The organism is Nonomuraea sp. NPDC050643 (assembly GCF_040654715.1).
In the GTDB taxonomy this organism is placed as follows: Bacteria; Actinomycetota; Actinomycetes; order Streptosporangiales; family Streptosporangiaceae; genus Nonomuraea.
Map to the genome: position 1 here is coordinate 1 of NZ_JBFAIM010000089.1, position 53,036 is coordinate 53,036.

General features: G+C 71.4%; 45 protein-coding genes. 10 read left to right on the forward strand and 35 right to left on the reverse strand.

What is annotated here, in order from left to right:
• From AB0I15_RS59225 to AB0I15_RS59275, 11 genes are all read right to left on the reverse strand, one after another.
• Positions 1 to 737: hypothetical protein (locus AB0I15_RS59225; RefSeq protein ID WP_358117914.1), on the reverse strand; the 737-nt coding region annotated here is incomplete at its 3' end.
• Between the two features lie 11 nt (positions 738 to 748).
• The gene (locus AB0I15_RS59230) at positions 749 to 2,104 is read right to left on the reverse strand and encodes a M23 family metallopeptidase (protein WP_358117916.1); all 1,356 of its coding nucleotides are present in this window, start codon (positions 2,102 to 2,104) and stop codon (positions 749 to 751) included.
• Between the two features lie 297 nt (positions 2,105 to 2,401).
• Positions 2,402 to 3,256: a MurR/RpiR family transcriptional regulator gene (locus AB0I15_RS59235; RefSeq protein WP_358117919.1), complete on the reverse strand. Its 855-nt coding sequence runs from the start codon at positions 3,254 to 3,256 to the stop codon at positions 2,402 to 2,404.
• On the reverse strand, positions 3,225 to 4,145 hold the full coding sequence (locus tag AB0I15_RS59240; protein WP_358117921.1) for an ABC transporter substrate-binding protein: 921 nt from the start codon (positions 4,143 to 4,145) through the stop codon (positions 3,225 to 3,227). Before AB0I15_RS59240 ends, AB0I15_RS59235 begins: the two co-directional genes overlap by 32 nt.
• Positions 4,138 to 4,824 (reverse strand): ABC transporter permease, encoded by a 687-nt coding sequence (locus AB0I15_RS59245; protein WP_358117924.1) that lies wholly within the window; start codon positions 4,822 to 4,824, stop codon positions 4,138 to 4,140. Before AB0I15_RS59245 ends, AB0I15_RS59240 begins: the two co-directional genes overlap by 8 nt.
• Before the next feature lie 4 nt (positions 4,825 to 4,828).
• A complete protein-coding gene (locus tag AB0I15_RS59250; RefSeq protein ID WP_358117927.1) occupies positions 4,829 to 5,458 on the reverse strand; it encodes an ABC transporter permease in 630 nt (209 codons plus the stop codon).
• Complete coding sequence (locus AB0I15_RS59255; protein ID WP_358117930.1) at positions 5,455 to 6,561, reverse strand: ATP-binding cassette domain-containing protein; 1,107 nt, start codon at positions 6,559 to 6,561, stop codon at positions 5,455 to 5,457. Before AB0I15_RS59255 ends, AB0I15_RS59250 begins: the two co-directional genes overlap by 4 nt.
• A gap of 69 nt (positions 6,562 to 6,630) precedes the next feature.
• Positions 6,631 to 7,113 carry a hypothetical protein gene (locus AB0I15_RS59260; RefSeq protein ID WP_358117933.1) on the reverse strand — a complete coding sequence of 161 codons (483 nt, stop codon included), beginning with the start codon at positions 7,111 to 7,113 and terminating at the stop codon, positions 6,631 to 6,633.
• A 21-nt stretch (positions 7,114 to 7,134) separates the two neighbouring features.
• Positions 7,135 to 8,613 carry an aromatic amino acid ammonia-lyase gene (locus AB0I15_RS59265; protein ID WP_358117936.1) on the reverse strand — a complete coding sequence of 493 codons (1,479 nt, stop codon included), beginning with the start codon at positions 8,611 to 8,613 and terminating at the stop codon, positions 7,135 to 7,137.
• The gene (locus AB0I15_RS59270) at positions 8,610 to 9,488 is read right to left on the reverse strand and encodes a 3-hydroxyacyl-CoA dehydrogenase NAD-binding domain-containing protein (protein ID WP_358117939.1); all 879 of its coding nucleotides are present in this window, start codon (positions 9,486 to 9,488) and stop codon (positions 8,610 to 8,612) included. The genes AB0I15_RS59265 and AB0I15_RS59270 overlap by 4 nt, the downstream gene beginning before the upstream one ends.
• Entirely contained in the window at positions 9,485 to 10,201 is a 717-nt protein-coding gene (locus tag AB0I15_RS59275; protein ID WP_358117942.1) for a GntR family transcriptional regulator, read from the reverse strand. Before AB0I15_RS59275 ends, AB0I15_RS59270 begins: the two co-directional genes overlap by 4 nt.
• Before the next feature lie 23 nt (positions 10,202 to 10,224).
• Here AB0I15_RS59275 and AB0I15_RS59280 point away from each other — a divergent pair, with 23 nt between their 5' ends.
• Positions 10,225 to 11,958 (forward strand): urocanate hydratase, encoded by a 1,734-nt coding sequence (locus tag AB0I15_RS59280; RefSeq protein WP_358117945.1) that lies wholly within the window; start codon positions 10,225 to 10,227, stop codon positions 11,956 to 11,958.
• Here AB0I15_RS59280 and AB0I15_RS59285 read toward each other — a convergent pair.
• From AB0I15_RS59285 to AB0I15_RS59340, 12 genes are all read right to left on the reverse strand, one after another.
• The gene (locus tag AB0I15_RS59285) at positions 11,889 to 13,709 is read right to left on the reverse strand and encodes a hypothetical protein (protein ID WP_358117948.1); all 1,821 of its coding nucleotides are present in this window, start codon (positions 13,707 to 13,709) and stop codon (positions 11,889 to 11,891) included. The two genes, AB0I15_RS59280 and AB0I15_RS59285, sit on opposite strands and share 70 nt — an antisense overlap.
• Positions 13,706 to 14,293 carry a TOMM precursor leader peptide-binding protein gene (locus tag AB0I15_RS59290; protein ID WP_358117951.1) on the reverse strand — a complete coding sequence of 196 codons (588 nt, stop codon included), beginning with the start codon at positions 14,291 to 14,293 and terminating at the stop codon, positions 13,706 to 13,708. The genes AB0I15_RS59285 and AB0I15_RS59290 overlap by 4 nt, the downstream gene beginning before the upstream one ends.
• Positions 14,294 to 14,298: 5 nt before the next feature.
• Entirely contained in the window at positions 14,299 to 15,591 is a 1,293-nt protein-coding gene (locus tag AB0I15_RS59295; RefSeq protein ID WP_358117954.1) for a YcaO-like family protein, read from the reverse strand.
• A gap of 25 nt (positions 15,592 to 15,616) precedes the next feature.
• Positions 15,617 to 16,687, reverse strand: coding sequence for a hypothetical protein (locus tag AB0I15_RS59300; protein ID WP_358117957.1), 1,071 nt, complete (start codon positions 16,685 to 16,687; stop codon positions 15,617 to 15,619).
• Positions 16,684 to 17,340 (reverse strand): GAF domain-containing protein, encoded by a 657-nt coding sequence (locus AB0I15_RS59305; RefSeq protein ID WP_358117960.1) that lies wholly within the window; start codon positions 17,338 to 17,340, stop codon positions 16,684 to 16,686. Before AB0I15_RS59305 ends, AB0I15_RS59300 begins: the two co-directional genes overlap by 4 nt.
• On the reverse strand, positions 17,279 to 18,196 hold the full coding sequence (locus AB0I15_RS59310) for a S8 family serine peptidase (RefSeq protein ID WP_358117963.1): 918 nt from the start codon (positions 18,194 to 18,196) through the stop codon (positions 17,279 to 17,281). Before AB0I15_RS59310 ends, AB0I15_RS59305 begins: the two co-directional genes overlap by 62 nt.
• Positions 18,193 to 21,336 carry an AAA family ATPase gene (locus AB0I15_RS59315; protein ID WP_358117966.1) on the reverse strand — a complete coding sequence of 1,048 codons (3,144 nt, stop codon included), beginning with the start codon at positions 21,334 to 21,336 and terminating at the stop codon, positions 18,193 to 18,195. The genes AB0I15_RS59310 and AB0I15_RS59315 overlap by 4 nt, the downstream gene beginning before the upstream one ends.
• A gap of 16 nt (positions 21,337 to 21,352) precedes the next feature.
• On the reverse strand, positions 21,353 to 21,535 hold the full coding sequence (locus AB0I15_RS59320) for an aroma-sacti cluster domain-containing protein (protein WP_358117969.1): 183 nt from the start codon (positions 21,533 to 21,535) through the stop codon (positions 21,353 to 21,355).
• A 7-nt stretch (positions 21,536 to 21,542) separates the two neighbouring features.
• Positions 21,543 to 22,853: an MFS transporter gene (locus AB0I15_RS59325; RefSeq protein WP_358117971.1), complete on the reverse strand. Its 1,311-nt coding sequence runs from the start codon at positions 22,851 to 22,853 to the stop codon at positions 21,543 to 21,545.
• Entirely contained in the window at positions 22,850 to 23,449 is a 600-nt protein-coding gene (locus AB0I15_RS59330) for a flavoprotein (protein ID WP_358117974.1), read from the reverse strand. The genes AB0I15_RS59325 and AB0I15_RS59330 overlap by 4 nt, the downstream gene beginning before the upstream one ends.
• Before the next feature lie 5 nt (positions 23,450 to 23,454).
• Positions 23,455 to 24,807: a radical SAM protein gene (locus AB0I15_RS59335; protein WP_358117977.1), complete on the reverse strand. Its 1,353-nt coding sequence runs from the start codon at positions 24,805 to 24,807 to the stop codon at positions 23,455 to 23,457.
• 71 nt (positions 24,808 to 24,878) lie between these two features.
• Positions 24,879 to 25,064: an aroma-sacti cluster domain-containing protein gene (locus AB0I15_RS59340; RefSeq protein WP_358117980.1), complete on the reverse strand. Its 186-nt coding sequence runs from the start codon at positions 25,062 to 25,064 to the stop codon at positions 24,879 to 24,881.
• Between the two features lie 242 nt (positions 25,065 to 25,306).
• On the opposite strand from AB0I15_RS59340, the gene AB0I15_RS59345 reads away from it, so the two are divergent.
• Complete coding sequence (locus tag AB0I15_RS59345; protein ID WP_358117983.1) at positions 25,307 to 27,454, forward strand: radical SAM protein; 2,148 nt, start codon at positions 25,307 to 25,309, stop codon at positions 27,452 to 27,454.
• A 138-nt stretch (positions 27,455 to 27,592) separates the two neighbouring features.
• On the opposite strand, the gene AB0I15_RS59350 is transcribed toward AB0I15_RS59345, so the two are convergent.
• Positions 27,593 to 28,438: a ParB/RepB/Spo0J family partition protein gene (locus AB0I15_RS59350; RefSeq protein WP_358117986.1), complete on the reverse strand. Its 846-nt coding sequence runs from the start codon at positions 28,436 to 28,438 to the stop codon at positions 27,593 to 27,595.
• A 148-nt stretch (positions 28,439 to 28,586) separates the two neighbouring features.
• Positions 28,587 to 31,448, reverse strand: a complete 2,862-nt coding sequence (locus AB0I15_RS59355; RefSeq protein ID WP_358117989.1) for a tetratricopeptide repeat protein — start codon at positions 31,446 to 31,448, stop codon at positions 28,587 to 28,589.
• A gap of 266 nt (positions 31,449 to 31,714) precedes the next feature.
• On the opposite strand from AB0I15_RS59355, the gene AB0I15_RS59360 reads away from it, so the two are divergent.
• Genes AB0I15_RS59360 through AB0I15_RS59370 form a run of 3 tightly spaced genes read left to right on the forward strand, consistent with a single transcriptional unit; the run spans position 31,715 to position 36,614 of the window.
• Positions 31,715 to 32,296 carry a hypothetical protein gene (locus AB0I15_RS59360; protein ID WP_358117991.1) on the forward strand — a complete coding sequence of 194 codons (582 nt, stop codon included), beginning with the start codon at positions 31,715 to 31,717 and terminating at the stop codon, positions 32,294 to 32,296.
• Positions 32,293 to 33,621 (forward strand): lanthionine synthetase C family protein, encoded by a 1,329-nt coding sequence (locus AB0I15_RS59365; RefSeq protein WP_358117994.1) that lies wholly within the window; start codon positions 32,293 to 32,295, stop codon positions 33,619 to 33,621. The genes AB0I15_RS59360 and AB0I15_RS59365 overlap by 4 nt, the downstream gene beginning before the upstream one ends.
• Positions 33,618 to 36,614 (forward strand): lantibiotic dehydratase, encoded by a 2,997-nt coding sequence (locus tag AB0I15_RS59370; RefSeq protein WP_358117996.1) that lies wholly within the window; start codon positions 33,618 to 33,620, stop codon positions 36,612 to 36,614. Before AB0I15_RS59365 ends, AB0I15_RS59370 begins: the two co-directional genes overlap by 4 nt.
• Here the strand turns inward: AB0I15_RS59370 and AB0I15_RS59375 are convergent.
• The 3 genes from AB0I15_RS59375 to AB0I15_RS59385 all read right to left on the reverse strand — a co-directional run bounded on the left by AB0I15_RS59375 (position 36,497) and on the right by AB0I15_RS59385 (position 39,034).
• Positions 36,497 to 36,967, reverse strand: coding sequence for a VOC family protein (locus AB0I15_RS59375; RefSeq protein WP_358117998.1), 471 nt, complete (start codon positions 36,965 to 36,967; stop codon positions 36,497 to 36,499). The two genes, AB0I15_RS59370 and AB0I15_RS59375, sit on opposite strands and share 118 nt — an antisense overlap.
• Positions 36,968 to 37,005: 38 nt before the next feature.
• A complete protein-coding gene (locus tag AB0I15_RS59380; protein WP_358118033.1) occupies positions 37,006 to 37,539 on the reverse strand; it encodes a YbhB/YbcL family Raf kinase inhibitor-like protein in 534 nt (177 codons plus the stop codon).
• Positions 37,540 to 37,657: 118 nt separating this feature from the next.
• Positions 37,658 to 39,034: an NADP-dependent succinic semialdehyde dehydrogenase gene (locus AB0I15_RS59385; protein WP_358118001.1), complete on the reverse strand. Its 1,377-nt coding sequence runs from the start codon at positions 39,032 to 39,034 to the stop codon at positions 37,658 to 37,660.
• Positions 39,035 to 39,388: 354 nt separating this feature from the next.
• Here AB0I15_RS59385 and AB0I15_RS59390 point away from each other — a divergent pair, with 354 nt between their 5' ends.
• The 3 genes from AB0I15_RS59390 (at position 39,389) to AB0I15_RS59400 (ending at position 42,594) form a co-directional block, all read left to right on the forward strand.
• Complete coding sequence (locus AB0I15_RS59390) at positions 39,389 to 40,453, forward strand: NAD(P)-dependent alcohol dehydrogenase (protein WP_358118004.1); 1,065 nt, start codon at positions 39,389 to 39,391, stop codon at positions 40,451 to 40,453.
• 600 nt (positions 40,454 to 41,053) lie between these two features.
• The gene (locus tag AB0I15_RS59395) at positions 41,054 to 41,617 is read left to right on the forward strand and encodes a PadR family transcriptional regulator (protein WP_358118007.1); all 564 of its coding nucleotides are present in this window, start codon (positions 41,054 to 41,056) and stop codon (positions 41,615 to 41,617) included.
• Complete coding sequence (locus tag AB0I15_RS59400) at positions 41,614 to 42,594, forward strand: hypothetical protein (protein ID WP_358118009.1); 981 nt, start codon at positions 41,614 to 41,616, stop codon at positions 42,592 to 42,594. The genes AB0I15_RS59395 and AB0I15_RS59400 overlap by 4 nt, the downstream gene beginning before the upstream one ends.
• Positions 42,595 to 42,652: 58 nt before the next feature.
• Here the strand turns inward: AB0I15_RS59400 and AB0I15_RS59405 are convergent, their stop codons facing one another.
• Positions 42,653 to 43,876 carry an MFS transporter gene (locus AB0I15_RS59405; protein WP_358118011.1) on the reverse strand — a complete coding sequence of 408 codons (1,224 nt, stop codon included), beginning with the start codon at positions 43,874 to 43,876 and terminating at the stop codon, positions 42,653 to 42,655.
• 67 nt (positions 43,877 to 43,943) lie between these two features.
• On the opposite strand from AB0I15_RS59405, the gene AB0I15_RS59410 reads away from it, so the two are divergent.
• Entirely contained in the window at positions 43,944 to 44,966 is a 1,023-nt protein-coding gene (locus AB0I15_RS59410) for a LacI family DNA-binding transcriptional regulator (protein ID WP_358118036.1), read from the forward strand.
• Between the two features lie 8 nt (positions 44,967 to 44,974).
• On the opposite strand, the gene AB0I15_RS59415 is transcribed toward AB0I15_RS59410, so the two are convergent.
• Positions 44,975 to 46,435 carry a class II fumarate hydratase gene (locus AB0I15_RS59415; RefSeq protein WP_358118014.1) on the reverse strand — a complete coding sequence of 487 codons (1,461 nt, stop codon included), beginning with the start codon at positions 46,433 to 46,435 and terminating at the stop codon, positions 44,975 to 44,977.
• Positions 46,432 to 48,180, reverse strand: coding sequence for an NAD-dependent malic enzyme (locus AB0I15_RS59420; RefSeq protein ID WP_358118017.1), 1,749 nt, complete (start codon positions 48,178 to 48,180; stop codon positions 46,432 to 46,434). The genes AB0I15_RS59415 and AB0I15_RS59420 overlap by 4 nt, the downstream gene beginning before the upstream one ends.
• A gap of 165 nt (positions 48,181 to 48,345) precedes the next feature.
• Between AB0I15_RS59420 and AB0I15_RS59425 the strand changes: the two genes are divergently transcribed.
• Positions 48,346 to 48,720, forward strand: coding sequence for a DUF302 domain-containing protein (locus AB0I15_RS59425; RefSeq protein ID WP_358118020.1), 375 nt, complete (start codon positions 48,346 to 48,348; stop codon positions 48,718 to 48,720).
• Between the two features lie 8 nt (positions 48,721 to 48,728).
• Here AB0I15_RS59425 and AB0I15_RS59430 read toward each other — a convergent pair whose 3' ends face one another.
• The 4 genes from AB0I15_RS59430 to AB0I15_RS59445 all read right to left on the reverse strand — a co-directional run bounded on the left by AB0I15_RS59430 (position 48,729) and on the right by AB0I15_RS59445 (position 52,816).
• Positions 48,729 to 49,766 (reverse strand): ATP-binding cassette domain-containing protein, encoded by a 1,038-nt coding sequence (locus AB0I15_RS59430; RefSeq protein ID WP_358118023.1) that lies wholly within the window; start codon positions 49,764 to 49,766, stop codon positions 48,729 to 48,731.
• A gap of 205 nt (positions 49,767 to 49,971) precedes the next feature.
• Positions 49,972 to 50,991: an LLM class flavin-dependent oxidoreductase gene (locus AB0I15_RS59435; RefSeq protein WP_358118026.1), complete on the reverse strand. Its 1,020-nt coding sequence runs from the start codon at positions 50,989 to 50,991 to the stop codon at positions 49,972 to 49,974.
• 287 nt (positions 50,992 to 51,278) lie between these two features.
• Complete coding sequence (locus tag AB0I15_RS59440) at positions 51,279 to 52,214, reverse strand: ornithine cyclodeaminase family protein (protein ID WP_358118029.1); 936 nt, start codon at positions 52,212 to 52,214, stop codon at positions 51,279 to 51,281.
• Positions 52,215 to 52,225: 11 nt separating this feature from the next.
• Positions 52,226 to 52,816: a cupin domain-containing protein gene (locus AB0I15_RS59445; RefSeq protein WP_358118031.1), complete on the reverse strand. Its 591-nt coding sequence runs from the start codon at positions 52,814 to 52,816 to the stop codon at positions 52,226 to 52,228.
• Positions 52,817 to 53,036 lie beyond the last annotated feature (220 nt).

Sequence of the window (53,036 nt, forward strand, 5' to 3'; positions counted from 1 at the left end):
GTCTGCGACAGTTCGGCTCCCGCGGTGCGCTCGCCTGTGGCCGCGTCGATCGAGGTGTAGGTCAACCGCCCGTCCGGCAGCACCCCGTACACCGACGCCACGCCGTGCGGACCGTCGATGTAGGGCCAGATCGTGTTGACGATGATCTGCGCGTCGGAGGCCTCGACCTGGTACCGGTCAGGGTAGGCCGACACCTGGACGGCCTGGCACACCTCGCCGATCGGCGCGGTCCGCCAGCCCCCGTTCGGGTAGACACGGAGCATCTTGTCGAGGAAGGCGTTGGTGGCCCACGTCGGGTTGAGCCGCTGGGTCCTGCTTCCCCAGGAGGCTCGCTGCTGGAAGAGTCCCAGACTGTCGTGATCGACCTCCTCGCTGATGTTCTGGATGCTGGACTCGACGATGGTCGTGGCGATCGCGATCGCGGCGGCCCGCTTCGGCAGTCCGCGCTCATGCACGCCCTCGATCACCCTGCGGGCGCAGGAGACGCGGTAGGCGGTCATGTAGCCGCGCATCTTGTCGTCGAGCGTGCTGTTGAGCTGGGAGGCCAGGACCGCGTCGGTCGGGGTGGCACCCCCGGGATCGCAGGCGACCGTCGCGTAGGAGGCGGTGACGTCCGACGCCTCCATCGGCGGGTCCGTCGGCTCGCCCAGCGCGGGGTGGGTCCCGGCGGTTAAGCCGATCAAGGCGATCACAGCGGTGGTGGTGACGGCAGCGCGCGACAGCAAGGTTCTGAACACGGCGGAGCCTCTCACGAACTGGTGACGGTGTCGGGGCTGGCTGACAGCAGTGTCTGGGTCCAGCCTTCGGTGTCCACCGCGCTTTGTCCGGTGAGGTCGTCGCCTTGGCCGTCTTGTGGGTCTTGGTCGAAGTAGCGGTGTAGTGATCCGTCGGTGTTCTTGTGGCCGTAGTAGACGCCGCCGCCTGGTGAGAGCAGGTGGTCGAACACTTGCCAGGTGGTTTGGCGTAGTTCGTGGCGCTGGTATGAGGCGGCGCCGTTGATCTTGTAGGAGAGTAGTAGGCCGTTCGTCGTTGTTCCCAGGATCCAGCCGGGGGCGCTCGCGGTGAGGGTTTTGAGGGTGAAGCCGTTGCCGATCAGGGTGTTGGCGGTGATGTCGGCCAGGACGGGTTTGTCGGTTGTGAGCTTGTAGCGGCGTAACGCGCCGTCGGCGATGCCGAACAGGTAGGTCGATCCGTCGTAGGCCAGGTGGTCGTGGGTGTATCCGGTTCCCAGAAGTACCGGGGTGGCGAAGGTGACCTGGTCTCTGACCGATACGATGTCGACCCGGTACAGCCGGCCGCTGGGGGCGTCTTCGGTCACCAGCAGGGTGTTGAAGTTCAAGGTCGCCATCGCTTTCGGCTTGAACCCCAGTGAGGTCTGCGACAGTTCGGCTCCCGCGGTGCGCTCGCCTGTGGCCGCGTCGATCGAGGTGTAGGTCAACCGCCCGTCCGGCAGCACCCCGTACACCGATGCCACGCCGTGCGGGGACACGGTGCCGCAGTTGCGGCTTTCGACGTTGTTCCACTCCATGCCGTTGCCCTGGCCATAGGTGACGCCGTTGAAGATCGGCCGGATGCGCTCGGAGTCGGCGCTGCCCCACGAGGCGTGCCCGTCGCCGTTGGTGTCACGGGCCAGTTCGAAGTGCAGGTGCGGGTGGTTGTTGGACAGCTCCCCGGTCTTGCCGACCTTGCCGATCACGGCACCTTGCCGCACCCTGTCGCCGGCCGAGACGGCGCGGGACTGCAGGTGGATGTACGTGGTGAAATAGCCGCCGCCATGGTCGATCTGTACGACGTTGCCGCCGTTGTCGTGGTGGAAGGACCGGTCGACGGTCCCGCCGGCGGCGGCGATGAGGGTGGCGCCTTCGGTGCCGTGCTGGTCGGGCTCCTTGACCATGTCGAGAGCGGGCGCGTGCGCCCAGCTGTTCAACTGCCATTTCTGCCCGCACAGGAAGGGAAGCTGGAAGTCCGGTACGGCCAGCGCCGGGCTCGTCAGGCCGACGATTCCGAGCGCGGCGGCGAACATGGTGGCGATGATTCCGCGCCATAAAGCGGATGGGGACATGCCATTCCTCCAGATGAATTCATCCAGCGATGCGACGTGCACTATTCCGGTGCGTTTTCGCGGTGCGGACTCGACCGTAAGGAGCAGCGGTATGGCGCGGGTTTAACGACTGCATGAGCTGACGAGCTGCGCTGTGCCTCGCCCTGCACGAGGACGGTGCCGATGCGCAGAGCGCGGCGGAGTACGGTGCGCGGCATGTCGTCGGCGATGACCGGGCGGTCGGTGCCCGTGCGGGCGGTGGCGTCGAGGGCTTGCGCCCGCCACCGGTCGGGCCGCTCGCTGCGCGGAAGACATCCGCCGGAGGTCCGTTGGGATGCGTCCCGGCTCAGGGCGCGCCCGTCAGTCGGTCAGGAAGAGCCTGCGCTCCGCGGCCCCGCTCTCGAAGTCCTCCAGCGGCGCCGCGGGCAACAGGTTGATCATCATGTGCACCAGTGCGGCGCACAGGACGGTGGGCGCGGCCTGCGAGTCGAAGGCGAACCGGGAGCTCACCGGCGCGGTCAGCACCACGTCGGCCTGCTCGGCCACCTTGCTGACGGCGTGGTCGGTGACCAGCACGATCCGCAGCCCGCACCGCCGCGCCCAGCTCAGCCCTTCGGCCAGCTCGCGGGGATGGCGGGGCAGGCCGAAGGCCAGCAGCCAGGTGGCGCCCGCCTCCGCCGCCCGGCTGAGCCGGTCCTCCAGCACCGACCCCGGCGCGTCGATCACCCGGACGTCGGGGTGGGCCTTGGCCGCCAGAAACCCGAACAGGGACGCCAGCGGCGCGGAGACCCGCAACCCGACCACGGGCAGCGGCCGGGAGGCGGCCAGCGCGGCGGCCGCCTCGGCGAGTCGTCCCTGATCGTCGAGGTTGTCGCGCAGCCGTTCCAGGTTGCGGATCTCGGAGTCCACCATGGACTGCAGCTCGCTGCCCGCCGGGGGGCGGGCGCCCTCGCCGTCCGTGACGGCGGCCCGCAGGTGGTCGCGGAACTCGGGGAAACCGGCGAACCCCAGGGCGGCCACGAACCTGGTCACCGACGGCTGGCTGATGCCGACCGCCTTGGCCAGGTCCATGCCGTTGAGGAAGACCGCCTCGCGAGGATGGTCCTGCAGGTAGCGGGCGATCCGCCGTTGCGAAGGGGAGAGCCGGTGCCCGTCGAGGAGTTCCCTCAGCCGCGCGGGGACGTCAGACGAGTCCCATGCTCTTGAGCCACTCATCGGCAACGTCCTCGGGGTCTTCCTTGTCCACGTCGGTACGGCGGTTCATCTTGACCAACTCGTCGGTGGTGAGCTTGGCGTTGAGCCCGACGAAGGCGGCGGTCAGCTTGTCGGTGACCTTGTCCGCGCGGACCAGCGGCGCGATGTTCTCCGTCGGCGCCAGGTGCTTGGGGTCCTCCAGCACGATCCAGCCGTTGTCGGCGATCGCCGGGTCGCTGCTGAATCCGTCGGCGACGTCCACGTCACCGTTCTTCAGCGCGGCCTTGCCGAGCGGACCGCCCACGTCGAGAGACTTGAACTCCTTGAACTCGATGCCGTACAGCTTCTTCATGCCGACCACGCCGATGAAGCGGGTCTTGTTCTCAGGCGGCGCGCCGTACACGAGCTGCTTGCTGATCTTGACCAGGTCCTCCAGCGACTTCAGGTTGTGCTTGGCGGCCGTCTCCTTGGTGACCAGCCACACGGTCTGGTCCTGCGCCGGCGCGTAGGGGAGGATCTTGAGCTCCGGCGGGAGGGTGGCGGCCAGCGCCTTGGCCTCGCCGTCGCCGTCGGAGGACGTGGCGTCGGGGTCGAGGTAGGCCATGAGGGCGCCTTGGTATTCCGGCAGAAGGTCGATCTCGCCCTTCTTCAGGGCCGGGAAGATGATCTCCCGGGAGCCCAGGTTGGGCTTGACCGTCACCGTGTAGCCCTTGCTCTTCAGCAGGCCCGCGTACACGTAGCCGAGGGTGACGTTCTCGGTGAAGTTGGCGGTGCCGATCACGATCGTCTCGCCGCCCGGCGATCCCGGCGCGGACGTGGTGGCGGACGGGCCGGCCAGCGTCGTGGTGCCGCCGCCGCAGGCGGTCAGGGCCAGGACCAGGCCGAGAAGGCCGACGCTCAGTTTACGCATGTGCTTCCTTTCGGGTGTCACGGAGTCCCCGGGGGGTGAGGGCCCGTTGCAGTGCGGCGAGCAGGAGGTCCGTGGTGATGGCGAGGACCGCCACGGAGGCCGCCCCGGCGAGGACCTGAGGAAGGTCCCGCTGCGCCAGCCCGTCGAAGAGGTAGCGGCCGAAACCGCCGAAGCTCACGTAGGCGGCCATCGTCGCGGTGGCGATGACCTGGATCGCGGCCAGGCGGATACCGGCGAGGATCAGCGGCGCGGCGACGGGCACCTCGACCTGCCACAGCCGTTGCCAGCCGGTCATGCCCATGCCGCGTGCCGCGTCCCGCAGTTCCCGCGGCACCGCCGCCATGCCGGCATAGGTGTTGGTCACGATGGCCGGTACGGCGAGAACGACCAGCGCGATGTAGACCGGCCACAGGGAGAGCCCGCTGACCAGGAAGACCAGGGTGACGATGCCGATCGTGGGCAGCGCCCGGCCGAACCCGGTGGCGTTGATGGCCAGGAAGGCGCCGCGTCCCGTGTGGCCGATGGCCAGCCCGATGGGGAGAGCGATCAGGGCGGCGGCGAGCGTGGAGAGCGCGGAGTACTCCAGGTGCTCGGCCAGGCGGGCGAGCAGCCCGTCGCCCCCGGTCCAGTGGGCGGGATCGGCGAACCAGGCCAGGATCTGCCGCAGGAGTTCGAGCATGGCGTTACCGCCTCGTCCATGGGGTGAGGCCACGCTGGACGCCCACCAGGACGGCGTCGGCGACCACGGCGAGCAGGAGGGTGAGGGCGATGCCCGCGATGATCGGCTCGGCGAAGTTCCGCTGCAGCCCGTCGGCGAACAACTGGCCGAGCGCGCCTTGGCCGATGACGAGGGCGACGCTGGTGAGGCTGATGGTCATGATGGTGGCGATGCGGACCCCGGCCATGATCACCGGTAGGGCCAGCGGCAGTTCGATCGCGATGAGGGTCCGGGCTCTGCCGTACCCCATGGCTCTGGCGGCCTCGCGGACGCGCGGCGGGACCGCGGCGAGCCCTTCGACGATGTTGCGGACCAGGACCACGAGCGAGTAGAGGGTCAGGCCGATGACGGTGGTGGTGAGGCTCAGCCCGGTGAACGGCAGCAGCAGGATGAACAGCGCGATCGACGGCACCGTGAAGATCACGCTGGTGACGCCGAGGATGAGCCCGCGCAGCCTGGGGACCCGGTGGGCCAGGACGGCCAGCGGAAACGCGATCAGCAGCCCGCAACCGACCGAGATCACCGTGGTGATCACGTGCTGCAGGGTCAGCTCCGCCATCTCGTCGACGTGGCCGGCGAACCAGGACCATCTCACGTGGCCACCTCCTGACCGTCGTCGCCGATCACGGCGGAGCGGTGCGCCGCGGCGGCCCGCAGCACGTCGCGCTCGGAGGAGACTCCGGCGACCCGGCCCTCGGCGTCGACGCGGACCACGTGGCCTCGTGGCGAGGAGACCACCGCCTCCAGGGCGTCCAGGAGGGTGCCGCCGTCGCGGACGGTCGCGACTGGCAGGCTGTTGCCTTCGGCGTCCACCCACGCGTGCGGCCTTCCGTCCGCCTCGACCGCGACCATCCAGCGGATCCCGGCCGCGGCGGCGGTCGCGGCCACCGTCTCGGCGGGAGCGTCGCGGGCGACGGTCGTCACCGGGAGGGCGGGCACCTCCTTCAGCGAGCCGAGCGAGAGCAGCCGCAGGCCGCGCTGGGCGCCGAGGAACTCCGCGACGAAGTCGTCGGCGGGGTGGGCCAGCAGTTCGGCGGGGGTGGAGTACTGCACCAGGCGGCCGCCCTGGCGGAAGACCGCGATCCGGTCGCCGAGCCGTACCGCCTCGTCGATGTCGTGGGTGACGAAGACGATCGTCTTGCGCAGTTCCTTCTGCAGGCGGAGCAGCTCATCCTGGAGCAGCGTGCGCACCACGGGGTCGACGGCGCCGAACGGCTCGTCCATGAGCAGGATGGGCGGGTCGGCGGCGAGCGCTCTGGCCACGCCCACCCGCTGCTGCTGGCCGCCGGAGAGCTGGTGCGGGAATCGGGTGGCCATCTCCTGCGGGAGCCCCACGATCTCCATGAGCTCCTCGGCGCGGGCCCGCGTACGTTTCTTGTCCCAGCCGAGCAGCCGCGGCACGGTCGTCACGTTGTCCAGGACGGTCTTGTGCGGGAACAGGCCGCTCTGCTGGATCACGTAACCGATGCCGCGGCGCAGCGTGTTCTCGTTCAGCGTGGCGACGTCCCGCCCGTCCACCGTGATCGTGCCGGAGGAGGCCTCGATCATCCGGTTGATCATTCGAAGGGTGGTGGTCTTCCCGCAGCCGGACGAACCCACCAGGACGGTGGTCTCCCCCTCGTGCATCTCCAGGTCGAGGGCGTCCACGGCGGTCGTGCCGCCTGGATAGACCTTGGTCACCGCTTCGAATCGGATCACGGATTTCCCCTTGAATGGAAAGATTCACTGAGAATTCTGAATGAAAGGGGTCTTTCACAGCAAAGTATGTTAATTCTGGGTAAATGTGAGCGATTCAAGGAGATTCGGGCTGGGTGGCGAGCCCTCGTCGGGCGGGCCCGGCACCCGTTGCAGCAGCCCGTCGACCACGTCGTAGTGGCCGATGGCACGCAGCGGCGGCGAGTAGACGTGGATCGTGATCGCCCCCGCCTCGTGATCCATCCGGTGAATGCCCGAGCCGGGAAGCGAGAACGACTCGCCGGCGGCGTAGGCGCGCACGCGGCGCACGCCGTCGATCGGCAGCCCCTCGTTGGTCACCCTGCCCTCCAGGACGCAGATGCCGACCGCGGAGCCGTCGTGGTCGTGGTAACCGGTGTCCCGCCCCTGCCACCAGGTGTTGAGCCAGGCGACCGACTGTTCGTCGGACCAGAGCAGGACGTAGGAGCCCGGTCCTTCCCTTGGCAGGGTGCCGGTGTCGAAGTCGGCCGCGGCGCGGCGGGCGCGCTCGGCGCATTCTGCGGGGGTCAGGTGCATCGTGCTCCGTCCTCGGTCGTATCAGGGCAGGTCGTCGCTCGTGAGCCAGCTTTGGAGCGCGTCGATGTCGCCGTCGGCGGCCTCCGGCGTGGTGAACGGGATCGACTCGCGGGTGGCCTGGTAGGCCCGCAGCGTTCCCTCGCCGAGCTCACCGGTGATGCCGCGCAGGTCGATGGCCTGGGCGGCGCAGATCAGCTCGACGGCGGCGAGTCGTACGGCCAGGCCGGCCATGTCGTGCAGGCGGCGCGCGGCGGTGGGCGCGTTGGTGATGCGATCCTCGATGCCGGCGGCGATGCCGCTGGTCGGCTGTTCGAGGGTGACCGGATGGGCCAGCAGCCGGGCCTCGGCGGCCAGGCTGGCGGCGCCGTTGGCGACGATCGCCAGGCCGTCGCCGGGGGAGTCGGGGTCCGGCCGCAGCCCGGTGGTCAGCCCCGTGAAGGAGCCGTCGAGCAGCTTCTGCACCCGCTCGCCCGCGATCGTGACCGCCTGGGCGAGACCGAGCCGCGCGTAGTCCAGGCCGATGGCCACCGGGGTGATGTCATGGTTGCCGGTGGAGATGGCCCGGTCCTCCCCGGCCAGGACGATGGGGCTGTCACCGGAGGAGGCGAGCTCGACTTCGAGGTTGTCGCGACAGTGCCCCAGCGCGGCCCGAGCGGCGCCGTGGGTCTGCGGGACGACCTTGAACGCCAGCGGGTCCTGGAGCATCCTCGGGCGCCGCGCCCCGGTCAGTAACCCGCCGCCACGCAGCAGCTTGTGCAGGCGTTCGATGGTCATGGCCACCCCCTGGTGCGGGCGGACGGCGGCTATCGCGGGGTGCAGGGCGTCCACGTTGCCGCAGAGCGCCTCCAGGGAGGTGGCCGCGGACACGTCCAGCGCGCGCAGCGCCAGGTCGGCGCGGTGCAGGGCCAGGCACGCGACGCCGACGGAGTAGGAGTTGGCGCAGACGATGGCGTGCGCCTCGCGCGGCGCGAGCACGATCGGCGAGTAACCGGCGGCGGCCAGCGCGGCGCCGTCCTCGCCATGGCCGATGAGGGCCAGCCCGATCTCGGCGAGCTGGCTGAGGTCGGCCTGGCCGATCGACCCGAGCTGGTGGACACGAGGTGTGACCGGGGTGTCGAGGGCCGCGCAGAACGCCTCGGCCAGGTCCGGCCGCACCCCCGCCATGCCGACGGCCAGGCCCGCGGCGCGGACCGCCATCACCGCCCGGACGAACGGGGGCGGCGCGAGCTCGCCGTGCCCGACCCGGTGCGCGCGCAACAGCCTGACCTGGAACTCCGCCTGCTCCTCCGGGGCCACCGGGACGGTCTTGATCGCCCCCACCCCGGTGGTCAGCCCGTAGACCGCGTCGCCGCGCGTGAAGGCGGCCTCCAGCACGGCACGCGAGGCCAGCATCCGCTCCCTCGCCGCCTGACCGAGCACGATCCGCCTGCCGTGGGCGACGGCCACCACGTCCTCCGGCCGCAGCGGCCCGTCCCCCAGCACCAGCGGAGCCCCGGTCACCGCGGTCCCTCCTTCTCGTTGAGCAGGGCCAGGATCGTGTCGCGGCGGTGGGTGAGCTCGCGCACCGCGTCCGGCCCGTACGCGCCGCGGAGTCCGGCTCCGCCCCGCATCCCGCTCTCGCCCCGGTCACGCGCCTGCCGCAGCAGCCCAGGGACGTCCGTCCGCCGGGAGAGCACGGGGAACAACTGCTCGACGACGGCCTCGTGAACGTCCAACCCCGCCGCGTCCATGGTGGCGAACGGCCCGATCGCCGCCCACCGGGCCCCGAGACCGTCGACGACCGCGCGATCGACGTCGGCGACGGTGCAGATCCCCGCCTCGACCAGCGCGTACGCCTCCCTCAGCAGCGCGTACTGCAGCCGGTTGGCGACGAAGCCGGGCACGTCCCGCCGTACCGTCACCGGCCGCTTGCCGATCCGCTCGGACAGTGCCGTGAGGTGCTCCAGCGTCTCCGGCGCGGTCCGCGGCCCGCCGACCACCTCCACCAGCGGGACGAGCTCGGCGGGGTTGAACCAGTGCCAGCCGGCGAACCGTTCAGGGCGGGCCAGCCCGCCCGCCAGGTCGGCCAGGCGCAGCGAGGAGGTGTTGGTCGTCACGATCCCGTCCTCGGCCACGAGCGCCTCGGCGCGTGCGAGCACATCGCGCTTGGCCCCGGCATCCTCGGCGATCGACTCCACGGCGAGCGTGAACGGACCTCCTGGTTCGCCGGCCACCACGGAGACCGGCCGTCCGGCGCCCCTTCGGGCGATCTCGGCGCGCACCCCGTCCACCACCGAGGCCCGTCTGACCTGGACCACGGTGTCGAGGCCGGCCGCCGCGAGGCAGGCGGCGATCCCCGCGGCCATCGTGCCGCCGCCGACGACGAGCGCTCTCATGACCAGAACCCCTGGTCGTCGAGGTAGGCGAGGAGGATCTCGCCCGCGCCCTGGACATGATCGCGCATCGCGCCGCGGGCGCGCCTGGCGTCGCGTGCGCGCAGAGCCGCGGCGATCGTGTCGTGCTCGGTGACGTTCATCGTCGTCAGCGCCGCGTGGTCGTGGGCGAGCGCTCGCCAGACGGAGTCGCGGGGAAAGAACGCCCGCAACTGCTCGATGGTCTCCACCAGACGGCGGTTGCCCGAGGCCTGGTGGACGCAGCGGTGGAAGGCCGTGTTCCAGGTGGCGACGGCCGCGTCCAGCTCCGCCTCGCCGAGTCGCTCGGCCGCGGCGACGACCTCGGTCAGCCGGGCCTGCGCCCGATCGAGCTCGTCCAGGTCCTGCTCGCGGGCGCGGGCGCAGGCCAGCTCGCAGGCGAGCCCCTCCAGGTCGGCGCGCAGCTCGTACACGTCGGCCACCTCGGTCCTGGAGGGCACGCGCACGGTGGCGCCCCTGTTGGGCACCACCACCACCAGGTTCATCGCCTTGAGCTGGCGAAGCGCCTCTCTGATCGGGGTACGGCTGACGCCGAACCTGACCGCCAGCTCCTCATGCTGGAGACGCGCCCCGCCCGGCAGCTTGCCGTCAAGGATCTCGGCCCGCAGCCGGAAGGCGATCTCGTCGGCCAGCGCCGTGCCGTGCACGGGACGCTGCTCGGGGGGTTCCGCAATCATGGCCGGGAGACTACTTTGCATCCATGGATGCAATCAAGAGGATGGGGGAGCCGGCGCCCCGAGGCGACGTTCTGCGCTGCAAGGGCTGGGAGCAGGAGGGTGTGCTGCGCTGCCTGCTCAACACGCTCGACCCGGCGGTGGCCGAGGACTCCGCCCGGCTGATCGTGTACGGCGGGCGAGGGCGGGCGGCCCGCTCCTGGGCCGACGTCGACGCGATCGTCTCCGGCCTGGAACGCCTCGGCCCCGACGAGACCCTCATCGTCCAGTCCGGCAGGCCCGTCCTCGTCCTGCCCACCCACCCGGACGCGCCGCGCGTCCTGATCTCCACCGGCATGGTCGTCCCCGCGTGGTCGGGACCGGAGGAGTTCCGCCGCCTGGAGGAGGCCGGCCTGACCATGTACGGCCAGATGACCGCCGCCTCCTGGTTCTACATCGGTACGCAGGGCATCCTCGGCTTCACCCACGAAACCCTCGCGGCGATCGCCCGCCGCCACTTCGACGGCACGCTCACCGGCCGCCGCGTGGTCACCGCCGGACTCGGCGGGATGGGCGGCGCCCAGGGCCTGGCCATCGCCAACCTCGGCGGGCGGGCGCTCCTGGTCGACGTCGACCGCGACCGGGTGGAGCGACGGCTCGCGGCCGGCTGGGTCGACCGCGTGGCCCCCGACTACGCCGCCGCGGTGGCCGACCTCACCGGATCGGCCGACCCGGCCGCCATCGCCCTGGTCGGCAACATCGCCGACGTCCTGCCCAGGCTGGTGGCCGACGGGATCGCCGTCGACGTCGCCACCGACCAGACCGCCGCGCACGACCTGGACCGCGGCTACCTCCCGCTCGGCTACGACGTCGACCAGGCGCGGGCAGCGGACCCCTCCGCTCCCGCCTACCGCTCCGCCGTACAGGCCACGCTGAAAGCGCACGCCGCCGCGCTGCTGGCGCTCCGCGAGCGGGGAACCGTCGTCTTCGAGTACGGCAACAACCTGCGCGCCCAGGCCGTCGCCGCCGGCGCGGAACGGGCGGCCGAGATCCCCGGCTTCGTGGCCGAGTACGTCAGGCCGATCCTGGCCAAGGGCGTCGGCCCCTATCGCTGGATCTGCCTCAGCGGCGACCCCGCCGATCTGCGGCGCAGCGAGGAGGCCGTCCTGGAGGTGGCCGGGACGCCCGGCCTGGAACGCTGGTTCGCGCTGGCCAGGAAGCGTGTCACCCCGCAGGGGCTGCCCGCCCGTATCTGCTGGCTCGGCCTCGGCGAGCGCCACGCCGTCGGCCTGCGCCTCAACGACCTGGTACGCAGGGGCGAGATCGGCCCGCTCGCGCTCGGCCGCGACCACATGGACCCCGCCTCGGTCGCCTCACCGACCCGGGAGACGGAGAACATGCGCGATGGCAGCGACGCCATCGCCGACTGGCCGATCCTCAGCGCCCTGCTCAACACCGCCCAGGGCGCGACCTGGGTGGCCGTCGGCAACGGCGGCGGCGTCGGCGTCGGCCGCAGTGTCCACAGCGGCCAGGTGGTCGTCGCCGACGGCAGCGCGCTGGCCGAACACAAGATACGCCGCGTCTTCTGGGCGGACCCCGCTCTCGGCGTCGCCCGCTACGCCGACGCCGGCTACGAGGAGGCGCTGACCCAGGCCCGCCAGCACGGCCTCACCCTCCCGAGCCAGATGGGCGCGGAGCAGCCGTCCGGGGGTCACCAGACGATGCGGGCCGGAGCCGGGTCGCCCGGCCCGCCGGACGGACGCCCGAGCGCGCAGCCGTAGAGCACCCGGCGATCGAGGGAGAAGCGCTCCGGAAGCCTGGCCAGGAATCCGGTGACGATCCCGGCACGCGCGGCCAGCAGGCGGACCGTTCCCGCGGCCATCGCCGCTCCCGCCAGGAGACGGCCGCTCCCGTTCTCGAGGTCGGCGTCCGGCTCCGTGGTGAACAGCAGCACCGCGGACGGCGACAGTCCTCGATCACCCAGGTGTCCTTCGAGATCCGCCGGATTCGGATCACCCCGGCGATCGGGTCCGCCGGTCCGCTGGAACGAGCCGGCGACGCCGCGTGTGTACAGGGCACAGCGCGGTGGCCCTGATCCCCAGACCTCCCGGACCCGGGCGAAGGCGCTCGTGACCAGCCGCGTCAGACGGTCCGGGTCGAGCGGCTCGTTGCCGAAGCAGTGGCTCATGGGCAGCCGGGGGCGCCTGGACGGACGCGCGACCGGCCGGGCGGGCGTGAGGTCGACGACCGCCGCCACACGCTCGCGGTCCGGGTCGAGGTCGAGGTCGAGGCCCATGGAAGGCCAGGGGTGCGCGGGCGTCACGATGCGGCGCACGCGGGCCCGCCATCCGGCGGGGCGGGCGTTGTCGGCGACCTGGGCGAGCGCCAAGCCCGTGTCGCCGTAGAGCAGGCGCAGCCCGGGTTCGCGGAACGTGCGGGGCAGCCAGGTCAGGTCGTGCGTCAGCACCAAGGTGACGCCGTCGCGGTCGCGGCTCACGGGGGAGGTGAGCTCCACCAGGTGGCGGGCCGCCGGATCGACGAAGTACGCCCGGTCTCCGTCCGCCAGGTCACCGAGCAGGTACGTCCGGATGGCCCCGGCCGGCGCGGCGGAAGGGACGAGGTGCTGCTCGCCCAGCATCCAGGACATCGCGCGTACCGGCTCGTGAGGGCTGCGCCGCGAAGGGAGCCGGCGCTCGGTCAGGTACCACTTGGCCGGTATGACCACATCGCCAGCGTGTCCGGAGGCGGTGTGTCCGGACGCGCGGGGATCGCTTCCGGCCGGCCGGGCGGCGATCCGCACCTGCCCGTCGACGTTCAGGACGTCGATGACGCGATGCCGTTCGTCGTCATCCCCGTGGCCGCCGAGAAGGCGCAGGGCCGCGCCGACGGCGACGCCGGCCGTCACACCTGCCAGAGCCGGATCGGGGCCGCCGGCATCGGGGCCGCCGGGCGGCGCGGGATCGCCGGGCAGGAGCAGCGGGCCGATCGAGACGGCACGGGATCCGGCTCGGACCGGCAGCAGCGGGCCCGGCCGGTCGGCCGTCGTCTCCGCCCCGCTCAGCACGCTGATGGTCAGGCCGGCCGTGGCGCGGGCGTCGTCGACCGTGCCGACCCCCGACTGCCGGAGCAGATCCACGAGCAGGTCGCGCAGGGGAGGTGCGCCCGTGACGGCGACGGTCGAGGCCTGCAGCCGCCGCCATATGCCGCTCGCTCGTGCGGAGGGGAACGAGCGCCGCAGGAACGTCCGCATCGGGGCGGGCCCTCCGAGGCCGGCGCGGGCCTCGGTGAGCCGGAGCAGGTCGCGCCGCGCGAGAAGCGACACGACGCTCCTGACGTACGCGACCGGCAGGCCGAGGCCGGTCCCGATCTGGTCGAGGGTCCGGGTGCCGTCCAGCAGGGGGAGCAGGTCCGGGAACAGCCCGCGTGCGAGCCTGCCGGTGAGGAGCTCCCGCCGCTGCCCGCCCTCGACGATGTAGCCCTCGGGCACCGGCACGAAGGCGAGCCCCTCTGTGAGGCGCGGATACCGGCTCATCGACCGGCTCCTTCATCGCAGTCCGGGCATCCCTCGGCCGGTACGACCCGCCAGGAGGCCACTTCGTCGGTGCGGCAGTCGATCGTCATCAGCGTGCCGGTACGGCCCCCCTCCATCTCCCGGGCGAGCGACAACGCCAGACCGGCGGCCAGCATGGACTGGTGCGGCGGAATCCCGCGCACGCCCAGGTGGGGGTCCGCCGTCAGCGCCTGTTCGATCCCCGCGGTCACGGCGTCCGCGGCCTGGTCGTGCTGGCCCGCCCGAGTGAGATAGCAGCCGTGGCATGGGCCCAGGCCGAAAACCACGGCAGGCCCGATCCGGATGTAGGGGTGCCGCAGGGTGACCGGCAACCACGGAACCCTTGCCGAGCGCGCGGCGGACGCGAACGCCTCGAACTCGGCCCGCACGTCCCGCCAGGCCGCCCGGACGCAGAGGCCGGCGCCGGCCAGGAAGGCGGGCGGATGGGACACCGGTTCGCGCGCGATCCGCACCGGACCTCCCACGGGCGTCAGCAGGGCACGGAGGTGATCGGCGACGGACGAGCCGAAGTCGCCACTGGTCACGATACGTACGTCGGCGGTCATCTTCCTCAGGCCATCGGTTGCGGGTAGGGGTTGAGCCGGCGTTCAGGGTGGGCGCGAAAGCCCATCCGGCCGGGCGCGGAATAGAGCCGGCCGTGGCCGCGGTACTGCACCAGCGGGCGGGCCGACATCGGCTGCAGCTCGGGAATCAGTACGCGGACGGCGACGTGGCCGCTGTCGCGTAGTTCACGTGTCGTGAGATCGACCGCGAGGGCCGTCATGTCGAGCCGGGCGAGGCGTCGCAGGAGGAAGTCGAGGCGTTCGCGATCCGAAGCCGGGCCATGGTCCAGCAGGGCCGAAACAGGGCGTGCCCCCAGGTCGTCGAGCAGGAATCGGAAGGCGTCGCGCCGTGCCCTGCCGGCCATCACGGCCGCGCCGTCCTCCACCGACCGGTGGTCCGCGTACCTTCGCGGGAGCCGGCGTCGAGCCTGGATGCCCGGCCTGAGTCCCATGGTCTCGAGCAGCGCGTGCTCGGCGAGGGAGTGGACGTCGAAGCCGCAGGCCGCGCCCACGAGCTGACCCGTCCGCGCCACGGTCTCGGTGGTCTGCAGGCAGTACACGACCGGGACGCCGAGGTCGGTGGTGGCGTCGTACAGATGGGATTCGATCCCGCGCTCCGCGCACCACCTGACGATCGACCGCGCGGCGGGGGACAGGCGGCTGTCCGCCAGCAGGGGGAGGGCCAGGCGCTGGAGCCAGGTCAGCGCGATCGCGTCACGTTCGATCACCTCGCAGATCGCCCCGACCACCGCCGCCTCGAACGACCGGTGCACCGCGCAGCCGGTGGAGATCGGAATCCAGAAGTTCTCCGCGCGCAGCTCGGGGAACTTCAGGAACGCCATGACGGCGGGCACGAGGAGGCCCTGGCCGGTGTGCAGGTCCGTGGCCTCGGTCCAGCGGATGGGCCGCGTCCTGTCGGCGGCCTGGACGGGGCATCCGGCTCTGCTCAGCTCCCGGGCCGAACATCGGGGCACCCGGTCGAGATCCAGGGCGCCGGACCCCAGCTCGTACGCGGAGGCCAGGGTGAGCCTCCGCTCGTCGACGACGAGCCCCGCGTACCGCTCCAGCGCCTCGGCGACCGCGAGCAGGCGGGCTCGGTCCGGATCGTCGTACGCCCGGCCCGTGCCGTAGCCGGCGCGCGCGTCCGGCCGGTACGGGCCGATCACCGCGGACGGGTTCCCGGTGAACGCCGCGTAGATCGAGCATTCGTTCGGCATCCAGCCGTCGGTGGCGATCCGCTGCGGGTGGCCGACCGCGCCGAAGGGCCCGGCCAGTTCCATCAGGGCGGACGGCTCCGCCATCGGGGCACTCCCTTCCATGTGCTGATCAGCCGGCCAGCAGCATCAGCAGGCCGACGCCGGACCGTGTGGCGTGGCCGCCCGCCGCGAGGTGCAGGTCGCGCAGTGTGAGCGCGATGGTGCGGCTGACCGACCGCGTGCCGGCCTTGGTCTCGTACCATCGCCAGTCGCCGTCGGCGTTCACCTCCAGGAACACCACGCCGTCGTCGGTCAGCAGCACGTCGAACGCGCCGAAGGCGAGGCTCCAGCGCTCGGCCAGACGCGCGACGACGGCTCTCACCTCGGGGACGCGCTCCTCCGCGCGCACCCGGACGGCCTCCTGGGCGCGCCAGATGGCGTCGGGCGACGGCTTCGACACCTCGAACATGATCAGCTCGCCGCGGACGAAGTACACGCGATACTCCGCCCTGTGCCGCACGTACTCCTGGACGACCAGCGGTGGGAGCCCGTCGTGGCAGCCGATCTCGCCACGCGGCAGGACACGGGGAGAGAGGCCGTGCAGCGTGCCCGGCACCGGCTCGGCGAAGTGCGGGCCGAGCGTCTTCACCACCAAGCGGTCACCGGGGAGCCGCCGCGCGGCTTCGGCGGGATCGGTGGTCACGATCGTGGCGGGGATCCGGATGCCGGCCCTGGCGGCGTCGTTCAGCTGTTCGAGGAGGCCGAGGCCGAGGCCGGGGCCGGGGAAAGCGACGGGAGCCAGCTCCGGCGACTGCCGGACCAGGGCGAGCCAGGAGTCCCGGTGCAGCACATCGGCGGGCGACCGCGGGAGCGCCATGGCGGAGGCCCAGAACCTGCGGGTCCAGCACGCCGTGGGACGTACGAGAGACCCGTCGAGCCGCAGGAGCCCCGGATCATTCAGATCGAGCTCGATCGAGCCGGGATCGTCGGCGTCGACACGGCGGGACGGAACGCCGAGCAGCGCGAGAACGCGCTGCAGCTCGGTCGTCTCCGGATCGGCCCGCCGGGTGAAGAACACCACGCATCCGCCGGCCGCCGAGCCGGTCGGACGGCCGGCGTGGGGCTGGTCGCCGTCCCACGCGCCGAGCCGATACGTCCACTGGTCGAACATCCGGCCGGCGACGGTGGAGTCGGCGGTCATCCCGTGTCCCGCCCGCCGGTGAGGACCCCTTCCGCGGCGGCCAGCAGGCTGACCGCCAATTCCACGGTCGCCGGGTCCGCGACGCCCATCGCCTTTCCGATGCGGTCCAGCAGGAACGCGTTCTCGTCGGTGAGCGGCGACCCGTGCGTCCGGTGCCGGGCGCGGATCAGTATCTCGAGACTGATGGCGGCCTGGACCGCGAGCAGCGAGAGCACGTCGAGGTCGGCCAGCTCGCTGCGGGAGGCGACCGACGGATCGAGGACTTCCAGCACCCCGATGCAGTCCGAGCTCCGGATCAGCGGTGCGGCCATCAGGCTGTTCGGCACGTAGCCCGTCGACTCCGCGGTGAGCCGGGAGAACCGGCGGCTGCCGGAGAGATCGTCGACGTAGACCGGCTGGCCGCTCATCGCGACCCAGCCGGCGATGCCGGTCCCGGCGGGGAAGCGCGTACCGGGAAGGTGGGCGTCACCTTGGCCCGCGACGGCTTCGAAGACGAGGTCTCCGGAGTCGCCGTCGATCAGGAAGATCGACGAAGCCGCCGCGCCGAAGACGTGGCGGGCGATCTCGACCACCGAGTGCAGGAGCTGCCGTTCAGTCAGCGGCGTCTGGTGGGCGGGCTGGGAGTTCGGAAGGGTGTAATTCTGCAGAGGCATGGCGAACTCCATTGAGTGTGACGTTGCGCGCGGTCTGGAAGAGCACCGATCTGAGCTGGAAGGGGGTGAGCCAGCGGTGCTTGCTGAGGATCCGCGCGCACAGCCCGGTGATGTGCGGCGCGGCGAAGCTGTTGCCGGAGTTGCGCGTACGCCCGCCACCGGGAGCGGCGACGGGGACCTCCAGCCCTCGCGCGTAGAACTCCACGGGCGGCGACGGGTTGTAGTAGTGGAGGAAGGGGTCGGGTTGGTCGTGGCTGGCGACCGAGATGACCGAGGCGAACGGCCAGGGAAAGCTGTGCACCGGCATGTTGTGCGCGGAGACGACCAGGATCGAGCGGCGGAAGTAGGCCCGGTCCGCGAGCTCGTGGAGCGCCGGCAGGAATTCCGGCTTCGTCGTCGAGAGACTCAGGTTGATCACGTCGAATCCCGAGTCGATCGCCCAGCCGAGACCGGCCAGCAACGCCCGCCCGGTCCCGCTGATGGAGTCGGTCAGCACCCGCATCGACGACAGGGACGCCTTGGGCGCGAGCGAGCGCACGATGCTCGCGCACGCCGTGCCATGTCCCGCGGTGTCGACAGGCTCGGTCGGCGCGATCCCTGGTTCGCTCTCGTTCTCGAAGACGACGGTCATCGCCTCGTCGATCGGCGCGACGAGCGGATGGCCGCCGTCTATCCCGCTGTCGACGACGCAGACCCGGACCCCGCTCCCGTCGGCTCCGCCCCAAGCCCATTCGGCGGTGACGCCCTCCAGGTGCACCATGGGGAGAGCCGGCAGGGCCCGGTGCGAAGTCGGCACACCCCAGGCCGGTACGCCGGGAAACTGCGCCGCCGCCTGGCCATGCCATGGCAAGGTCATCTCTCACCTCCGTTGCCGGTCGCCGCCCAGCGGCGCACCGCGTTCGCGGGCAGGGTCGCGCCCTTCGCCCGGTAGTGGCTCTCGGCCTCGGCGGCGGCCCGCGCGGCCTCGTCCAGCCGGCCGGCGGTCCGGGAAATGATCGCGAATTCGAACCATGCGTCGCCGAGCAGGCACGGGTCGTCGGTGGAGATCGCGTGGAGCGCTTCACGGGCCAGGTCGTAGCCCTCGTCGGGGTGTCCGTCCACTCCCGCGAAATGGGCCCGCAGCAGACGCATCCAGGTCCGCGCGCGGGCGACCAGGCCGGTGCCGTGCTCTGCCGCCTCCAGCTCGGCGAAGGCGCGGCGGGCCGGGCCGTGGCGCCCGGAACGGAGGGTTTCCCGCACCGCGTAGACCTCGAGGGTCAGCGCGGGCTGGAGGTGACCCTGGTTGCGCAGCATCGTCGCAGCCTCCTTGAAACGCCTGCTCGCCAGGTCGTTGCTGCCGGTCAGGGAGAGCAGGACCGCTTCCGACTGGTTGATCGCGATCTCGGGGAAGGCGGCGCGGAGCGCGGAGGCGTCCTGTCGGGCGGCGGACAACGTCGCCCGTGCCTCGCGCACCCGCCCGGCGAGGGCGAGCAGGCGTGCGCGTGCCGCCATGACCGGGATCAGCAGGAGCCGGTCGGCTTCGAAGGCCCGCATGAGCTCGTCGCACAACTCCAGCCCGGCGGCGACGGTCGCCGGGGACCACTGGACCAGCTCGCCCAGGGCGCTGGAGAGCCGATGCTCGATCCAGCGCTCGTCGAGCCGTCGTGCCCGGGCGAGCGCGGCGCGGAATTCGGACTCCGCCCTGCCGATCTGGTCGGCGCTGAGCTCGACGAACGCCTTGAACTGGTGGAACAGGCACCAGCCCAGGTCATCGCCGACCCCATCGCCGAGCCCGTCGCCGAGCCCGTCGCCGAGCCCGGCTTCGTGGCCCGCGACCGCGCGCAGCGCGGCCTCGAAACCGAGATGGCCCAGACGGAACCGGACGATGTCGCGTTGCAGGCCGAGCGTCACCCGCTCGGCGGTGTCGACCTCTGTCAACCCGCCCTCCAGGACGCGCAGCGCCTCATCTCCTTCACCCTGTGCGAGCATCGCCTCGCTCAGGCGGATGGTGATGTCGGCGTATCGGCGGCCCCGCTCGGTGTGCAGATCGAGGGCCCGCCTGAACAGCGACCTGGACGCGTTCGTGTCGCGGCGGTGCAGCGCCGTCGTCCCCTCCTCGACCAGCAGAGCCACGGCCCGGGAGGACAGGGACGGCAGGCTCGGCTCGTCCGGGTCGACCTCCCGGAAGAGCAGCGCGGCGCGTTCGGCGTGGTACATCGTCTCCGCCGGGGACGGTGCGCGGTCGGCCAGCCGCGTATGCCACCGTGCCCGCAGCGTTTTGGCCGTCATCGCGTAGCAGGTGTCGCGGATCAGCGTCTGCGCGTGTAATCTGCCGGCTCCCAGCGGCTGGACGAGGCCGCGCCGCGTCAGGCCGGCCAGTGCGGCCGTCACGTCACCGTCTCCTGCGCCGTCCGCCGTCGCGAGTGCCAGGAGCTGGCCGGCCTCGAAATCCCGGCCGCAGCTCGCGGCCCACTGGAGCGCGCGTCGCTCCGGAGCCGGAAGGGCGTCGATCCGCGCCCGCAACAGGGCGGAGATCGTCGGCGGGAGCGCCGGCGCCGCCGCGCCCCCGTCCGTCAGGGCGTCGGCCATCAGGGTGACGAACAGCGGGTTTCCCCCGCTGAGCTCGGCGATGCCGTCCGTCATCGTGTCCTGGAGGTGCCCGCGCACCTCGGCGGCACCGGACGTCAGCGTGCCGATCAGCGTCGCCGTCTCGACCGGGCTCAGCGGTGCGAGCCGGATGCGGGAGCCCGCCCACGAGCCCGCCCAAGGGGCCGGCTCGTGGTGGCTCTCCAGCAGCTCGTTCCTGGCGACGCACACGACGAGGACGGGAAGACCGGAGAGCTCCCGGGTCAGGCTCTCGATCAGGTCGAGCAGCACGCGCTCCGCCCAGTGGAGGTCCTCCCAGATCAGCACCAGGGGCCGCCCTTCGGCGATGGCCGTGAACAGCCGGGCGACGGCCCAGCAGATCTCCTCGGCGCTGACCGGCAGGCCGCCAGCCTGCGCCTCGTGGCCGGCGATGAGCGACAGGGTCCTGCGGGCGCGTCGGCCGGGCGCGTCGGCGCCGAGCAACCTCTCGAGCCGCGGCCGGCCGCCCGGCATCGAGTCGCGCAGCATCGACTCCAGCGGATGGAAGGTGACATCCCTTCCGTACGGCTGGCAGGAGCCGGTCAGCACCGTCGCCTCGGCGAGCTCCGGCCGGGCGGTGAATTCGCGCACCAGGCGGGTCTTTCCCATACCAGATTCCCCGTGCACGAGGAGGCGGCGGCACCCCGCGCCGGCGACGACCCGGCCGTAGGAGGCGAGCAGTTCGCGGAGCTCGCGGGAGCGGCCGATCATGGGGGTCTGGACGGTGGACGGCACGGCCGTCTCGGAGGTGACCCGCCACGCTCGCTCGGGCTCGGCCTTGCCCTTGAGCGACAGTGGCCGCAGCTCCTCCAGGCCCGTCCGGCCCCGTACGAGCTGCGCCGCCTCGGCGTTCACCAGGATCTCACCGGGGCGCGCGGAGCCCTGCAGCCTCGCGGCCGTGTTGACCGTGTCACCGACGATCCGCAGGTGCGCGCCCGGACTGGTGATCACCACGACCTCTCCTGAGCCGATCCCGCAGTGCACGTCGAGCTGCACGTCGGCGAGATGGAACTCGGCGCTCAACCGCCGGACGGACTCGACGACGGCGCGCGCGGCTCGTACCGCGCGCAGGGCGTCGTCCTCGTGGACGACCGGGACGCCGAACACGGCCATGATGGCGTCGCCGATGTACTTCTCGATCACTCCGCCGTGTTCGGTGATGCGGTCGCTGCAGACCCGGTAATAGCGATGAAGCACGCTGTGCAGCAGCTCCGGATCGAGTCGTTCGCCCAGCGCGGTCGACTCCACAAGGTCGATGAACAGGACGACGACGTTCTTGCGGGCCTCGGGCGCCGACTCGGCGACCGCCGCCACGGCGCCGCAGGACGAGCAGAACCGATCGCCCGCCGACAACGCCGAGCCGCACGCGCGGCACATCGCCTGCTCGGACATCGGTGCCTCTCCCACGTCACAAGATCTTGAGGTCCTGGCCCTGGACGTCCGGGGCCGCCGCGTCGAGTCGGCGTTTGACCCGGTTGAGCACGTCCACCTCCTCTTCGCTCAGGGTCTCCAGGACCGCTCTCTGCTCGGCGGAGAGCACGTCCACCCAGTGACCACCGGTCCGCAACGCGGACAGGGCATCGAACGTCATGGTGCCGTCACCTTTCTTGCTCGACAGGCTGCTCAACAGGCTGAGGGCCGCCGACGACCGCGCCGGCGCCGCCGGTGAACTGGTCGCCTGGACGGTGGTTACGGAAGGCGGGCTGCGTGATCGCCCAGAGCATTCCCAGGGCCATCGCGCAACCGGCGATCGGGAAGAACGCGGTCACGCCGAACCGCTCGACACCCCACCCGGTCACGGCCACGGAGAGCGGAAAGGTGCCCGACATCGCCAGCAGCATGACGCTCATGACCCGGGCCAGCAGGGGGCGCGGCGCCCAAAGCTGCAACATCGTCATGATGGAGATCCCTGACCAGCCGTTGGCCACGGAGAACACGGTGATGCACACGACGGCGCCCGCCAGCCCGCCGGAGAACGGCACCGCGGCGACCGAGGCGCCCATGATGAACACCAGGATCATGAGCAGGTAGCCCGGCCTCATTCGCCGCAGTTCGACGCGGGCCAGCAGGGCTCCGGCGATCATGCCGGCGCCGAGCGCGGCGAGGAGGATGCCGTACCCTCCCGCGCCGAAGTCCCGGTGGGCCAGGGTGGGCAACGCGACTTCCGCCGCACCCGCGTAGACGAAGTTGCCGATCACCGCCGCCACCAGGACGACCTGCAGGAACCGGCCGCGTAGCAGCACCGCTCGGAACGTCACCGCGTCCTTCTCCGCGCTCTGCTCCCCGGCCGCCCGGCCCTTCGGCACGCGGAACGCGAGCAGCGCGGCGGCGGAGACGAGATAGGAGCCCGCGTCGACGAACAGCGCGGGTGCCGGCCCGAGACCGGAGACCAGCACGCCGCCCAGCGCCGGACCGAGCAGGCTGCCGAGCTGGGTCGCGACAGAGGACATCGAATTGCCCGCGGTCAGGTCCTTCTCCGGCAGGACGGCGGGAAGCAGCGCGAACGAGGCGGGGACGAACACCCCGCCGCAGACCCCGAGGGCGACGGCGATCGGCGCCAGCACCACGAACGTGGGGGTGACGGTGGAGGAGAGCAGTCCGAGCAGCATGACGAGGACGAAGCGGATGGCGTCCGCCGCCAGCATGACGGCGCGGGCGTTGATGCGGTCGGCGAGGATCCCGCCGAGCGGGATCGCGATCGCGCGGCTGATCCCGAAGCAGGCGAGCACCGCGCCGAGCAGGCCGGGGCCGCCGCCGGAGGACAGGATCAGCCAGGGCAGGGCGATGGCGTAGCAGAGATCCCCGATGCTCGACGTGAACTGGCCGAGGAGCAGCCACGGGAACCCGCGTACGGCCATCGGCCCCGACACGAGGTGGGCCCTGAACGCGGCGAAGGGTGTTCGGCTCACGATTTCTCCTCACCTGCCACGGCGGCCGTGCCGGAAGGCATGATGATGTCCTCGATGATCCCCGCGACCTGCGACGGCGCGGGAAGGCCCGGCCCTGTCCGGAGGCTTTCGCCGGCGATCTCCCAGCAGGGCGTCATGACCGGCCCGGCGATGTGGTGGCCGTCCGCCCTGAGCTGCAGCACATTGCGCTGGACGGGCGGCTTGCTCCACATCGCGGCGTTCATGCTGGGAAAGAAGATCGCGGCTCCCTGGTAGGCCAGCAGCGTCGCCGTGAGCAGGCTGCCCGCGCACCCCTGCGCCGCCTGCGCGAGGACGTGCGCGGTCGCCGGGAGCACGATGAAGTGGTCGGCCCATCTGGCCAGCCGGGCGTGCCCGGGGTCGAAGTTGTTCTCGCCCTCGCAGAAGACGGCGTCGCTCACCAGACGCACTGTTCGCGGGGGAAGGAACGTCGCGGCGGTCGCGGTCATGATGACCTGGACGCGCAGCGCGGGCAGCCTGCGCAGCGCCAGGAGATAGCTGGGCAGGTTCATCACGTTGGCGGCGCCGCAGGCGCCGATGAGCAGGTTCTTCGCGCCGGTGGCCGGATCGGGGCCCATCGGGTTCACCGTGCCTGGACCGGCCGCAGGCCGAGGCGTTCGGCGGTCAGGTCCAGACGCCCCTGGAAGTTGTGCTTGTAGCTGGGGCACGGTGGATTGCCCTCGTGCCAGGCCTTGGGGCAGGAGCCTCCGCACGTGGGGAGGAAGACGCAGCCTTTGCACCACGACTTGCCCTGTTCCACCTCGTCGTACCAGCCGTCGAACTCTCCTGCCGGCCGGAAGACGGGAAGGTCGTCCTGGCTGATGTGCCCAAGTGCCGCCGTCCGCTCCGACTCCGGCACGAGCGGGTGATCGGTGCACGAGAAGATGTTCCCGGTGCCGCTGATCAGCTCGGCGGTCGCCTGCACGGCCGGGCACGTCACGCTCTTGGCCAGGGTGGGCATCCGCATGAACGGCAGCCCGCGCTCCTGCATCAGCCGGAGCCAGCCGAGCTCGCGCTCGGCGTAGACCTTGCCGGCCAGCTCGATCGCCGAGACGTCGTTGCTCCACGGGCGGACCCGGGCGAGCGAGAAGGTCACATTCGGCCGGGCGAACCCGAGTTCGGCCATCAGTTCGACGTAGCGCGGGATGCTGTCCTGGTTGTGCACGTCGACATTGGTCCTGAAGTCGAAGACCACGTGCTGGTAGTCGGCGTTGTCGAGCGCCGCTCGGATCGTCCGGACGATCTTCCAGAACGAACCGGCGCCGCTCTTCAGCGGGCGGTGGACGTCGTGGATGTCGGGTGGGCCGTCCACGGTCAGATAGAACCTGGTGACCCGGCACTCCGTGATGAGCGTGTCCAGATTCCGGCTGTTGAGCAGCGATCCGTTGGTCACGATCTGGGACGTGTACGCGACGCCCTCCTCGTCGGCGACCCTGACGAAGTCCTTGGCCAGGTCCCGGATGATCGCGTAGCCCATCATCGGCTCCGAGCCGAACCAGTCGACAAGGGCCCGCCGGGTGGTCGGCAGGCGCAGCGCGCGCAGGACACGCGCCCGGACACGATCGCGGTGGTCGGCGGTCAGCCCGCCCCGCACGTGTTCCTGGCCGCAGTAGGAGCAGCCCATGTTGCAGAAGGAGGTGGGGAGGAGGATGAAGTTGACCTCCGAGACGTCCCGGGCGGCGGCTCTGTTGCGGTTGAGGATCTCGGCGAGCTCGTCCTGGCCGTCGGGGACCAGGATCTGCGCCGCTCTCAGTGCCGCACGCGTGCCGGGGGAGATGGCGCCGACGTCGCCCGCGCGGAGGGCCGCCACGACCTCGGGAATGACGAACAACAGCTCCGCGGTCCGCGTCGCGTAGATGAGCTGAACCCGTACGCCGCTGTCGTCCGCATAAATGTGATCGCTGGTGACGAAATAGTGGCCTATTTTCTCCCGCACGTTCACCGCCTAGTCCCGCGTCGGTTGTGGCCGGCCCGCCGGATCGCGGCGGGCCGGTTTCTTATACGCCTCTAGCAGAGGGTGTTGTTCTTGTTCTGCTGGCCTTCGACTTCCGGCGCCGCGGCATTGAGGCGTTCCTGAATGACGCCAACGACCCTCAATTCTTCTGGGCTCAGATCCTCGAAAACCACTCGTTGCGCTTCTGGAAGCCTGTCCAGGCCTGCCGCACGGAGCTGCGCGAGGGGATCGTTGGACATGCCAGACTCCTCTCTTCATGGGGTGTCGCGCTGTCGTCACCGACGATATGCAGGGCCTCGAACAGCCGTCCAGAGTGCGGGCCGGCGCAATTCTTAAGACGCCGCCGAATGGTCTTAGGACAACGCGGAGATTCTTAGGAGAATCCCGCTCCGGGCGGCTTCGCCCGGCCGGGCTTTCGGATAAGCTGCGCATTGCCGAATACATTCGAAAGAGGCTTTCCGTGCACAACTCGGAGGCAGGGATGCCCGTCTTCATCACCGAGACGCCGACGGTTCGCGGCACACGTCGTCAAGGGGGCGAGATCCCCTATCTTCTGGTCAATCCGCCGCTGACCGACCCCACGCAGCCGTACCACTCGATTCCTTATCTCGTGGGCGCCGCCCGGGCCGCCGGCTTCACGGGAGAGCGATGTGTCGATGCGAACATCGAAGCCCTGAACCATCTCGCGCGGCCGGAGAACGTGGCGGCCCTGCTGGACCGCGCGGCCGCGGTGCGCAGGCGCGTGGAGTCGCGGCCCGCTCTCACCCGGCTGGACGAGCTCGAATATGCGGCGTCCCTCGCGGCCGAGGCCCTCACCCCGGACTCGGTGGCCAGGGCGATCGAGGTCTTCAAGGACGAGGGCTCCTTCTATCACTATCCGACCTACCGGCAGGCGGTCATGGTGATGAAACTCTGGCAGGAACTGCTCTGCCTGGACGGAGCTCCCAAGAGCATCAGCGACTTCGAGATCCTGCCCGGCGGCGTCGTCAACCTGTCCTCCTACCAGGACCTGTGTGATCCCGCGGTGATCGACCTGTTGACCCACCCCTTCGACCCGTACATCCGCGGGCCGTTCGCGGAGGTCGTCCGCGAGCGCCGGTGGCGGGTCGTGGGATTCTCGGTGAACTTCACCAGCCAGCTTCCCGTCGCCCTCCGGCTCGCGCGGGAGGTGCGGGAGGCCATCCCCGACGCGGTCATCGTCTTCGGCGGGACCGAGGTCTGCGACGACGTGCGGCTGGCCCGCGCGCCGAAGAACTACTGGAAGCTCTTCCAGGACGCCGACATCATCGTGCCCGGCGAAGGGGAGTCGCCGTTCTGCGACATCCTGGGTGCGGTCCGGGACGGCCGGGGCCTCGGCGGCATCCGCGGGATCCTGACCCGCGGCGAGACGCCCGACACGCCGCCGATCAACTACGAGAACGTCGCGGCGCTGCCGACGCCCGCCTACGACGTGTGGCGGTGGGAGTCCTACTGGACGCCCGAGCCCGTGATCCTCTACAGCCCGACGCGCGGCTGCTACTGGAACAAGTGCACCTTCTGCGACTACGGGCTCAACCTCGACCGCCCGACGTCACCGTCCCGGGAGCGCCCGGTCGAGACGGTGATCGAGGACCTCGGCACGATCTCGGAGATCGGCCGGACGGTCTACTTCTCGGTCGACGCGATGTCACCGAAATACCTCCGCCTGCTCAGCGACGCCCTGGTGGGCGCCCCCGCGCGCATCCGATGGAGCGCGGAGTTGCGGCTCGAACGCACCTTTCCCAAGCGCGACATGGCCCGGCGGCTGAGGGACTCCGGCTGTGTGGCCATTTCCTTCGGCTACGAGTCGGGGTCGCAGCGCGTGCTGGACCTGATCGACAAGGGGGTCGACCTGACCGGCGTGCCCTCCATCCTCACGCACCTGGCCGAACACGACGTGGGCGTGCAGATGATGGGCTTCACCGGGTTTCCCACGGAACGACTGGACGAGGCCGAGCGCACGTACGACTTCCTGATCGAGCACGAGGACCTGTGGGCGCTCGCCGGGATCGGCACGTTCTCGCTGACCCCCGGCTCCATCGTGGCCAAGCGCCCGGACATGTTCGACGTCGAGATACTCCCGCTGCCGCCGACTCAGGACATCGAGCGCTACCTGCCCTGGCAGACCCGTGTGGAGCGGTCGGGCAACTGGCCCGGCGAGATCGACCGGCGGGTCGGCAACCACCGGATAGCCGCGCTGAAGCGCACGATCGACGACCGGCCCTTCGTCGGCGGGATCGACACCGCGCACACGCTGCTCTACTTCGCGCGATACGGCAGGAGGCTCACGCCCGACGACTCGCTCGGCGAACCACGGGCCCACCTCGCACGGATCTCGCAGTGCGACATCCCCTTCGACAACATCGAGGACTTCGTGGCCTTCGAAGACCTCCGGGACGCGTACTTCCTGCTGCAACGCGACGGCGGGGCCACCAGCTCGTCCATGAGCACCTGGCTCGGCGAACCCGGCAAGGCGCAACGCGGCGCGGCCAGGGTCGTGGTCATGCCGTCGGGCACCGTCCTGACCCTCAGCGAGGAGGAGCGGCTCGTGCCGGGCGATCGGCTGCAGGAGCTGATCACGCTCGCCGCGCGGATTCGAGGCGAGGCATGAGTGGAGTCGAGGCGAGGCGAGGCATGAGTGCGGCGCGAAGGGCCTCCGGCGACATCCACCGTACGCGCCGCATCGGGCCGTCGATTGGTCTTAAAGTCACCATTGGTCTTAAAGTCACCACGCGCGGCCCTGGCGGGCTCAAGGGCCGCGGTCCGGCCCTCTCACTGCTCCCCGCAGGGCTGTTTCCCGCAAGAAGGACGAGATGATGCGCGCGCCCGCGCGATCCTGCGTGAGGTTCTTGGTGCGCGCCCATGCCCGCAGCGCCTCCAGATCGGGGATGCTCAGCGTGACGATGATCTGCTTCACCGATCCTGGCCGGGGCCCGTGCCCGTTCGGGCCGCTCCCGCCCTCGTCCTCGGGCCGGCGATCGGACGACCGGAAATAGTCCGACTGCTGGGCGTTGGACATGCCCGACACCTCGGCGGTGAGCTGCCGGAGCCGGTGGCCGTCGATGGGGTCGGGCCCGAAATGGTCCTCGATCCTGATCGCCGTCCTGAGATCGAGCTCGCCGTCTCTGACCAGCTCCTTGAGAGCAGGCCTGAGCCGGTCGAACTTCACGTACCGCCGCACCCGCCCATAGGGCAGCCCGAATTTCTCGGCGACCGCCTTGATGGACCCGTACTTGTTGTAGAGAGCGGTGCAGGCGTCGATGAGGTCGAGCGTGCCGAGATCGCGACGGATGAGGTTCTCGCTCAGCGACAGAGCGCTCGCGACGTCTCGTTCCGGACGCTCCTCGATGATCGCCGCCGTGATCTCCTCGGCGCCGAGCCTGCGCATCGCCAGCCAGCGCCGCTGGCCGGCCAGGATCTCGTAGTGGCCGTCCCGGCCCGCCACGGGAGCGACGATGATGGGCTCGAGCTGGCCGTGGACGCGGATGTTGTCCGCCAGCTCGGCGATGTCCTCTTCCACCTCGCGGGTCCGCACCTGCTGCGCGCCGAGCACGAGCCTGTTCAGCGGGACGTTTTCGACTCTGTTGAACGACACCACTTCGACCTCTCCACTCCTCGCCTCACGGAGCCCTGATCGCGGCCGAATTTGTCATCCGTCGATGACAGCCGGTTCTCAACGCGTTGCCACCGGACCCCGCCGGGGCAGGAGCGGTTTTCAACCGGGTAACACCGGTGCGCCGCTCTCAGGTGTTGCGGCGGATGATCTCCGGCGTCGGCGGTAGCGTCTCCGTGTCGAGCAGGCGCCTCTCCTCGGCTCCGATCAGTCCCAGCTCGTGGAGGATCGCTCCCGACGTGCGCCGGCACTCCCGGGCCGGGCCCGGCTCGCCCATGTCGTCGTAGGAGCGGCTCAGGCCCCACCAGTGCTCGGCTTCGTCGTACGTGCCGGACCGCATGGCCTCCCGGTCGGCCCGCAGGGCTTCCTCGTACAGGCGGACCGCGACGTCGGGTTGCCCCTTGAGCCGCCGGGCCTCCGCCAGATTGCCCAGGAGGCAGCCCAGGCCGAAGGGGCTGTCGGTCTCGCGGTGGATGGCGATCGACTCGCTGTGCACCTGGATGGCCTCGTCGAACCGGCCGGCCTTCTGGTAGGTGAGACCCAGATTGCTCAGCGTGATCCCCTCGTTGAACCGATCGCCCTGCCTGCGGTCGAGCGCGAGCGCCTGCTCGTAGCAGTCGATGGACTCGTCGAACCGGCCGAGCAGCCCGTACGCGCCGGCGAGCCGATCGAGCTGCGACGACTCACCCCGCAGATGCCCCAGGCGGCGGTAGGCGTCGAGGGAGCCCGTCAGATGGGTGATGGCCTCACTCAGCCGGCCCAGATGCGACTGCACGTCACCGAGGTCGCCGTAGACGATCGCATGATGCAGCAGATCACCGGTACGGCGCGCGGCCTCAGTCGCCAGCGCGCCCAGAACGAGCTGCTCCTTCCAGAGCCGCTGATAGCCGAGAGGAAGATAGAGGGCCGCGGCCAGCCCGACCGCCAGCGACGGGCCGTCGTCCAGGTCCTCGGCGGCCTGCCGCAGCACCGTGGGGAAGTTGGCCGTCTCCGCCTCGATCCAGTCATGGATCTGCGGGTGGCCGTCGAGGGACATGCCCGGCCGGCGCAGATCCTGTGGCCCGATGTCCGCGCGCCACGCGGCGTCCGGGTTGGCCCGGACGCACGCCGTGCGAGCCGTCGCCAGGTACCAATGCACCGCGTCGCGTAGCGCGCCCACGCGATCGTGCGGGGCGTCCTCCTCATGGGCGCGTTCATAGGCGAACTGGCGCAGCAGGTCGTGCATCCGGTAGCGGCCGGCCACGTGATTCTCGACCATGTGCAGGTCGACGAGATCGTCGAGGAGTTTCTCCGCCCGCCTTTCCGGCAGGCCCGCCAAGGCGGCGACGACGCTCACGCCGGTGTCCCGATTGGCGAGCAGGCCGAGGCGCCGGAACAGCAGAGCCTGCTCGGCGTCGAGCTCGTCGTAGCTGACGGCGAAACTCGCCTGGATCGCGCGATCGCCCACGTGCAACTCGGCCAGCCGGTCCCGATCCGTGGCCAGCCGGTCGGCCAGGGTCTGCACCCGCCAGGCGGGGCGGGCGTTGAGGCGCGCCGCGGCGATGCACACGGCCAACGGAAGGTGGCCGCACCGCCTGACGACGTCCTGCGCGGCCCCGGCCTCGGCCCGGACGCGGTCGTGGCCGATGAGACGCGAGAAGAGCGTGAGGCTGTCGGCCTCGGGCAGGAAGTCCAGCCGGAGATGGGTGGCGCCGTCCAGCTCGGTGATCACTTTGCGGCTGGTCACCAGCACCGCGCTGGCCGCGTGCCCCGGCAGGAGATGGCGTATCTGCCCGGCGTCCGACGCGTTGTCCAGCACGATGAGCAGCCGCTTCCCCGCGGTCAGCGAGCGGAGCTGGCCCGCGGCCTCCTCCGTCTCGACGGGTATCAGCTCATCGTTCATCCCCAGCGAACGCAGCAGGCGGGCCAGTGCGGTGGCCGGGCTGACCGGCCTGGTGTAGGGCGTGGAGCCGTGCATGTTGATGTACAACTGCCCGTCGGGATACCGGTGCGCGACCTGGTGAGCCACGTGAATCGCCAGGGCCGACTTGCCGATGCCGCTCCCTCCGGAGATCGCGGTGACCGTCGGCAGGTCCCCGTGGTCCGCCGTCAGCAGCCGGCACAGCCGCTCCACCTCACACGTGCGCCCCGTGAACGTCGCCACGTCCATCGGCAGCTCGGCGGCGGCGGGCCTGGCCGTCGCCGGGCGGCCCGACCGGGATGAGCCCGGCCCGGCGTCCTGCCGTACCGGCACGTGGTCGTCCTGCAGCACCTGCGCGTGGGCGGCGCGGAGCTCATCCGAAGGGTCCACGCCGAGCTCCTCGGCGAGCCTGCGCCGGATCTTCTCGAACCAGCGCAGCCCCTCCGCCCTGCGCCCGGTGGCGGCGAGCAGCCTGATCAGCCGCGCCTGCAGCGGCTCCTCGTAGGGCGTGCTCACGGCGAGATCCTGCACGTGCGGCAAGGCGACCGCCGGCTTTGCCGTCAGGAGCGCCAGATCGGCGGACCTCGACGCACAGGCGATGCGGGCACGGTCCAGTCGGCGGATCCCGGCGTGCGCCTGGACGCCGGCGGGCGCACCGTCCAGCACGGCGCCGCGCCACAGCCTGAGCGCCTCCAGCAGCAGCTCCAGTTCGAGATCGGGATCCGGCTCCTGGCCGGCGGCCCGGTGCAGGCGAAGGAAGCGCTCCGCGTCCACGTGCCGCGGGTCCACCTGGAGCGCGTACCCGCCGGACGTGGTGTGCCTGACCGCCTCCGCCAATCCCGCCTGCTCCAGCAGCCACGACCGCAACCGCGACACGGTCGTACGCAGGGCGCGCACGCTGGCCTGGGACGTTCCCCACACGTGGCTCAGGAGCTGCTCGTCCGTGACCTGCCCGCCCGGGGACAGCAGCAGGACGGCCAGCGACCAGCGCACGTGGTGGCCGGGAAGCGGGACTTCCCGGCCGGAGACCGTGATCTCCAAAGGCCCGAGGATCCGGAAGTCAAGAGAGAGGTCACCACGGTCAGCGGCCATTCGGTCTCCATACATCGGGGGATATCGGCTCCCTTAACGACCATGACACGAGTCAAGATCCGAACCAAGTGGCGACGACCGCGGCCGGTCGCGTCCGGGAGGCGGCGTTCCGCCGGCCCTTGCCCTTCGCGCGGGGAATCTTGAAGCAGCCGATGGTTCTCGCTTGCGCTATTTCGAGCAGGACAAGCATCGAGCCAGTGAGCCTGCTGCGGCCCCGGAGTCCGGCCCCGCATTTCGGCCACCGCAGACGTGAAGGAGCGCAGGCGATGCCTGACGAGGACGAGAACGCGCCGCAGGGTGCTGACAGAGCGCAGGATCCGATCGTCGAGAAGTTCCGGCCCGATCCGGCGCAGGCGCCCACGGCGGCTCTGCACATGACCGGCTTCCTCGGGGACAGTGACCGGCCGGACCGCCGGCGGCTGTACTTCACGCGCGAGCTCGACTACTACGTGGAGTTCCACGTCGACGACGTCATCGACATGACCACCGTCGCCGGCGAGGAGGAACCCTTCCGGGGCGAGGAGGCCACGCGGGTGTCCCTGCGTCGCGAGGCGGCGGTGGAGTTCACGCGAACACGGACGGCCCGCGCTCTCGACGAGTTCGACCTCGATGTCCGGTTCGGCCGGCCGAAGAGCGGCCAGTGCATCCCGGGCGTGACCGACTCCCGCGAGCACGGCTGCGGGGAACCGACGACGCCCGGCGGAGGAGACTGCGTGACGCCGGGCACCTGTATGGAGACCTGCCAGACCTGCTTCACCAACTGCGGATCCTGCTACGAGACCTGCCTCATCCACACCAACTGCGGTAGCTGCGTGACCTGCGACCCCTGGTGCGGTGGTGACCGGTGAGCGCCGTCACGTCCCGGCAGACGCCGACGTGTGACGCCGCCTGGCACAGCATGCTCGCCCCCGACCGGCAGGCGGCGGTCCTGCGGATCGCCCGCGACGTCGCCGCGCGGGTGACCGACCCGGGACGCATAGCGGCCACGCTCTCCACGTCCATGGAGCAGACCCGGTTCCCGAAGACGCTGGCCCGCAGGCCCTACGCGGTGGCGGACGGCGACGCGGGCCTCGCGGTGACCTGCGCCTATCTGGACGCGTGCCTGCCCGGAGAAGGCTGGGACGCGGTGGGCCACGAGTTCCTCACGGCGGCCACGGCGGGCGTGGAAGCGGCGCCGGCAGGCATGTTCGGCGGGTTGAGCGGGCTGGCGTTCGCCACCGTGTCGCTGAGCCGGGACGGGGCACGCTACCGGCGGATGCTCGCCGCCCTGGACGACGCGCTGGCGCCCCGGGCGGCGGCGATCGGCACGCGGCTCAGCGAGACCTCCGAGCCGGGCCCCGTGAGCGCGTTCGACCTGATCTCCGGAGCCGGTGGCATAGGCGCCTACCTGCTGACGCGCGACCCGCACGAGATGCTGCCGGAGATTCTCGGCGGGCTCGTGACGCTCACCCGGGAGCAGGAGCCGCCCGGCTGGATGACCCCCTCCCACCTGATGGGCGACGAGGCGATGGCGCGGCTCCACCCGCACGGCGCCCTCGACTGTGGTCTCGCGCACGGGATCCCCGGACCTCTCGCCCTGCTGTCGCTCGCCCTGCGCGCGGGCATCGAGGTCCCGGGCCAGGCGGATGCCGTCAGACGGATCACCGACTGGCTGGTCGCCCACCGCGTCCGGGACGACTGGGGAGTCGACTGGCCCGCGGTCGTACCGCTGACGGCCGGCGGACGACCCGGCCGGGCCGCCTCGTCACGGAGCGCATGGTGCTACGGGACCCCCGGGGTCGCGCGCGCATTGTGGCTGGCGGCGCAGGCCCTGGACGATGGGGTCCTGGGGGAGCTGGCGCTGGAGGCCCTGGACGCCGTCCTGCGCCGCCCGGCTCGGCTGCGCGCGATCCCCTCGCCGACGTTCTGTCATGGGGTCAGCGGCCTGCTGCACGTCGTGCTCCGCTTCGCCCACGACACCGGCCTGTTCCGCCAGGCGGTGACCGAACTCGTGGACGAACTGCTGGCCGCCTACCAGCCCGAGCGGCCGCTCGGCTACGCCTCGTTGGAGCCGCAGGGCAACTCCGTGGACCGGGCCGGGGTCCTGGACGGCGCGGCGGGCGTCGTCCTGGTGCTGCTGGCCGCCGCCACGGACGTCGAACCGACCTGGGATCGGCTCTTCCTCCTCTCATGAGCCGAGCGAACCGGAGTCTGTACACGCCGATGGACTGGGCGCTGGTACGCGCCCCGCTCCTGCCGGTCGGCGCCGCGGCGCAGGCGGGCCGACCCGGGGATCCGGCCTGCCTGCTGCCCGGCGACCCGGCGGTGGTGGCGGCCGTCCAGGTGGCGAGCACCGACCTGGCCGCCGCGCTGGCGCGAACGGCGCCCGGCCATCCCAAGGCTCACCGGATCGGCCGCAAACTGCTGCGCTACCTCATTCGCATGAGCACGCGGCCGACCCCGTTCGGCCTCTTCGCGGGGGTCGCCCTGGCGGACTGGGGGCAGTGCACCGACCTCGCCCTCGCCAAGGAGGCGCCGCGCACCCGTACCCGCCCGGACATGGGCTGGCTGACGGATCTGGTCGCGGGCCTCGAGGACGATCCCGAGATCCGTGCCGGGCTGCTTCTGGTGGCCGATCGATCCGTGCTGGTCCGGGCGGGGCGGGCGTTCTCGGCCGACGGTGCCGCCTCCGTGCGCGCCACGTCGGCGGTACGGCGGACGCTCGCCCTCGCCCGCGCGCCCGTCTCGCGTGCGGAGATCGCCGAAGCGCTGATCACGCTGCCCGGCGCCACGCCGGAGAAGGCGGACCGGCTGATCGAGGACCTGCTGAGTCAAGGGTTCCTGCGCCACGATCTGCGTCCGCCGCTCACCGGCGATCCCCTTCGTCACGTGCAGGAGCGGCTCGCCGGCCACCCCGTCGCAGAAGACCTCGCCGGGCTGCGCAGGGCCCTGCGGGAGTGGGACGCCCGTCCGCTCGAAGAACGGGTCCGGGCCTGGCCACCCCTGCTCGACCGGGTCGGCACGATCGCGGTCGCCACCGACCCGCGCAACCTCCTGCAGACGGACCTCGCGCTACCGCTGGCCGGCACCGGCCTGAGCCCGCGCGTCGGCGCCCAGGCGGCCGTGGCCGCCGAACTGCTGCTGCGACTGACGCCGTACCCCGCGGGACCACCCCATCTCGGCGCCTACCGCCGAGCGTTCGAGAGCCGGTACGGCGCGGACCGCGAGGTCCCGCTGCTGGAGCTGGTGGATCCGGACTTCGGGCTGGGCCGCCCCACCGACGGCGGCAACGGGACCCCCGCGCCGACCGCCCGCCACCGGCTCCTGTCCGAGCTCGTCATGAACGCCTGCCGTGACCGCCGCACCACCGTCGAACTCGACGATGACCTGCTGAGACGCCTCCAGACCTGGACGCCGAATGCCGCCTTCGCCCCGCCGTCCCTCGACATCGCGGTCCTGGTGGCAGCGTCCTGCGCCGAGGCCGTCGACAAGGGCGACTTCCTGCTCGTCGTAGGCCCGAACGTCGGCGCGAACGCGGCCGGGCGAACCCTCGGGCGCTTCGCCGACCTGCTGGGTCCCCGGGCGGTGGCCGCGCTGGCGGAGGCGGTGGAGGCCGAATCCCGGCATGTGCCCGGCCGCCTCCTCGCCGAGGTGGTCTACACGCCGGAGCGAGCCCGTTCCGGCAACGTCGCCATCCGCCCGTCCGGTCATCGCCACGAGATCCATGTCGGTCCCTCCACCGGCGTCTCGGACGAGTGGCTCGTACCGGTCGAGGAACTGGTCGTGGGCCTGCGCGACGGCCTCTTCACCGTCCGGTGGCCCGCACGCGACGTGGAGGTCGTCGCCACGCAGTGCCACATGCTCAACCCGGCGCACGCGCCCCCCGCGGCCCGCTTCCTGCTGGACGTCGCCCGGGACGGCCGGAGCGTGTTCACCTCGTTCGACTGGGGACCGGCCGCCGGCCTTCCGTTCCTGCCACGGATCCAGCGGGGCCGCATCGTGCTCTCCCTGGCCCGCTGGCGGGTCGATCCCGCGGCCCTGCACGACGCGCACAGCCTGGCCGCCTGGCGGCAGGCGCACCTCGTGCCCCGCCACGTGTACCTGGGCGGTGGAGACAACCGGCTGCTGCTCGACCTGGACGACGCCGAGCAGGCCGAACTGCTGCGCATGGAACCACCCGGACGTCCCGTTCTGCTCCAGGAGGCCCTGCCCCATCCGGATCACGCCTGGCTGCCGGGCCCCGGAGGCGCTCACCTCAGCGAGGTGGTGGTGCCGCTCGCCCTGCGGCGGCCACAACCCGCCCCGCCGGAGCGCCGGCGCTCCGGCCTCGTGCCTGCCCGGACCCGGGTGCGACCGCCCGGCAGCGACTGGCTCTACCTCAAGCTGTACGGCCCCCGCCGGTTCGAGGACGAGCTGATCGCCGATGCGCTTCGCCCGTTGGGGCAGTTCGTCACCGGAGCGGGGCTGGCCGACGGCTGGTTCTTCCTGCGTTATTCCGATCCCGACCCGCACCTGCGCATCCGGTTCCACGGCGACCCCGCCACACTGCTGGGCCCGCTCATGCGTCACGTCTGCGACTGGGCGGCCGATCTGATCTCCGCGGGCGCGTGCAGGACGTTCGCCTTCGACACCTACGAACGCGAGATCGAGCGGTACGGCGGCGTGAACGCCATGCCGGCCGCCGAGGGCGTCTTCACCGCCGACAGCCCGGCCGTCGCCGGCCTGCTCGCCCTGTCCAGAAGCCGCGGATTCCCCTACGACCCGACCACGGTGGCCGCGCTCAGCGTCGACGACCTGCTCGACGGCCTCGGGCTCGACGTCGAGCAGCGCACGCGCTTCTACCGTGACGGCGTCTCCCCGTCACCGGACGGCGGCAGGGAATATCGCGAGCGCGCCCGTGAGCTGCGCCGGCTCCTGCGCGATCCGGGTGCTCTCGCCGCGACACCACACGACCGGGCCCTGATGTCGCTGCTCACCACCCGCCGTCAAGCCCTGCCGCCCGCCCGACCTTCTCCGGACGTGTGCCGCAGCCATGTCCATCTGCACTGCAACCGCCTGCTCGGCGCCGGTCACGCGCTCGAACACCGCGTCCTTGAACTCCTCCGCCGCACCCGCGAAAGTCTCCTCCACACGGCCGGCGGCCAGGCGGCGCCGCGGGCCCACCGTACGCGTGCCGGTGAGCCATGAGGCCGGGCCCGTCGTCCTGGCGCGACGCCGAGGCTGTCGAGCCAGTCCGACCAGGCGACGAGCCCTTCGCGCCCCTCCACGGTCAGCGAGATGTGGTCGAGGCCGGTGCGGCCCTCGTCGAACTCCTCGTCCCTGTTCACGACGTTGTGGTGCAGGCCGATGGCCAGGCCGGTGCGGGGCTCGATGACGAGCTCCGCGTACCCGGTCCACTCGCGGCCGTAGTGCGGGAGCCTGCCCTGCACGAGCCGGGCCTGGAAGACCTTCTGGTACAAGGCCACGCTGGCATCGAGGTCCCTGACGGTGAAGGCGAAATGGTGCAGACCGGTGAAGGTAGGTGCGACGGTGTCACCCATCTGGGGCTCCTCATCCCTGGCTCTCGTCGGTCCGGCGGTCAGGCGGGGATCTCGGCGGTGACGGTGAGCGCCGCGCGGCCGAGGATGTGACTGGCGATGGTCCAGCCCAGCCAGCCAGGAGTGGCGTCGGCATGGACGCCGATGGTCTCGACGTCGAGGGCGTGCACCACGATGACGTAGCGGTCCGGGCCGCCGCCCGCCATCGGGGCCGCTCCCATGAAGCACGCCGCGCGGGTGTCGTTGGGCAACTGGTAGGCGCCCTTGGGCAGGCCGGAGCCGGCCTCGTCCCCCGCTCCCTCAGGCAGCTCCGTGACGGTGGCGGGAATGTCGACGACGGCCCAGTGCCAGAATCCGGAGCCGGTCGGCGCGTCCGGGTCGAGGATCGTCACGGCGTAGCTCTTCGTCCCCTCCGGGGCGCCGCTCCACGACAACTGCGGCGAGACGTCCCTGCCGCCCGGGACGCCGGCGTGCATCTGCGCGGGCGGCCAGGGAGCGCCGTCGGTCACCGTGGTGCTGGTGACGGTGAAGGAAGGCACCTCGGGCAGGCGGGCGAAGGGGTCGTTGCCTTTCATCCCCTTGATCTTCGCGGCTACCGGTCGGCCGGCCCGATGATCGGTGTGCGTGGTCATGATGAAACCCTTCTTGTGCCGCGTTCCGTCCGGTCGGCGGTCAGGCCGACGTGCAGCCGGATCAGCCGATCCAGACGGTCTTGAGGTTGCAGAACTCCCGGATGCCGTGCGCGGAGAGCTCGCGGCCGTAGCCGGAGCGTTTGATCCCGCCGAACGGCAGCTCGGGGTAGGAGACGGTCTTGCCGTTGATGAAGACCTGGCCGGCCTCCAGGTCGGAGATGAACCGTTCCTGCTCGGCCTCGTCGTCGGTCCAGGCGTTGGAGCCCAGCCCGAAGGTGGTGGCGTTGGCGATCTCCAGGGCCTCCTCGATGTCCGCCGCCCGGTACAGCGAGGCCACCGGGCCGAACACCTCCTCCAGGTAGATGCGCATGTCGCGGGTGATGTCGGTGATCACCGTGGGCGGGTAGAACCAGCCCGGCCCGTCCGTCCGCCGCCCGCCGCACAGCACGGTGGCACCGGCGGAGACGGCGTCGTCCACGAGCTCCTCGATGTCGGCCCGGCCCTGCTCGGTGGCCACCGGCCCGACGTCGGTGGACGCCTCGAAGGGGTCTCCCACCTTCAGCTCGCGCATACGGGAGACGAACCTCTGGGCGAAGGCGTCGAAGACGTCGGCGTGCACGATGAACCTCTTGGCCGCGATGCAGGACTGCCCGTTGTTCTGCACACGTGCCTCCACCGCGGTCGCGGCGGCGCGGTCGAGGTCCGCCGAGGGCATCACGACGAACGGGTCGCTGCCGCCCAGCTCCATCACCGTGTGCTTGACCTCGTCGCCGCAGATCGCCGCCACCGAACGGCCGGCCGGCTCGCTGCCGGTCAGCGTCGCGGCCACCACCCGGGGGTCGCGCAGGATCTGCTCCACCCGCCGGGAGGAGATCAGCAGCGTCTGGAAGCAGCCGTCCGGGAACCCGCCGCGGCGGAAGACGTCCTGGAGGTAGAGCGCGCACTGCGGCACGTTGGAGGCGTGCTTGAGCAACCCGACGTTGCCCGCCATCAGCGCCGGGGCGGCGAACCGCATCACCTGCCACATCGGGAAGTTCCAGGGCATCACCGCCAGCACCGGACCCAGCGGCTGATAGCGTCCCAGGGCACGCCTGGCCCCGACCTGTGACGGGTCGGCCAGCGGTTCGTCGGCCAGGAACTCGGCCGCGTGGTCGGCGTAGTACCGCATGCCGTGCGCGCATTTGAGCGCCTCGCCCCGGGCCGCGGTCAGCGTCTTGCCCATCTCCGTGGTCATCAGCTCGGCCGAGAGATCGGCCTCCTTCTCGAACAGGTCGGCGGCGGCGCGCATGCACTCGGCCCGTTCCTCGAAACTCGTGGTGCGGTAGGTCCGCCACCGTTCGTACGCGAGGCCGATCTTCTGCTGGACCTCGGCCTCGCTCAGCTCTTCGAAGGTCTTGACCGTCTCCCCGGTCGCGGGATTGATCGTGGCAATGGCCATGACTGGCCCCCCTCCGCTCGTCTGAGCACTCGCTCGGCCGCCGGTGCGGCCGTCGATCGGGGAGCACCCAGACACCGGCACTCTGGTTCAGCCTAGTGACGCGGCAAAGGCACGGTGCCATGGCGAGGTAACGCCTTATCCCCATCTGCACAAGCGATCCGACCTGGGGTTTACCGGCTGTTTCGCCCTGGCGTCAGCCTGGGCCGGTCTCGCCGCGCCGGCGATCGACCGGCCGCCCGAAAGGCAAAGCCGAGATTGCCTGGTGTTTCGTCTGTTTTATGGAGATTAGCGCTATTTTGAGGGCGTACGCGAACCTTACGACCCTGTAATTCGAAACAGGATGAAGGAGGCGTCATGATGCGCGCAGCACGGATGCACGGATACAAGCAGCCGTTGCAGATCGACGACGTTCCGGTTCCGGAACCCGGTCCGGACGAGGTCCTCATCAAAGTCCGGGCCACGGGAATGTGCCGCAGCGACTACCAACTCCTCGACGGCTACTTCCCGCTCGACATCGAGTTTCCCTACATTCCCGGCCACGAGGTGGCGGGCGAGGTCGCCCAGCTCGGCTCGGCCGTTCCCGCCTCGGCCGGCCTGTCGGAGGGGGACCTGGTGGTCGTGGATCCCGCCTGGGGTGACGGGACCTGCCGGCAGTGCCACGAGGGCAACGAGCAACTGTGCACGGGAAGCGGAGGATGGATCGGCTTCGGGCCGCCCGGAGGCTTCGCCGAGTACGTCACGGCGCCCAGCCGCCACCTCATCCGCATCGACCCTGAGGCGGGCCTGGCACCTCAGTACCTCGCGCCCCTGGTGGACGCCGGGCTCACCCCGTACCGCGGGATGAAGAAGCTCCGCGCCGCCGGACGGCTCGGGCCGGGGCGCACGGTGCTCGTCAGCGGAATCGGCGGGCTCGGCAGCTACGGCGTGCAGTACGCCCGGCTGCTCGGCGACGGAGCCACCGTGGTCGCCTTCGCGCGCAGCGACGACAAGCTCACGGTGGCGAAGGAGAACGGCGCCGACCACACCGTCAACACCCGCGGCAAGACACCCGACCAGGTACGGGCCGAACTGACGGAGCTGACCGGCCGCGGCGAGATCGACGCCGCCCTGGACTGCTCCGGAGCTCCGCAGTCACTCGAGCTCAACGCCTCGCTCCTGGCGGCCGAAGGGAGCCTCGTGTCGGTGGGCCTGATGGGTCAGCGCGTCGAATTCCCGCTGTTCCTGTTCGTCTCCGGCGAGCGGAGCTTCTCCGGATCCTTCTGGGGGAACTACAACGACCTCACCGAGGTCCTCGCCCTCGCCGCCCAGGGGCGCATCAAGCACACCGTCACACCGGTCAAGCTCGACGACATCAACGACAAGCTCGACGCGCTGGCCCGAGGCGAGGTGATCGGGCGTCAGGTCGTCGTCTTCGACTGACGGTCGACGCGGGGTCGTCACGGGGTCGTCACGGGGTCGTCACGGGGTCGTCGCGGGGTCTCCGGCTTGCGGGCGCCTCAGCCGGCGCGAGCGCCGCGGCGGCTTCGGCTCGGCGGTCTCCTCCCATGTCACAGAACGACCGGCTGTCTCGTCTCGGGGGTGTGGAGGAGTCGCTTCCGAGCGCCCGCGCGGGCGTTCCCGGCCTCTGGCGAACCACCCCACAGGACACTCGGGCACAACCGCGAAGGACAGCCGCCATGCGTATCGCAGTCTTCGGGGCCAATGGCTCCACCGGCCGCCTGCTCACCGCCCAGGCGCTCGCCGCCGGACATCAGGTCGCCGCGGTCACCCGGCGGCCGGACTCCTACTGCCGTCGGTCACCGAATACACCCTCGTCGACAGCCACGCCGACGGCCGGTTCACCGCCCGTGCGGACCTGGCCGCGAGCATGCTGGCCCTGCTGAACGGCGACCGTTACCTCCGCGCCACCGTCAGCGTCATCACCACCGTCGACAACCCCACCCTGCTCCAATGGATCCGCCGCGAAGCGCTCGCCAAGAGCTGAGCCGATTGCCCGTATACGAATGATAGTATTCGGGTATGCCCTTGACCGCGGTGGACAATCCACTGACTCTGCGACTGCTCGGCCTGCTGGTGGAGCGGCCGATGCACCAGTACGCGCTGGCGACCGCGCTCAACGAGCGCCACCCGTACCTGAACGCCAAGAGCGGCTCCGTCTACACGCTCGTACGGTCGCTGGAAGCGGCCGGTTGGGTGGCCCCGACCGGGGTCGAGCAGATGGGCAACCGCCCGGCGCGCACCGTCTACGCCCTGACCGAGCAGGGCTGGGACACCTTCAGGGAACGGGTGCGTCGGCAGATCCGCGAGGCCAGGGTGACCACCTCGGCGTTCGTGGACGCCCTGGCCTACCTCGGCGCGCTCGACCGGGACGAGGCCCCGCACGTGCTGCGCGAGCGGCAGGAGTCGCTGCGGGAGCGGATCGCGGAGCTCGAACGGGCCGGTGACGTCGGCCTGCCGGAGATCACCATGATCGAGGTCGACTTCGTCCTGCACCAACTGCGCGCCGAAACGGAATGGATCCGCGCCCTGGTCGCGCGCATCGACCGCGACGAGCTGGCATGGCCGGCGAAGGGACGGGCATGAGCGGATTGACGTACGGCATCTACGCCGCCCACCAGGTGGCCGCCACGACGGGCCCGCCCGACGACCCCGCGGCCATCGACGACCTGGTCGGCGGGCTGAGCGGCGGACGGCCCTTCGTCGTCCGCGAATACGTGCACTTCCTGGGAACGCCCGCGGACCCCGAGAAGGCGCGGATCCTGGCCCCCGAGCGGCGGATGCGCGCGCTGACCATGCCCGACGAGTGGTACGCCACCGGGAACCGCCGGCTCGACCTGGTCCTGTGCCACCTGCCCGCCGAGCGCGACCTCGACGGCTGGCTGGCCTTCATCGAGGGGGCCGTTCGCCGCTACGGGGCCATCGCGAGTTTCCTGCAGATCACCCTGGAGCCGAACTTCAGGCTGCCTTGGATCGACGGCAGTTCCCCCGGAGTCCTCGACGCCCTCACCACCGGGACGCGCCACGCCCGCCACCTGCTCGACGCGGCCGGGCACCGGGACGTCCGGATCGGCTTCTCCGTCGCCGAGCCACCCGAGTTCCTCGGCGGCGACGAGGAGTTCTGGGCGCACCTGGAGGCGCTCGCTCCCGGGGACTTCGCGGCCCACGTCGACTACGTGGGCCTGGGGCTCTACCCGGACGCCTTCTCGCCCGTGCCCGAACCCGCCCTGGCCGGGCTCACCGAGCACGCGCTGCGCCATCTGCGCGAGCAGTGCATGCCTCGCGCCCACCTCGGCCCGGACGTCCCCCTTCACGTCGCCGAGAACGGCACCCCCACCGGGCCCGGCCGCACGCCCGATGACCAGGCCGCCCGGCTCGACATCATGCTCCGTACGGTGGCCGCCGCCGCCACCCGCCACAACATCACTCACCACGAGGTGTTCGGCCTGCGCGACGCCGACTCCGCCCGCGCCGAGCCGACCGCCCGACTCGGGCTGACCACCAGCGACTACCAGCCCAAACCCGCCTACGACGGCTACCGCAAGCTGATCGCCGAAAGCTGAACGCGCGCCGACCCGGCCGCCTCCGCCCAGCGCGGTGAGCACTGGGGCAGAGGGCCGGTCAGGTGCTGCGGATCGAGTGCGGCGCCTCGTCGTGGGGGAGGGCGGCCTCCGCCCGCTTGAGCGCCGACAGCGCCGGGATCGTGGCCAGGAGCACGGTGGTCAGCGCGGCGATGCCGAGAAAGGCCGTCTGCACCCCGGTGGCGTCGGCGAGCAGGCCGAAGTACGCCGGGCCGGCGAGGTAGCCGAGATAGGCGACCGTGGAGATGGCGGACGTGGCCCGTCCGCGTGACCCGTCCGGCACGGGCCGGAGCCCGTGGGACAGCAGGGTGGGGAAGAGCACCGAGGTGCCCATGGCGGCGGCGACGATGCCGGCCAGTGCGAGCGGCAGCGTGGAGGCGTACGCCGTCACGACGCCTCCGCTCGTGGCGATCACGCTTGCCACGATCAGCGTGGTGATCGGGCGGCGTAACGTGATCGTGGCGGTGGTGAGACGGGCCAGCGCGGCCGTCGTGGCGAACGCGGCCGGCGCGACGGCGGCCAGCGCCGGCGAGGCGGTGAACGCGTCGGTCAGCAGCACGGCGGCCCAGGTCTGGTACGCGTTCTCCGACGCGAACGCCAGGGCGCCGATCGCACCGATCACGAGCAGGACGATCCGCAAGGACACGCGACCGGCCGGCGCCTCCCGGCGGCCCGGTGCCCCGGCGTCGCGGGCGGGGGCCGAGCGCGCCGCGGCGACGACGGCCAGGCCGAGAGCCGCGACGACCAGGGCGGCCGCGGCGAAGGTCACCAGCAGGCTGCCCGTCATCGCGGTGAGCACGCCGGCGCCCAGGCTCGAGACCGCGACCGAGGCGGAGAACGCCGCGTGCGAACGGGCCACGACAGGGCGTCCCGTCCACTTCTCGACCGTCGCCGCCAGCGTGTTGATCGCCACATCGGCCGCTCCCGAACCGGCTCCCACCGCGAGCATCCCGGCGCACAGCGCGGCGTAACCCGCCGAGGCGGCCGACAGCGCGACCCCCATGCCGCCCAGCAGCGCGAGCAGCACTCCGGCGACCCGCAGCCCGAGCGCGTCGACGAGCCGCCCGGTCAGCAGCATGGCGGGCAGAGCCCCGGCGCCCACGAGGAGCAGCGCGACGCCGAACTGCGTGTCGCTCACACCGGCCTGGGCGCGCAGCAGGGGCAGGCCGGCACCCCACACCCCCCAGAAGACGCCGAATCCGGCGAAGCCCAGAAACGGCGCCGCACGGAACACCTTGGAGGAACGAGCGATCACGGTCGACATATGTGTAACGCTACACAAATATGATGGATCCGTGCCAAGTAACCGCAGACGCGTGACGCTGAAGGACGTGGCGGCCCGTGCGGGGGTGTCACCCATGACCGCCTCCTACGCCTTCAACCGGCCGGCCCGGGTCGCGGACGCCACCCGCGATCGCGTCCAGCGCGCGGCCAGCGAGCTGGGATATCGCCCCGACGCCGTGGGCCGCGCGCTGAAATCCGGCCGGACACGGCAGATCGGCGTGGTCTTCGGCGAGCACCTGGCGTACGCCTTCGACGATCCCCAGGCGGCACAGTTCCTGGCCGGGGTCGCGGAGGTCTGCGTCGAGGAGGACCAGGGCCTGACCTTCATCCCCACGCGCGGCGACGCCGCCGACGCCGGCCGGGTGCTGTCCGCGGCGGTCGACGGCTTCGTGCTGTGGACCACCGCGGAGGACGATCCGGTGCTGGCGGCCGTCGCCGGCGACCCCCGCCCCGCCGTCATCCAGGGCGGTCCACCCCGCCAGGGAATCGCGTGCGTCACCCAGGACGACTACCGGGCCGCCCTCGCGGTCGCCTCCCACGGACTCCGCGAAGGCCGGACGCCCGTCGTGATCTCGTTCCCTCTCGACCGCGACCGCGAGCACCAGGTGACACTCGGCGCCGACCTGCCGCCACACGCACCGTTCCCCGTCACCGACGCCCGCCTGCGCGGCTACCGCGCCGCCATCGAACAGGCCGGACTTAGCTGGACGAGCACATCGATCGCGGTCGTGGCCCGCAACACGCAACCAGACGGCGCCGCGGCGGCCCGAGCACTCGCCCCCCGGCTCACGCCCGACGCGCTCGTCATCGCCATGAGCGACGAACTCGCCCTGGGAGCCCACCAGGCCCTTCATGAGACCCACCCGGAGGCCGCCTACCTCGGCTGGGACGCGTCACCGGCCGCCCGGCGGCTCGGCATCACGTCCGTCACGAACCCGCTGCGCGAGCAGGGCCGCCGCTGCGCGCAGGCCGCACTCGACCCCGGCCGGCCCGGCGACCACGAGATCCCGTGGACCATCACCACCGGCTCGACACCGGCGGCCGGCGCCCCGGCCCCCCACGGGCGGTGACCGGACGTTCAGCGCCGGTCGCCGCCGTTCGGGCTGGGCACTCCCGGCCTGGTGAGGCGTTCGGGGTCGACGATCCTGTCGTACAGGTCCTCGGCGACGCCGCACTCGAGGGCGGCGGCCTTGAGCGCCAGGCCCTTGTCGAGGGCGTGGTGGGCGATGCGGGCGGCCTGGTCGTAGCCGACGACCGGGCTGAGCGCGGTCACCATCATGATCGAGTGGTCGATGTTGTGATGCAGGGTCTCGGTGTTCAGGCGGGCCCCCTCGACCAGGTACGCACGGAAGTGGTCCATCATGTCGGCCAGGATGCGCGCCGAGTGCAGGACGTTCTTGATGATGACCGGGCGGAAGGCGTTCAGCTCGAAGTTGCCCTCGGCTCCCGCCATGGAGACGGCGGTGTCGTTGCCGGCCACCTGGATGGCGACCATCAGCATGGCCTCGGCCTGCGTCGGGTTGATCTTGCCCGGCATGATCGACGAACCCGGTTCGTTGGCCGGCAGGATCAGCTCGCGCAGCCCCGTACGCGGCCCGGAGCCGAGCCAGCGCACGTCGTTGGCGAACTTGAACAGCGGCACGGCCAAGGCGCGCAGCGCCGCCGAGACCCGTACGAGATCGTCGCACGAGGCCTGGGCGGCGAAGGCGTTCGGCGCGCCGGTGAAGGGGCGCCCGGTGAGCTCGGCGATCTCCTGGGCCATCTCCTCCCCGAAACCCGGCGGCGCGTTCAGCCCGGTGCCGACCGCGGTGCCGCCGATCGCCAGGCGATACAGCCCGGTTCGAGTGCGTTCGAGATGGTCGATGGCCGCGCCGAGCTGGGCGGCGTAGCCGGACCATTCCTGGCCGACGGTCAGCGGGGTGGCGTCCTCCAGGTGGGTGCGCCCGATCTTGACGATGTGCGCCCACTCGCGGCTCTTGGCCTCGGCGCTGTCACGCAGCCGGGCGGCGGCGGGCAGCACGTGCTCGTCGATGGCCTCGGCGGCGGCGATGTGCATCGCGGTGACGAAGGTGTCGTTGGACGACTGGCCCATGTTCACGTGGTCGTTGGGATGGATCGGGTCCTTGCTGCCGAGTCGTCCGCCGACGAGCTGGATCGCCCGGTTGGAGATGACCTCGTTGACGTTCATGTTGGACTGGGTGCCCGAGCCGGTCTGCCACACGTACAGCGGGAACTCGCCGTCCAGGTCGCCGCGGACGACCTCGTCGGCGACCCGGCCGATGAGGTCGGCCTGCCAGCGGGGCAGGCGGCCCGCGCGGGCGTTGACGATCGCCGCCGCCTTCTTGATGTGGCCGTAGGCGTGGTAGACGGCCTTGGGCATGCGATCGTCGCCGATGTCGAAGTGGATCAGCGATCGCTGCGTCTGGGCGCCCCAGTAGTGCTCGGCCGGTACGTTCACCTCGCCCAGGGAGTCGCTCTCCGTCCGGGTCCCGGTCTCCGCGAGCCCGATCGGCACATCCCGGACCTGGGGCGCGCTCATCGCCTGTGCCCGTTCCCGTTCCCGTGGACCGGGCGGTACTCGGGCTGCCACATGGTGTCCTGGACCTGCTGAATCGTGTTGCGCAGGTTGGTACGGGCGAGGTGCTCCTCGGCCGCCCGGTTGGCGACCGCGACGGCGACCGAGGCGGAGACCTCGCGCAGGTTGTCCACCTGCGGCAGCAGGGACGCGCCCGGGGCCGAGACGTCCACCATGGCGCCCACCGCCTCGGCGGCGGCCTGCAGCATGCCGGGACTGACCCGGCGGGCTCGGGCGACCACGACGCCCAGCCCCAGCCCGGGATACAGCATGGCGTTGTTGGCCTGCGCGATGACGTAGGTGATGCCGTTGTAGGTGACGGGCTCGACGGGGATGCCGGTGGCGATCAGGGCCCGGCCGTCGCTCCAGCGGAGCAGGTCGGCCGGCATCGCCTCGATCCGCTCGGTCGGGTTGGAGATCGGGAAGATGATCGGCCGCTCGACCCCCGCGGCCATGGTGCGCACGATCTGTTCGGTGAACGCGCCGTGGACGGTGGAGGCGCCCAGCAGCATGGTCGGCTTGACCCGCTCGACGACCTCGGCCAGCGAGATGCCGGAGCCGTCCTCGGGCCGGTCGCCGACCTCGGCCCGTGGGCGGGCGTAGGGCCGCTGGAAGTCGCGCAGGTCCGTCATGTCGTCGATGAGCAGGCCCTGCCTGTCGACCGGCCAGATCCGCCGGGTCGCGGCTTCGTGGTCCAGCCCGGCGCGGACCATCGCGTCGCGCAGTTGGTCGGCGATGCCGATGCCGGCGGTGCCGGCTCCGAAGATGACGATCCGCTGCTCGTTCATGGGGGTCGCGGACACCCGGACGGCGCTGAGCATGGCGGCCAGCACGATCGCCCCGGTGCCCTGCATGTCGTCGTTGAAGGTCGAGACGCGCCCGGTGTACCTCTCCAGGATGCGGCGGCCGTTCGACGGGCCGAAGTCCTCCCAGTGCAGCATCGCGCCGGGGAACATCCGCGACGCCGTCTTCACGTAGGCGTCGATGAAGTCGTCGTAGCGCCGATCGCGCACCCGGGCGTGCCGGTTCCCGACGTAGGCCGGATCGTTCAGCAGCGCCTCGTTGTCGGTGCCCACGTCCAGGGCGACGGGTATGACCCGGCCGGGATCGATTCCCGCGGCGGCGGTGTAGACGGCCAGCTTGCCGGTCGCGATGCCGGCTCCGCCGCCCACGCCCCAGTCGCCGATGCCCAGGATCTCCTCCGCGTCGGAGGCCACGATCAGATCGACGTCGTCCGGGCCCAGTTGCAGGCTCTGGAACGCCCGCTCGATCCCGGCCGGGTCGTCCACGGACAGGTACACACCCCGCGGGCGCCGATACTCGTGGCTGTAGCTCCGGATCGCCTCGGCGACGGTGGGGTCGTACACGATGGGCAGCATCTCGCGCAGGTGATCACTGAGCAGCCGGTAGTACAGCACCTCGTTCCGGTCGCGAAGGCCCTCCAGGAAGACGTTCTTGAGCAGGTCGGTCGGTTGCGCGCGGTACTGCGCGTAGGACCGGTCCGCCTGCTCGTCCAGGGTCTCGACCACCGGTGGGAGCAGGCCTTCCAGGCCCAGGTCGGCCCGCTCCTGCGGCGAGAAGGCCGTGCCCTTGTTCAGCAGCGGTTCGCGCAGCACCGCAAGGCCGCGCAGAGAGGTGACGTAGCTTCCGTCGGGCTGCTCGGCGAACAGCGGGCTCGCCAGATCAGGCTTCCTCTTGCCAGGCGACATCGTGATCCCCTTCCAGGGTGGCACCCGGTCAAGGGTGCGGCCGTCCCCCTGCCCTGCCCCCGGGCGCGGGCGTGGACTCCCCGATGCCGCCCACGTCTGTCCCTCAGGTCGGCCAAAATCGGGTCACGCGACGATGGGTGCCCTGACGTGGGCATATTTCGTCCCATGGACGCCATCACCCACACCGCGAGCGGCTCCGTTGAGGAGACGCTGGACCGGCTGAAGCAGTCGATCGCCTCCAAGGGGCTGACGCTCTTCACCGTCGTCGAACACGACGTGGCCGCGGAGACGGCCGGGCTGAGCATGCCGCCGGCCAAGGTGGTGATCTTCGGCAGCCCGGCCGCGGGCACGCCGCTCATGATCGCCGCACCGCTGCTCGCGCTCGACCTGCCGCTGCGGATCCTCATCTGGCAGGACGCGTCCGGCCGGACCAGGGTCAGCTACGGCGACCCCGGGGAGCTGCAGCGGCGGCACGGGCTCACCGACGAGCAGGCGGCACCGCTGCGCGCCACAGAGGCGATCGCCGGCGCGCTCGTCTGAACGGGCGTTCACGGATCCGGGGCGGACCACGTGATCGCCGCGCCGGTCAGGGCGTCTCCGCGCCGGGCGGGCCGGCGATCCGGCGCAGCCGTGGCACGCTCGCCACGAGCCGGCGTGTGCAGGGATGCGCGGGCGAGCCCAGCACGTCGGCGCTCGGCCTCCGCTCCACGATCCGCCCCCGGTCGAGTACGGCGATCTCGTCGCACGGGGCGGCGACCACGGCCAGGTCGTGCGAGACCATCACCACGGTCAGGTTCCTGGCGGCGTTCAGTTCGCGCAGCAACTCCACCAGGCGCACGCGGGTGGTGACGTCCAGCGCGCTGACCGGCTCGTCGGCCAGCAGGACGCGCGGCCCGCTGCGCGGCGGCCCTGGCGATCGCGACGCGCTGCCGTTGCCCGCCGGAGAACTCGTGCGGGTACGCGCCCGCGACCCGTTCCGGCAGGCGTACCTCCTCCAGCGCGGTCAGGACGGCGGCCCGCAGCGCCGCACCGCGCAGTCCGTGCCGGCGCCGGAGAGGGCCGGCGATCTGCCTGCCGATGCGCATCAGCGGGTCCAGCGCCGTGAGCGGCTCCTGGAACACCGCGCTCGCGGCCCGGCCGCGCGGCCACGAGCCGCCCGACGTGCGCGCCGCCGTGACGTGGTCCTGCGCGAGCACGCGTTTGGCCAGGATCCTGGTCAGACGGGCCACCACCGCCGAGATGGCCAGACCGATCGCCAGCACCGCCGAGCCGAGCGACGCCTCGCGCACCGCCATCACCAGCATGGCGAGCAGCAGCGTCGGCAGGGCGATGAGCGCGTGGAGCGCCGCCGTCAGCGCGTCGTCCAGCCGGCGTGTCGCGAACCCGGCGGCCAGCCCCGCCGCCACCCCGAGCACCCCGCCGAGCAGCACGGACCCGGCCCCGGCCGTCAGCGCGATACGGGCGCCGATCATGAGCTGGGTGAGCAGGTCACGGCCCAGCTTGTCGGTGCCCAGCAGTTGCGCGCCGCCTGGCGGGGCCAGCCGGCCGCCCGAGGCGTCGGCCGGGCCGCCGGGCCCGATCCGCATGCGGCGAGAGCGAGGGCCGATGCGACCGCGACACCGGCGAACTTCCTGATCAACGGGGAACCTTTTTCTATGTATATCCAGTAGGTAAAGGTGATTACAGGTGAGCCGGGCCGGGACGCTCCGCACGGGTGCCGCCCCCACCGCGATGACCGCGACAGAGGGTGATCTGGGTGAAGACGTAGACGCCTTCGCCGCCGCCCGCCCGCTATGGCCGGGGACGCCAGCCCAGCGCGGGGCCGAGCCCGGTGGCGATGTCGGTGAGGATCTGCACGTAGTCCTCATGCTCGAACGTGAACGGCAGCGCGAACGCGACCTCGTCCACCTCCTGGAAGGCGGCATGGGCGTAGAGTCGTTCGGCGATCTCGGCGGAGTCGCCGACGAGGTCGGGCGCGAACATCATCCGCGCCGGCCCCTGGGGTTCGGCGGTCCTGGGCGTGCGCTTGCCGGCGTACTCCTTGTACCGGGCGCGCTGCTCCGGCGAGGCCGTGTCGGTGGGGATGACCACGAGGCCCTGGGAGACGCGGGCGCGGTCGCCGTCGGGGTGGTGCGCGCGGAACTCCCGTATGTGGGAGAGCTGGATCTCGGCGAAATCCTCGGAATTCTCCGCCTTCGCCACGCTGCTGGTCAGGAAGTTCATGGCGTTCTCGCCCGCCCACCGGGCCGAGCGCAGGCTGCCGCCGCCGTACCACATCCGGCCGCCGAGGCCGGGGGAGTGGGGCTGCACCCGGGGGGAGAAGACCTCGAAGCCCTCGACCCCGCCGAAGTCGGTGGCCGGCTCGCCGCGCACGAAGCCCAGCAGTCGCCGCACGCGCTCGTAGCCGAAGTCCTCAAGGTCGCCGGTGCCGGGGTAGAGCGCCTCCTTGACCTGGTCGTAGTGCATCGGCGGGCCGACGCTGACGCCCGGGTTGAGCCGGCCGCCGGACAGGACGTCGACCGTGGCCAGGTCCTCGGCCAGCCGCAGCGGGTTCTCCCACCCCACGGGGATGACCGCGGTGCCCAGCTCGATGCGGCTGGTCCGCTGCGAGGCCGCCGCCAGGACGGCGACCGGGGAGGAGATGCCGTACTGCAGATGGCGGTGCCGTACCCACGCGCTGTCGAAGCCCAGCCGCTCACCCAGCTCGATGACGCCGAGCGTCGACTCGTGGCCGCGCCCGGGATCGGCCTCGTCGAACAGTCCGATCGTCAGGAAGCCCAGCTTGCGCAACGGTTGCGAGGGCGGCGGCACAGGCGTTACCCCTTCGGTTGCGTTCCGGATGAATCATGGCATCTAGGGAGAAATATAACCCACTAAACTAGTAGGTCTTGACGGTTTTAAGGTCGGCGTGTTGAGCTGAGATCCGCTGACGAACATCAGAAAGGCCTCGGCTCATGCCTGTGGAGTTCCTCGGGATCGGCGGGACCAATGACGGCTCGGAAACCTCTCCGCGCTCCGGTCCCTCCTTCGACAAGCAGTACACGCTGCGGCTCGCGCGCGCTCACCGCGGAGGTCATGGAATCTTCCATCCCGGTACCTCACTCCCACAAGGGGAGGGCGCGGCCGGCGCCGCGTTTCGTCGCGGCGGCGTGGAGCGCCAGGGCGGCGGCCACGTCCTGGACCGCCGTGCCGGTGGAGTCGAAGACCACGATCTCGTCCGCCCGCTCGCGGCCCGCCTTCACGCCCAGCACCACCTCGCCCAGTTCGGCGCGTACCGGTGTCTCCGGGCGGTGGTGCAATTCCCCGGCCTCCGCGCACTGGTGGGTGACGTCGGTGATCAGCGTGGCCGCGGCGAGCAGGTCGTCGTGGAGTTCGCGCTTGTCCGGCGCGTCCGAGCCGACGGCCGCCACCAGCGTGCCCGGCCGCACGTCGGACAGGCCCAGGAAGGGGCGGGTGGACGGGGTGAGGGTGACGACGACGTCGGCGGCCAGGCTCGCGTCGGACGGCGTGCGGGCGGCCTCGGCCCCGTGCTCCCCGGCGAAGCGCGCCGTTTTTCCCGGGTCGCGTCCCCACACGAGGATCCGCCCGATCGGCCGGACCGCGCGGATCGCGGCGATGTGGGCCGAGGCCTGGGCGCCGGTGCCGAGGACGGCGAGCGTGGTGGCGTCCGGCTGCGCCAGGTGGCGCACGGCCACCGCGGTCGCCGCCGCCGTGCGGAGCCGGGTGACCGTGGCCGACTCCAGGAACAGCAGCGGCTGGCCGTTCGCCGCGTCGAACAGCGCGATGACGCCGACGATGCTCGGCAGGCCCAGCGTGGCGGGCCGGTCGTAGAAGCAGGCGCCGATCTTGACGGCGACGACCCCGCCGAGCCCGGCGGCCTTGATGTGGAACTCGCCGGGCGGGCTGTCGAGGTGGCACAGACGGCTCGGCGAGGTCTCGCCGCGGGCGTAGGCCGCGAACGCGTCCTCGATCAGGCCGATGTAGTCGGAGGGCGAGAGCAGCCGCTCGATCTCCGATCGCGTGAGCAGGAGCACGGCGGCCGCGCTCAGCCCGTCCTGGCCGCGCGGGTGGCCGCGATGGTGTCGAAGTCCGGGATGCGCTCGGCGATGGGGCTGCCGGTGAAGTCGCCGACCCAGCCGTCGTCGTCGTGGAAGAAGCGGATGGCGGTGAAGGCCGGCCGGGTGCCCATGTCGAACCAGTGCGTGGTGTTCTTCGGCACGCTCAGCAGGTCGCCGGCCTCGCACAGCACCGCGTGCACCTTGCCGCCCACGTGCAGGTAGAAGATGCCCGAGCCGGAGACGAAGTAGCGGACCTCGTCGTCGTCGTGGGTGTGCTCGGCCAGGAACTTCTGCCGGGCCGCCGCCGCGCGCTGCGGCCAGTCGGCGCTGTCGTCGGGGTGGAGCCGCGCGACGTCGACGAAGGTGTAGCCCTCCTCGGCGATGACGCGGTCGACCTCCGCCCGGTAGGCCGCCAGGATCTCCTCCTGGCCCGCGTCCGGCGGCAGGTCGTCGATGACCTGCCAGTGACGCAGGACGACGTCGATGTCCTTGAGCGCCGCCTCGATCTCGGCGGAGTCCTCGGTCTCCAGCAGGGTCTCGGGCTGTTCGTTGTCGCTGTACACGGTCAGGTACGTCATGACCAATAATCCTACAATACATGTATGAATTGTGGGATATAGTCCGCCGTGTGAAACCCGCACGACTCCTGGGCGTTGTTGCCCTCCTCGCCCTGGCCGGTTGCTCTCAGGGCACGTCCGCCACACCCTCGTCCGCCCTCGCCGCTCCCACCGCCACCGCCACCGCCACCGCCGCCGCCACCGCCGCCGCCACCGCCGCCGCCACCGCCGCCACCACCAC

Coding starts and splice junctions, on each gene's coding strand:
- AB0I15_RS59235 (WP_358117919.1), bottom strand. CDS start 3,256: ATGAGTGGCTCAAGAGCATGGGACTCGTCTGACGTCCCCGCGCGGCTG.
- AB0I15_RS59240 (WP_358117921.1), bottom strand. CDS start 4,145: ATGCGTAAACTGAGCGTCGGCCTTCTCGGCCTGGTCCTGGCCCTGACC.
- AB0I15_RS59245 (WP_358117924.1), bottom strand. CDS start 4,824: ATGCTCGAACTCCTGCGGCAGATCCTGGCCTGGTTCGCCGATCCCGCC.
- AB0I15_RS59260 (WP_358117933.1), bottom strand. CDS start 7,113: ATGCACCTGACCCCCGCAGAATGCGCCGAGCGCGCCCGCCGCGCCGCG.
- AB0I15_RS59270 (WP_358117939.1), bottom strand. CDS start 9,488: ATGAGAGCGCTCGTCGTCGGCGGCGGCACGATGGCCGCGGGGATCGCC.
- AB0I15_RS59275 (WP_358117942.1), bottom strand. CDS start 10,201: ATGATTGCGGAACCCCCCGAGCAGCGTCCCGTGCACGGCACGGCGCTG.
- AB0I15_RS59280 (WP_358117945.1), top strand. CDS start 10,225: ATGGATGCAATCAAGAGGATGGGGGAGCCGGCGCCCCGAGGCGACGTT.
- AB0I15_RS59285 (WP_358117948.1), bottom strand. CDS start 13,709: ATGAGCCGGTATCCGCGCCTCACAGAGGGGCTCGCCTTCGTGCCGGTG.
- AB0I15_RS59290 (WP_358117951.1), bottom strand. CDS start 14,293: ATGACCGCCGACGTACGTATCGTGACCAGTGGCGACTTCGGCTCGTCC.
- AB0I15_RS59295 (WP_358117954.1), bottom strand. CDS start 15,591: ATGGCGGAGCCGTCCGCCCTGATGGAACTGGCCGGGCCCTTCGGCGCG.
- AB0I15_RS59300 (WP_358117957.1), bottom strand. CDS start 16,687: ATGACCGCCGACTCCACCGTCGCCGGCCGGATGTTCGACCAGTGGACG.
- AB0I15_RS59305 (WP_358117960.1), bottom strand. CDS start 17,340: ATGCCTCTGCAGAATTACACCCTTCCGAACTCCCAGCCCGCCCACCAG.
- AB0I15_RS59310 (WP_358117963.1), bottom strand. CDS start 18,196: ATGACCTTGCCATGGCATGGCCAGGCGGCGGCGCAGTTTCCCGGCGTA.
- AB0I15_RS59315 (WP_358117966.1), bottom strand. CDS start 21,336: ATGTCCGAGCAGGCGATGTGCCGCGCGTGCGGCTCGGCGTTGTCGGCG.
- AB0I15_RS59320 (WP_358117969.1), bottom strand. CDS start 21,535: ATGACGTTCGATGCCCTGTCCGCGTTGCGGACCGGTGGTCACTGGGTG.
- AB0I15_RS59330 (WP_358117974.1), bottom strand. CDS start 23,449: ATGGGCCCCGATCCGGCCACCGGCGCGAAGAACCTGCTCATCGGCGCC.
- AB0I15_RS59340 (WP_358117980.1), bottom strand. CDS start 25,064: ATGTCCAACGATCCCCTCGCGCAGCTCCGTGCGGCAGGCCTGGACAGG.
- AB0I15_RS59345 (WP_358117983.1), top strand. CDS start 25,307: ATGCCCGTCTTCATCACCGAGACGCCGACGGTTCGCGGCACACGTCGT.
- AB0I15_RS59355 (WP_358117989.1), bottom strand. CDS start 31,448: ATGGCCGCTGACCGTGGTGACCTCTCTCTTGACTTCCGGATCCTCGGG.
- AB0I15_RS59360 (WP_358117991.1), top strand. CDS start 31,715: ATGCCTGACGAGGACGAGAACGCGCCGCAGGGTGCTGACAGAGCGCAG.
- AB0I15_RS59370 (WP_358117996.1), top strand. CDS start 33,618: ATGAGCCGAGCGAACCGGAGTCTGTACACGCCGATGGACTGGGCGCTG.
- AB0I15_RS59375 (WP_358117998.1), bottom strand. CDS start 36,967: ATGGGTGACACCGTCGCACCTACCTTCACCGGTCTGCACCATTTCGCC.
- AB0I15_RS59380 (WP_358118033.1), bottom strand. CDS start 37,539: ATGAAAGGCAACGACCCCTTCGCCCGCCTGCCCGAGGTGCCTTCCTTC.
- AB0I15_RS59385 (WP_358118001.1), bottom strand. CDS start 39,034: ATGGCCATTGCCACGATCAATCCCGCGACCGGGGAGACGGTCAAGACC.
- AB0I15_RS59390 (WP_358118004.1), top strand. CDS start 39,389: ATGATGCGCGCAGCACGGATGCACGGATACAAGCAGCCGTTGCAGATC.
- AB0I15_RS59395 (WP_358118007.1), top strand. CDS start 41,054: ATGCCCTTGACCGCGGTGGACAATCCACTGACTCTGCGACTGCTCGGC.
- AB0I15_RS59400 (WP_358118009.1), top strand. CDS start 41,614: ATGAGCGGATTGACGTACGGCATCTACGCCGCCCACCAGGTGGCCGCC.
- AB0I15_RS59405 (WP_358118011.1), bottom strand. CDS start 43,876: ATGTCGACCGTGATCGCTCGTTCCTCCAAGGTGTTCCGTGCGGCGCCG.
- AB0I15_RS59415 (WP_358118014.1), bottom strand. CDS start 46,435: ATGAGCGCGCCCCAGGTCCGGGATGTGCCGATCGGGCTCGCGGAGACC.
- AB0I15_RS59420 (WP_358118017.1), bottom strand. CDS start 48,180: ATGTCGCCTGGCAAGAGGAAGCCTGATCTGGCGAGCCCGCTGTTCGCC.
- AB0I15_RS59425 (WP_358118020.1), top strand. CDS start 48,346: ATGGACGCCATCACCCACACCGCGAGCGGCTCCGTTGAGGAGACGCTG.
- AB0I15_RS59430 (WP_358118023.1), bottom strand. CDS start 49,766: ATGCGGATCGGGCCCGGCGGCCCGGCCGACGCCTCGGGCGGCCGGCTG.
- AB0I15_RS59445 (WP_358118031.1), bottom strand. CDS start 52,816: ATGACGTACCTGACCGTGTACAGCGACAACGAACAGCCCGAGACCCTG.